At 55.3% G+C, this 57,671-nt stretch carries 46 protein-coding genes, 1 tRNA gene and 1 pseudogene (2 of these 48 cut by a window edge); 20 read left to right on the top strand and 28 right to left on the bottom strand.

The window, feature by feature from the left end:
* From FEM03_RS07255 to FEM03_RS07245, 3 genes are all read left to right on the top strand, one after another.
* Positions 1-90: the 3' portion of a TrbI/VirB10 family protein gene (locus tag FEM03_RS07255; RefSeq protein ID WP_138085535.1), read on the top strand. The gene continues 897 nt to the left of window position 1, outside the view; 90 of the gene's 987 nt are visible here — the last part of the coding sequence; its start codon lies off the left edge, out of view; the stop codon is at positions 88-90.
* A 44-nt stretch (positions 91-134) separates the two neighbouring features.
* Positions 135-710: a hypothetical protein gene (locus tag FEM03_RS07250; protein WP_138085534.1), complete on the top strand. Its 576-nt coding sequence runs from the start codon at positions 135-137 to the stop codon at positions 708-710.
* Positions 711-782: 72 nt separating this feature from the next.
* The gene (locus tag FEM03_RS07245) at positions 783-1,178 is read left to right on the top strand and encodes a hypothetical protein (RefSeq protein ID WP_138085533.1); all 396 of its coding nucleotides are present in this window, start codon (positions 783-785) and stop codon (positions 1,176-1,178) included.
* A 142-nt stretch (positions 1,179-1,320) separates the two neighbouring features.
* Here the strand turns inward: FEM03_RS07245 and FEM03_RS24340 are convergent, their stop codons facing one another.
* Entirely contained in the window at positions 1,321-1,542 is a 222-nt protein-coding gene (locus tag FEM03_RS24340) for a hypothetical protein (RefSeq protein WP_206170912.1), read from the bottom strand.
* A 137-nt stretch (positions 1,543-1,679) separates the two neighbouring features.
* Between FEM03_RS24340 and FEM03_RS07240 the strand changes: the two genes are divergently transcribed.
* Positions 1,680-3,188 carry a choice-of-anchor I family protein gene (locus FEM03_RS07240; protein ID WP_138085532.1) on the top strand — a complete coding sequence of 503 codons (1,509 nt, stop codon included), beginning with the start codon at positions 1,680-1,682 and terminating at the stop codon, positions 3,186-3,188.
* 619 nt (positions 3,189-3,807) lie between these two features.
* On the opposite strand, the gene FEM03_RS07235 is transcribed toward FEM03_RS07240, so the two are convergent.
* The 12 genes from FEM03_RS07235 to FEM03_RS07180 form a co-directional block, all read right to left on the bottom strand.
* Positions 3,808-4,734 carry a type II secretion system minor pseudopilin gene (locus FEM03_RS07235; protein ID WP_166442699.1) on the bottom strand — a complete coding sequence of 309 codons (927 nt, stop codon included), beginning with the start codon at positions 4,732-4,734 and terminating at the stop codon, positions 3,808-3,810.
* Between the two features lie 33 nt (positions 4,735-4,767).
* Positions 4,768-5,523, bottom strand: coding sequence for a prepilin-type N-terminal cleavage/methylation domain-containing protein (locus FEM03_RS07230; RefSeq protein ID WP_166442698.1), 756 nt, complete (start codon positions 5,521-5,523; stop codon positions 4,768-4,770).
* Positions 5,524-5,533: 10 nt separating this feature from the next.
* Positions 5,534-5,977 carry a prepilin-type N-terminal cleavage/methylation domain-containing protein gene (locus tag FEM03_RS07225; protein WP_138085529.1) on the bottom strand — a complete coding sequence of 148 codons (444 nt, stop codon included), beginning with the start codon at positions 5,975-5,977 and terminating at the stop codon, positions 5,534-5,536.
* The gene (locus tag FEM03_RS07220; protein WP_138085528.1) at positions 5,974-6,495 is read right to left on the bottom strand and encodes a general secretion pathway protein GspH; all 522 of its coding nucleotides are present in this window, start codon (positions 6,493-6,495) and stop codon (positions 5,974-5,976) included. The genes FEM03_RS07225 and FEM03_RS07220 overlap by 4 nt, the downstream gene beginning before the upstream one ends.
* 18 nt (positions 6,496-6,513) lie before the next feature.
* A complete protein-coding gene (gene gspG / locus FEM03_RS07215) occupies positions 6,514-6,948 on the bottom strand; it encodes a type II secretion system major pseudopilin GspG (RefSeq protein WP_138085527.1) in 435 nt (144 codons plus the stop codon).
* An 18-nt stretch (positions 6,949-6,966) separates the two neighbouring features.
* On the bottom strand, positions 6,967-8,190 hold the full coding sequence (locus FEM03_RS07210) for a hypothetical protein (RefSeq protein ID WP_138085526.1): 1,224 nt from the start codon (positions 8,188-8,190) through the stop codon (positions 6,967-6,969).
* Positions 8,191-8,252: 62 nt separating this feature from the next.
* A complete protein-coding gene (locus tag FEM03_RS07205; RefSeq protein WP_206170911.1) occupies positions 8,253-9,920 on the bottom strand; it encodes an ABC transporter permease in 1,668 nt (555 codons plus the stop codon).
* A gap of 37 nt (positions 9,921-9,957) precedes the next feature.
* Entirely contained in the window at positions 9,958-10,977 is a 1,020-nt protein-coding gene (locus FEM03_RS07200; RefSeq protein WP_138085524.1) for an extracellular solute-binding protein, read from the bottom strand.
* Between the two features lie 13 nt (positions 10,978-10,990).
* Entirely contained in the window at positions 10,991-12,091 is a 1,101-nt protein-coding gene (locus tag FEM03_RS07195; RefSeq protein ID WP_166442695.1) for an ABC transporter ATP-binding protein, read from the bottom strand.
* Between the two features lie 32 nt (positions 12,092-12,123).
* Positions 12,124-12,804: a prepilin-type N-terminal cleavage/methylation domain-containing protein gene (locus FEM03_RS24710; RefSeq protein WP_206170910.1), complete on the bottom strand. Its 681-nt coding sequence runs from the start codon at positions 12,802-12,804 to the stop codon at positions 12,124-12,126.
* 31 nt (positions 12,805-12,835) lie between these two features.
* Positions 12,836-13,630, bottom strand: coding sequence for a hypothetical protein (locus FEM03_RS07185; protein ID WP_138085522.1), 795 nt, complete (start codon positions 13,628-13,630; stop codon positions 12,836-12,838).
* Between the two features lie 7 nt (positions 13,631-13,637).
* A complete protein-coding gene (locus tag FEM03_RS07180) occupies positions 13,638-17,018 on the bottom strand; it encodes a hypothetical protein (RefSeq protein WP_138085521.1) in 3,381 nt (1,126 codons plus the stop codon).
* 203 nt (positions 17,019-17,221) lie between these two features.
* Here FEM03_RS07180 and FEM03_RS07175 point away from each other — a divergent pair, with 203 nt between their 5' ends.
* Positions 17,222-17,410, top strand: a complete 189-nt coding sequence (locus FEM03_RS07175; protein WP_138085520.1) for a hypothetical protein — start codon at positions 17,222-17,224, stop codon at positions 17,408-17,410.
* 9 nt (positions 17,411-17,419) lie between these two features.
* A complete protein-coding gene (locus tag FEM03_RS07170; RefSeq protein WP_138085519.1) occupies positions 17,420-17,986 on the top strand; it encodes a hypothetical protein in 567 nt (188 codons plus the stop codon).
* Between the two features lie 372 nt (positions 17,987-18,358).
* Here FEM03_RS07170 and FEM03_RS07165 read toward each other — a convergent pair whose 3' ends face one another.
* From FEM03_RS07165 to FEM03_RS07145, 5 genes are all read right to left on the bottom strand, one after another.
* On the bottom strand, positions 18,359-21,301 hold the full coding sequence (locus tag FEM03_RS07165; RefSeq protein WP_138085518.1) for a PEP-CTERM sorting domain-containing protein: 2,943 nt from the start codon (positions 21,299-21,301) through the stop codon (positions 18,359-18,361).
* Positions 21,302-21,370: 69 nt separating this feature from the next.
* Complete coding sequence (locus FEM03_RS07160) at positions 21,371-24,508, bottom strand: autotransporter-associated beta strand repeat-containing protein (protein ID WP_166442694.1); 3,138 nt, start codon at positions 24,506-24,508, stop codon at positions 21,371-21,373.
* A 431-nt stretch (positions 24,509-24,939) separates the two neighbouring features.
* Complete coding sequence (locus tag FEM03_RS07155; RefSeq protein ID WP_138085516.1) at positions 24,940-25,374, bottom strand: hypothetical protein; 435 nt, start codon at positions 25,372-25,374, stop codon at positions 24,940-24,942.
* A 29-nt stretch (positions 25,375-25,403) separates the two neighbouring features.
* Complete coding sequence (locus FEM03_RS07150; RefSeq protein WP_138085515.1) at positions 25,404-26,114, bottom strand: hypothetical protein; 711 nt, start codon at positions 26,112-26,114, stop codon at positions 25,404-25,406.
* Between the two features lie 218 nt (positions 26,115-26,332).
* Complete coding sequence (locus FEM03_RS07145; RefSeq protein WP_138085514.1) at positions 26,333-27,007, bottom strand: type IV pilus modification PilV family protein; 675 nt, start codon at positions 27,005-27,007, stop codon at positions 26,333-26,335.
* 408 nt (positions 27,008-27,415) lie between these two features.
* Between FEM03_RS07145 and FEM03_RS07140 the strand changes: the two genes are divergently transcribed.
* From FEM03_RS07140 to FEM03_RS25905, 8 genes are all read left to right on the top strand, one after another.
* Entirely contained in the window at positions 27,416-28,699 is a 1,284-nt protein-coding gene (locus FEM03_RS07140) for a YncE family protein (RefSeq protein WP_206170909.1), read from the top strand.
* Between the two features lie 47 nt (positions 28,700-28,746).
* On the top strand, positions 28,747-29,967 hold the full coding sequence (locus FEM03_RS07135; protein ID WP_138085512.1) for a hypothetical protein: 1,221 nt from the start codon (positions 28,747-28,749) through the stop codon (positions 29,965-29,967).
* Entirely contained in the window at positions 29,954-30,487 is a 534-nt protein-coding gene (locus tag FEM03_RS07130) for a hypothetical protein (RefSeq protein ID WP_138085511.1), read from the top strand. The genes FEM03_RS07135 and FEM03_RS07130 overlap by 14 nt, the downstream gene beginning before the upstream one ends.
* An 11-nt stretch (positions 30,488-30,498) precedes the next feature.
* Positions 30,499-31,038, top strand: coding sequence for a hypothetical protein (locus FEM03_RS07125; RefSeq protein WP_138085510.1), 540 nt, complete (start codon positions 30,499-30,501; stop codon positions 31,036-31,038).
* A gap of 32 nt (positions 31,039-31,070) precedes the next feature.
* Positions 31,071-33,395: a secretin N-terminal domain-containing protein gene (locus FEM03_RS07120; RefSeq protein WP_138085509.1), complete on the top strand. Its 2,325-nt coding sequence runs from the start codon at positions 31,071-31,073 to the stop codon at positions 33,393-33,395.
* A gap of 225 nt (positions 33,396-33,620) precedes the next feature.
* Positions 33,621-37,772, top strand: coding sequence for an SIR2 family protein (locus FEM03_RS07115; RefSeq protein ID WP_138085508.1), 4,152 nt, complete (start codon positions 33,621-33,623; stop codon positions 37,770-37,772).
* A gap of 133 nt (positions 37,773-37,905) precedes the next feature.
* Complete coding sequence (locus tag FEM03_RS07110) at positions 37,906-39,297, top strand: MORN repeat-containing protein (RefSeq protein ID WP_138085507.1); 1,392 nt, start codon at positions 37,906-37,908, stop codon at positions 39,295-39,297.
* A 42-nt stretch (positions 39,298-39,339) separates the two neighbouring features.
* Positions 39,340-39,594 carry a helix-turn-helix domain-containing protein gene (locus FEM03_RS25905; RefSeq protein WP_166442692.1) on the top strand — a complete coding sequence of 85 codons (255 nt, stop codon included), beginning with the start codon at positions 39,340-39,342 and terminating at the stop codon, positions 39,592-39,594.
* A gap of 124 nt (positions 39,595-39,718) precedes the next feature.
* Here the strand turns inward: FEM03_RS25905 and FEM03_RS07100 are convergent, their stop codons facing one another.
* From FEM03_RS07100 to FEM03_RS24335, 4 genes are all read right to left on the bottom strand, one after another.
* A complete protein-coding gene (locus FEM03_RS07100; protein WP_138085506.1) occupies positions 39,719-40,978 on the bottom strand; it encodes a type II secretion system F family protein in 1,260 nt (419 codons plus the stop codon).
* 24 nt (positions 40,979-41,002) lie between these two features.
* Positions 41,003-42,742: a GspE/PulE family protein gene (locus FEM03_RS07095; protein ID WP_138085505.1), complete on the bottom strand. Its 1,740-nt coding sequence runs from the start codon at positions 42,740-42,742 to the stop codon at positions 41,003-41,005.
* 20 nt (positions 42,743-42,762) lie between these two features.
* A complete protein-coding gene (locus FEM03_RS07090) occupies positions 42,763-43,491 on the bottom strand; it encodes a hypothetical protein (RefSeq protein ID WP_138085504.1) in 729 nt (242 codons plus the stop codon).
* A 206-nt stretch (positions 43,492-43,697) separates the two neighbouring features.
* Positions 43,698-43,835, bottom strand: coding sequence for a hypothetical protein (locus FEM03_RS24335; protein WP_166442691.1), 138 nt, complete (start codon positions 43,833-43,835; stop codon positions 43,698-43,700).
* 210 nt (positions 43,836-44,045) lie between these two features.
* Between FEM03_RS24335 and FEM03_RS07085 the strand changes: the two genes are divergently transcribed.
* Together FEM03_RS07085 and FEM03_RS07080 are read left to right on the top strand one after the other, a co-directional pair.
* Positions 44,046-44,312 (top strand): hypothetical protein, encoded by a 267-nt coding sequence (locus tag FEM03_RS07085; RefSeq protein WP_138085503.1) that lies wholly within the window; start codon positions 44,046-44,048, stop codon positions 44,310-44,312.
* Positions 44,258-49,099 carry a DEAD/DEAH box helicase family protein gene (locus FEM03_RS07080; protein ID WP_138085502.1) on the top strand — a complete coding sequence of 1,614 codons (4,842 nt, stop codon included), beginning with the start codon at positions 44,258-44,260 and terminating at the stop codon, positions 49,097-49,099. The genes FEM03_RS07085 and FEM03_RS07080 overlap by 55 nt, the downstream gene beginning before the upstream one ends.
* Before the next feature lie 181 nt (positions 49,100-49,280).
* Here FEM03_RS07080 and FEM03_RS07075 read toward each other — a convergent pair whose 3' ends face one another.
* The gene (locus FEM03_RS07075; RefSeq protein WP_138085501.1) at positions 49,281-49,562 is read right to left on the bottom strand and encodes a helix-turn-helix domain-containing protein; all 282 of its coding nucleotides are present in this window, start codon (positions 49,560-49,562) and stop codon (positions 49,281-49,283) included.
* 240 nt (positions 49,563-49,802) lie between these two features.
* On the opposite strand from FEM03_RS07075, the gene FEM03_RS07070 reads away from it, so the two are divergent.
* Both FEM03_RS07070 and FEM03_RS07065 read left to right on the top strand, forming a co-directional pair.
* Positions 49,803-50,288 (top strand): hypothetical protein, encoded by a 486-nt coding sequence (locus FEM03_RS07070; protein ID WP_138085500.1) that lies wholly within the window; start codon positions 49,803-49,805, stop codon positions 50,286-50,288.
* Between the two features lie 199 nt (positions 50,289-50,487).
* Positions 50,488-50,715 carry a helix-turn-helix transcriptional regulator gene (locus FEM03_RS07065; RefSeq protein ID WP_138085499.1) on the top strand — a complete coding sequence of 76 codons (228 nt, stop codon included), beginning with the start codon at positions 50,488-50,490 and terminating at the stop codon, positions 50,713-50,715.
* 201 nt (positions 50,716-50,916) lie between these two features.
* Here the strand turns inward: FEM03_RS07065 and FEM03_RS07060 are convergent, their stop codons facing one another.
* The 3 genes from FEM03_RS07060 to FEM03_RS25085 form a co-directional block, all read right to left on the bottom strand.
* Positions 50,917-51,477, bottom strand: coding sequence for a TetR/AcrR family transcriptional regulator (locus tag FEM03_RS07060; protein WP_138085498.1), 561 nt, complete (start codon positions 51,475-51,477; stop codon positions 50,917-50,919).
* Complete coding sequence (locus FEM03_RS07055; RefSeq protein WP_138085497.1) at positions 51,474-52,394, bottom strand: SDR family NAD(P)-dependent oxidoreductase; 921 nt, start codon at positions 52,392-52,394, stop codon at positions 51,474-51,476. The genes FEM03_RS07060 and FEM03_RS07055 overlap by 4 nt, the downstream gene beginning before the upstream one ends.
* Positions 52,395-52,925: 531 nt before the next feature.
* The gene (locus tag FEM03_RS25085) at positions 52,926-53,219 is read right to left on the bottom strand and encodes a hypothetical protein (RefSeq protein ID WP_240772696.1); all 294 of its coding nucleotides are present in this window, start codon (positions 53,217-53,219) and stop codon (positions 52,926-52,928) included.
* Here FEM03_RS25085 and FEM03_RS25900 point away from each other — a divergent pair.
* A pseudogene (locus FEM03_RS25900) lies at positions 53,166-53,948 on the top strand (tyrosine-type recombinase/integrase); the annotation flags it as partial. The gene FEM03_RS25085 and the pseudogene FEM03_RS25900 sit on opposite strands and share 54 nt — an antisense overlap.
* Before the next feature lie 285 nt (positions 53,949-54,233).
* Here the strand turns inward: FEM03_RS25900 and FEM03_RS07045 are convergent.
* Positions 54,234-54,308, bottom strand: a tRNA-Val gene (locus tag FEM03_RS07045).
* Positions 54,309-54,449: 141 nt separating this feature from the next.
* On the opposite strand from FEM03_RS07045, the gene FEM03_RS07040 reads away from it, so the two are divergent.
* Positions 54,450-56,069, top strand: a complete 1,620-nt coding sequence (locus FEM03_RS07040; protein WP_138085496.1) for a sialate O-acetylesterase — start codon at positions 54,450-54,452, stop codon at positions 56,067-56,069.
* Between the two features lie 76 nt (positions 56,070-56,145).
* Here FEM03_RS07040 and FEM03_RS07035 read toward each other — a convergent pair whose 3' ends face one another.
* A protein-coding gene (locus FEM03_RS07035; RefSeq protein WP_138085495.1) for a LamG-like jellyroll fold domain-containing protein crosses the window boundary here: on the bottom strand, positions 56,146-57,671 show its 3' portion. It continues 61 nt past the right edge of the window; 1,526 of the gene's 1,587 nt are visible here — the last part of the coding sequence; its start codon lies beyond the right edge, outside the window — the gene reads right to left on this strand; the stop codon is at positions 56,146-56,148.

The raw sequence follows: 57,671 nt of genomic DNA, 5'->3' as shown, positions 1-57,671 counted from the left end.
TACCTCTACCTCACGCAAACCGTGGATGCCTCAAAAGCCTCACTTGGCTCAGCAACAAGCCCCCCGATCACCAACGACCAGATCCCATGATCGTTTCATCTTCCAAACGTCCTCCCTCACCCTTCCTCCATTCCATGCAACGTCTCCTCCTTTTTCTCCTGCCTGCACTACTTGCCACCGGCTGCGCAAGCAAAGCGCCCAAGGCCGTTGTCCAAGTTCATCCAAGTCCAGCAGGTCGCAATCTCAACAATGGGGAAACCCGTGTCGTGCGCCATCCCGAAATCCTCAAAGCCTATCCTTTGGGCCGCTACGTTGATCCCAACAACCGCAAGGTCATGCACGAGGCACACACCATCTATCGTGTCGAGTCCACCGCGAAATGGAACCTGGCCAACTCAGCCTCACCCGTCGTCGTCCGCTCTTATCAGCCATCCGACTCCGAACCCACCCGCAATGAATTGCTGGTCGAACTCAACCGACAGCGGGAGGCAACCAGAGCCGTCATGCGAAGTGGCCAAACAGTTTCTGCCAAGCTCACCGAATTGACCCAGGCCCTCCAGCAGAATCGCATCCTCGCCGAACAGAATGCCAACATTCAGAAGGAACTCACCGACACCCGCAGCCGCCTGAAAACACTTGAGCAAAAAGAGCGTGCCTCCTCCTCTTCCACCCCCGAAACCACGATGCAACTGGAGGATGCCCCATGGTGATTCATCACGGGACTTTTCCGGCAAACCATAAAACCACGAAACCCAACCCGTTCCAGAAAGGAACCATCCGCCATGATAAAGAAATCCAAAACCGACGGTCACGAAGCGGCAGACAGCTCGCAAACCACGTTTCGAGACAACGCGCAGATTAACCAAAAGATTGATGACTACATCCAGAAAAACCCCAAACACTGGCAATACATCCAGGCCATGCCGCGACAGCGCATGGAGCGCGCCATGGTGTTGCATGAGGTTCAAAAGAACGAACGGCAACAGAAGCTGGAGAACGGCATCCTGCGCAAGCTCGAACGTGATCCGGAATTGAAGAAGACTTACGAGAATCTCGTCAAGGATTTGCCGGAGGATCAACGCGAGAAAGCCATGGTTAGCATCGCCTCCCGCACCATGCGTGACATCGCCGCACGCCAGTCACGCAAGGAGCGCACTCAGGGTGCGGTAACGGTCTGACCCCTCCATACCAAGACTTCGGTCCCGTCCGCTCCGGCTCCTGCTTCGCAGACCTCCGCTCCCGCAACCGAAGACTTGGTTCCGTCCCAACCTCCACTGTTTCGCCGCCGCCCGGATATTCATCCGGGCGGCCGCGTCATTTTTATTCGCTCAAGAACTTCCAGATGACCGCGAAACCTTCACGGTCGAAGTATTTCTCGGAAAGGACAGTCTCAAGACGAGCGATCACGCGCTGTTTCAAGACTTCAGCATCTTCGTTCGCCAGTGTTTTCAGGCACTCTTGAGGATCAACATCTTCGGTATTTGCCATGGCTGAACCTGCCAGCACAATAGCGCTGCTGTCATGTGACAAAGTCGTCACCACTCCGTGGATTCAATTCTCTCAGCTAAATGCTCCTGTTGGGAAAGTTGCCAGCCTTGACGCTGCAACCGGTCGGACGCCCATTCACTCACATCGTGTCTCGGCTGCTCCCTGCCTGGTCAAAAACCTCATCCTATTTCATGACAAAACTTTCCCACATAGCTTCGTGGCTACTGCTCACCTGCACCGTCACCCCTGTCACCGCCTCTTCCCTGAAACTCATCAGCCAGCACACCCCAAAAGACGGCGGCGCGGAAATCATCAGTTATACGACGGACGGTCACCGTCTTGCCTCCAATTTTTCGGGAGGAACGGACAGTCATGGCGTGCAGCTTTTCACCCTCAAAGCCGACGACAGCCTGAAAGAGGATCAAACCCTTGATCTTGGTGCTCTATTTGATGGCAAAATCCTCAGTGTCAGCAGCGTCGCACTCGATCCTTTGGGCCGCGGGCTTGGCGCTGTCGTGGTGATTCCCGAAGACAATGCAAGGGTCAGGGGTTGGCTGGTTTTCTTCAACTACCGCACCGGCGAACGACTGGGGAAAGGGCTTGAAATCGGCTTCCATCCCGATTGCGTGAACTTCAGCCAGGACGGAAAATACCTGCTTGTTGCCAACGAGGGGGAGTTCAGCCCCTACGCATCCGCTCCCGGTTCGCTGTCGGTGATTGACCTTTCCTCGCTCAAGACAGCCGACGCGGAGTCCATTTCTCAACTGAAGGCGGAAGACCATGATTTCAGCGCCTGCGACCTCACCGGCATTCGCATTCATGAATTCGATGTGCCCAAATGGCACGCCATCGAACCCGAATACGTCACCGGCCTAAATGACAAAGCCTACGTGACCTTACAGGAAAACAACGCAGTAGCCGTCTTTGACCTCAAGCATCGCCGCTGGGAGGCCATCCACAGCCTAGGCACCTTGACACAAACCATTGACGCCAATCCCAACGACAAGAAAGCGGACATTTCTCAAACGGTCGCGGGCCTTCCCATGCCCGACACCATCGTCGCCTTCGAACACCAAGGCGTGGTTTTGATCGCCACCGCCAATGAAGGCGATGCCCGCCATGATGAATTTGATGTCACCACGGTGGCAACCGCACCTTTGAGTGGCAGCCTGGCTTCCCTGTCTGCTGACGAAAATTTCAAACATCTGGAAATTTCCACCTTGGACGGTGATACCAACGGTGATGGTGTCATCGACGTGCCCACGATGTTCGGCACCCGATCTTTCTCCATCTGGAATGGTCAAAGCGGCGAACTCGTTCATGACAGCGGCTCTCTGGAACCCCTGCTATTGGAAAAAGACCCTGCCCCGCATAACATCGACGGTGGCACGCCTGACAACTTCGACAAACGATCTGCCAAGAAAGGCCCAGAACCCGAAGCGCTAACCGTTGGGGAAACTAGTGGACGGAGATTTCTGTTCGTGGGATTGGAACGGCAGAACGGCATCCTGATGTTCGACATCACCGACCCCAACCAAGCTATTTTTGCTGCCTATGTGAACACCATTGAGGAGAATCTCGTGGCCCCAGAGTCCCTCCTTTTTCTGCCTGAGTCTGCCACTCCTTCTGGAAAACCGCTGCTGCTGGGTGGCTACGAACTCCACGGAGGACGCATAGGGGTGTTTGAAGTCATTCCATAACCTGACCTTCATCCTTTCGAATACGCAAAACAGCAAAATTAGATAGGGATCTCACGGTTGTTGAGGTCGACCTTATTTTCCTGCTAAAATGTCTGCTACTGCCCATTTCGCGGACGGCGCTCCATGATCCTGTCCAAATTCGAGGGGAAATCAGGGTCTTGATCGTCCGTGTCAGGATACAAGGCGGGCAAGGAAACTTTAAATACATGAGTAAAATAAAGAAGCTCATGGTCGCCAACCCAGACCAAGCGTGCCTCAATCTTCGCAAGACCGCTCCTAGACACATCGAACTCGGAAAGCTGCAATTTAATTGCCAGGTAGTCTTGTGTCCAACCTCTCTCGACTCGCAGCTTTCTAATCTGTGGTCCGATGAGATTGCGATGTCGCATGACATCCCTGGTTCAGAATGAACAGATTGGGATGACGGCAAGCAACAATATCCTACCCGGCTACCGAATAGGATGTCATGGAACCGCGTAACCACCCATTTAGGTAATCACGGAGGCAACGAAAGTGTTCTAATATGCTCGCCAGTCATATTTCTCCAATTTGCTCGGGTAAATCGAAGTTAATCGAGGTGCCCCTTTGGCACCACCCAAAGGGAACGCAAATTGGAGTTCTATTTTATCACAAATTCCCTCCATTCCAGCATCTCCGGCTTCGTCCCGTTGTCCTTCACCACCACCACAATTCCCCGCGAATAGTCACCTATTCGTCCCACACTTTCGACTCGTTTGATATGTCCCTCCACAGTGACCCAATCGGTAATATTCCTTCGCTCATCTTCATCCCCTGACAGCCCCAACAGTTCAAGGAAATCGTCAATATCCTTGAACGGCGTGTCATCGTTGGTGTAAGCGATTCCATCCGGTCCGGCACGATGCCTCACGATCATTTCTACCGCACCGGAAGGCAGCCCCGTCACCACGGCGAGCAGCTCGGCGCTTGCTGCGTTGATGTCCAGCCGCCCCCTACCCCAAAGAGTGAAAGACTCCCTCCAGTCCGGCTTGTGCGCGGCCAGAGTCTCCATACCTGCCACCAGTTCCACCTCATCCAAACTGCGGAACGGACGATTGGTGGGACGGCCCGGAAATCCCGCCTCCAGATATTGCGCCTTCTCGGCACTGTTGAGCCGGGGAAGATCGTCGGCATCCACCCAATCCATCATGGCGTTTACCAGGGTCTGCGCTTCGGCTGGCTGCAAACCCCAGCCCTGAAACAACTGCTCCAGCACGCCCCGCCGTTCTTCAGTGAGAAACGCGTTGAGATTCAAACGGCCCTCTTCGCTAGTTTTGCGTGCCTCATAACTTTCTAGCTCAGAGAGCTTGCTGGTCAGGATGCTCTGACCTGATTCCACTCTGGGATGCGCGGCCACGGCCAACCCCATCTCCGCTAAATGTCGCGCCCGAGATGCAAGCTTGCGCGAAGCGAGCGATTCCATTTCTTGCGAAGTCACCATCATACCGGTGACGACTAGGAACGACAGAAAGGCCACCACCCACAACACCACCAGCAGAGCCGAGGCTCTGGCGGAACGCGGATTCAAAATACAAGGTCGGCAGATGGCTCTCATGATTTCCTATTCGGTTCCCGGCACCTGCGCCTCTGGCACCCAAAACGTCCAACGCCGGGGAAGTTCCGCGCCTTGCGCCACGGTCAATTCGACAAGGCCGGGCCGGCGTCCCAAGTCCGGTATATTTACGGCAGCAGGTTCAGACTCAGCGCCGCCACCTTCTGAGTCATCCTCCGCGTTACCGGGAGGGCTGCTTATGGGTGTGTCACCCATCCATTGCGGCAAGGTCAGCCGCTCATTCCAAAGCGGTTCCCATTGTCGGCTTGATTCGTTGAAAAACCTCCACTCCAAAGTAGCGATATTCTCCAGTAGCAGAAGGCGCGTTCCAGTGGTGGTATCGCCGTTTTCCCATGTCTCAGCTTCCTCCGCCGTCAGGAAGTGCATTTGCAACCGCAGATAACCATCAGGAGCTTCGTCTGTCTCCAACACGATCACGTCATCCAATGACCCTTCCCCCGCCAGTAACGGCGGCAACCCCGTCAAGGTCAACTGGCTCAAATACCGGTTGCCGGCCTGGGTATTGCGCAACCTCACCATCCCATGTCCCGGCACGGACCAAAAAGCACGCTCGCAAAGCTGCGCCAACCCATGCAGACGGGCTTCCCGCGCCTGTGCGACCGACACATCATCGGTGAGCTGCACCGTGCCGCGCACGATGCTGGTGATGGCCCCCAGCAAAAGCGTCAGCACCAGCATGACCACCATCATTTCCAACAGGCTGAAGCCGGCACGGGATGGACGTTGGGAATGGTATGTCTTCATGGCATACGGGTTATCGCTGACGTTCAAAGAGGTTCGGCCACACCCAGGTTTCCACGGTGGATTCGTGTGGCCTGCCATCTTCCAGCCAGCTTCCCGTCACGCTTACATGGTAGAGGCCACGAACGGAGTTCCCATCGTCAGTCTTAATCTCCAGTGGCGCGGCCTTGATTTCATACCGCACGTTGTCTTCCTCTACCACCGTTTCCAGCTTGCTGTCATCTACCCTGCCTTGGTTGATCCAAGGAGAACGTCGAGTGGCCTCCACCAACAGGGAGTCAAGTCGCGACTGCACCCGCCGTTCAAGCCGCGTCTCCGCCGATGCCAGTCCAATGTGGTTGATGCACTCTACCAGACCCATCACCGCCACCACAAAAACGAACAATGCCAGCAACACTTCCATCAGCGTGAAGCCCTGCCGCCGCCCCTCTCGGTGCCATAAAATCGCGTGCTTCATGGAGCTGCCGCAATTTCCATCGCCTCTTCACGCACACCGCCGCCTAACGCGTCGAGACTCAGTTCCAGCCAAGAATTTTTGCGCTCAAAGCGAATCGTCAACGGCTCACATAAGCCACCAGGCAGAATGACCAGTTGCTGTCCCAATGCCGGGGTAAACTTGTTTGACCGCCAGCGCCGCAGAGAAATGCGCATGTCCCCCGGGGCTTCCACCGCCTTCACCCACAGGCCATCGTTGTCGTCAGAGGCTCGTCCCTCAGCAACTTCACGAAAGCGCATGAAAAAGCCACTGGAGTTGAACAGAATGATTTGCTCCTGCTCCTCCAACCCGGCTCGTCTCACCGCCTCCATTACCATGCTCTGGAACTCCGCTGCCGGACGTCTCAGGATGTCCTCCTCAGACATCCCGTTGAAGCTGTAAACCGAGATGCCCACAATGATGGCCATGACAAACATCACCACTGTCATTTCCAGCAGTGTGAACGCCGGAAAGCCAGACTGGTGGAAGCGTGTTTTCATCGTGGTGCATCGGATGAATCACCAGTTGCCAACATCATCCTCCGTCCCTTCCTGACCGTCAGGACCCAGTGAAAACACATCATAGCTGGATGGATTCTGCTTGCCCGGATTTCGATATTGATACTTCCGTTGCCAGGGGTCAAGCAACGCCTCCGGCTTGGCCATCGGCGTCCAACTGCGCGGAATAGGTTCCACCGTAGGTTTGACCACCATCGCCTCCAGCCCCTGTTGCTGCGTCGGCAGTGCCAGCGCCTTGGTTTTGTAACGGATCAAATTTGTCTCCCAGGAGCGGATGTCGGACTTCGCCTTGGAAATCTCCGCGTCCTGCCCCACGTTCTGCATCAGCACCACACCGCCGCCAACAATTAGGGCAATGATAAAAAGCACCAGCATCATTTCCATGAGGGTGAAGCCGCGAGCACGGCACCGACGGGTAGGGTAAATCGTTCTCATCTCAGTTGGATTCAAGGCTCAGGCGAGTTCGCTTTGGTTTTGCAACGTTTCCATGCCCGCAGCGAGCTGCACGGACTGTCCAGGGAATCGCAAGATGATTCGCAATTGCTTGGATTCGGTAATCTCCGCTTCCACGGCCCCCCCATGCTTTTCCATGACCGCCCGCACCAATCCCAAGCTCGCACCTCCGATGACTGGCACGCCGGGCACGTTCAGATCCAGAGGCAGCGCCAACGCCCTGCGCAACTGAAGTTCCGCCATGCTGCCACCGGTAAAAGTGGTTTGTATGACCACTTCGCCATTGCCTGAAGCAACCTCCAAATCGATCTCCGTCACCGTATCAAGATCAAAGGTCAGGTTGTCCAGCAGATGCCCCATGGCAAGCCGCACCAGATCCCCATCCCCGTGCAAGGTCACTGACTCACTCTTGCCATGACGCTGAACTTTGATCGCGCCGTTCTCCGCCTTGACATTGAATGCTGAAAGCACCTCGCTCAAGAGCTCATGGACATCCACCTCGTGCCGGTTGAATGCGGCAGCCTCGCCACTGCCGATGCGGGAAAAGGCGACCTCGTTCACCAAATTGTTCAGCCGCTGCGCATGGCGCTTCATGTCCTGCACGATGCGTAGCCGGTCCGGCGGAGGCAGGAAAAGCACGATCACACCCCCAACCTTGTCCCTGTGCAAACGCAACGGCACCGCACTGACCTCAATGGTTTGCGGCCTTCCCACTTCAGCCAGGGCTGCCGGACGGGTAAATCGGCCCGAACGCACCTGCCCGGAGGTCATTGCCTCCACGACCATCGTTTGCAGCTTGCGGTCGCCCACCACCTCGCCCATTGGTCGCCGCAAAGGACTCTGGTTGAGGTGAAACATGTGGATAAACTCCACGTTCGCCAGGGTGATCACTCCATGCGCATCCACCACCATCACCCCCTCCAAAAGGCTGGCCAGCACACAATGTTTGAGAAACGCCTCATCAGAAATCCCCGACCTTGCCTCCTGAACTTGCTTCTGCAGCCCTTCGATTTTGTCCGCCACCGCCTGCAACTCCCGATGCACCGGCAGCAGCCAATAAAGGCCGTTCACAATGGGTTTCTTCGGAAAATGCCCTCCATTGCTCAAACCCGCAGCCCATTGCTCCACGATTCGCGCGGGTCGCAGTCCTAGAAAATACACGGCGGCTGCCACCAACAGGCAGAATAACAAAATGCCAAGAATAACGGATGAGATGGAGATCATGATTTTACGGAGCTTGGAGGGAAAAGGAGTGAGGAGCGTGTGTTGATGATGATTCTTTTAGTTTAGAAAACCTTGCGATAGAAGTTCAAATTAGTGACAACCAGCAGCACTGTGCTCAACACCACCGTGGAGACCGTCATCGCCATCGCCTGAGCGAAATCGCCTTGCTCAAACTGGTTGAAGATAAAACTGCCCACTGTCTGCACACCCGGCGGCAGTAGCATGATGGAAGCCACCCAATCCCGCAGACACATGATAACGATGGTAATCCAGGCCACAAAAAGACTTGGTCGCATCATCGGCAAAATGATTCCCCACAGGATGCGCCACCGCGACACCCCAAGGCACGCCGCCGCCTGCTCCAGCTTCGGCGTGATCTGGTGCATGGCTGCATCTGCGAACCTCAGCGCCGTGGCTTGATAGAGCGCCACATAGGCCAGCAACAAGATACCAACCGTGCCGTAAATGGGCAGCGGGCTCCATGGCACATTCCAAGCCAGGATCAACGCCACGGCTACCACCAGATTGGGAACAATACGCGGCAGCACTGCCAGTTGATCCAGAAACGCCACCAATCTCCCCCGATGCCGCGCCAGCGCATACGCCACCATCGATCCCACCACCACACACAAAGTAGCGGCCACCAGACTCAGCAACAGGCTCGTGCTCAGTGCCTGCCATCCCGACGATCCTTCCTTGAACAGGTTTGCGTAGTGCTCCAGCGTGAACGCGGGCGATCCACCGTGCCACTTGCCGATCAGGCTCATATACACCACCGCAGCCACCGGCAGTGCCGAACTCAACAAAAACAGCACTCCAAAAAACAGCCATCCCAATCCTTTGCCGCGCGTCTTCAACGGTGTCAGCCGCATCGCCGGGATGCGCCCGTTCACCGATGCCCGCGTGGCCAGAAACTGCTGGCTGATGAACACCATCCCCATCGCCGTGACCGCCAGGATGGTCGACAGTGCGCTGCCCAGCGGCAGGTTTACCGGCCATGTGGTCAACTGCTCGTAAATCACTTCAGGTAGCAAAGGCAGATTCGCCCTTGGGGCAAGGATTGCCGCAATGCCAAAGTTCGAAACCGAATCAATAAACACCAGGATACCCGCATTGATCAACGCTGGTAGCAACAGCGGCAATGTGATCGAACGAAAAGTTCTCCATGGAGGAGTGCCCATGCATTGCGCCGCATCTTCCATTCGAGTGGAGATGCCAAGTAGCGCCGACTCCACCAACAGTGCCACCGCTCCAAACGTGGTCAGCGTCATGATCATCACCACGCCGCCAAAGCTAAAAAAAGCCGACTTCATCCAATCAGGCGCGGGTATTCCCCATGCTTCGGACAATCCGTTTGGTTGGAAGATCAGCACATAAGCCAGCGCCAACAAGTAAGCCGGCGACATCACCGGAATCAACAGCGACACCCGCAGCCATGTCTTCCCCGGAATATCTGTGCGTGCCAGCAACCATCCCGCCGACGTCCCCAGCACCCAGGCCAGCAGCGTGGCCGAAGCCCCGCAAGCCAGTGAGTTCACCCACATTTGTGACAGCCCTTCCATCGCCCACAGCTCCGCGTAGGGTCTGAACATCCCTTCCAGGCTGCCGCGCATCAGATTGGGGAACACGCTTTGCAACAGCAGCATCAGCAAGGGATAACCGACCGTGATGCCCACCACTATCAAGCCTCCCATCACCGGCCAAGCCAGACGTGGGCGGGTTTTCCCCAACGGCTTTGAAGCAGAAATACGATGACTCATGCCGTGCTTATCTGACTCCTTTCTCGATCTCATAACGAAACTGGTGCAGCGCCTTTTGTTGCGCCTTGCGCGCCTCCCGCACATCCACCAACAGCGGACGAAGCTCCGGGGCAGACCGGCGTTGCTCACTCAACTCGACCTCCGGATCAGCGGGCAGCAGATGCATCGCTGCGATCATGGACTGCACCTCCTTGGTGAAACAGAATTCCACAAAATCCTCCGCCGCCGCCAGATTGCGGCTTGATGCCAGGATGCAAATGGGCCGCAAGCTTAACGGACAACCCGACGGTGGAAAGTGCATCGCCAACGGCTCACCCTTCTCCATCTGGCGGAACACCAAATAATCCGCCGCCCCCATCACACCCTCATGTGCCCCGAGAATCAGACTCGTCAGTGCCTGGTTGTTCGGCCCGGAAACCTGCAAACCGCGTTTCTTCAAGCCCCTCATGCCGTTCCAGAACAGCTCCGGCGAATTCAGGTGAAAGCTCACTACGAACTCCGCGCTGGAACCCGACTGCGATGGTGAGGGCATGATAAACTTTCCCTCAATGGCACCATCAAAAATAGCAGGCCAGTCGAGCGTCACATCCTTGCGGTCCATAGGCACCGCCACGCCCAGCGCACAAGCACCCGTGGCAGCATAAAACCCATCTGGATCGTTCCAGGCCGGGTTCATCTTCAAATAATCACCCTCTGGTAATGGAGCCAGTAGCTCCTGCTCTCGAAGCACCTCCGCCGCTGTCTGCCCCGCGAGGATCACCACGTCAGCTTGGGGACGGAACTCCTCCGCTGCGAGTTTTGCCATGATCTCCCCGGTCGTCGCACTGAACAATCTGGTAGGAACACCGCTTCGTCTCTCGAATTCCTTGCAAATGCTCTCCGCCATTTCGCGCGGTCCCGCAGAATACACCACCAGCTCATTTTTGGCCGGGCGCTCACCGCAGGATGCCAGCACGATCACCGACGCCCCTAACAACAGCCAAGCGGCTCGTTTTCGTCCAAATGTTCTCTTCAAGAAAGCTTGCATACAAATCCTCCGGTCACTTCTCCACCAGCATCACCTGCCTCGGATCGAACTCCACCAACACCGGTTGATCCAACGGCAACGGTTCACGCGTGAATCCCCTGAACACCTCCCCCTTCGCAGTCACCGCTTGCACTTCATAACGCTCTCCTGAAAACGTGTTCTTCACACAGGTCGCCTTCCATTGAATGAGATCCTCAATGGGAAACTCATCCGCCTGTCCCACCGGAATGATGCGCACATGCTCGCGACGAACCATCAAATAACAATGCTGGGTGCTCACCGGACGTGGTGGAAACAGCGCCTCACCCGACGAATTCTGCAATGCCTGCATCTCATAAGTGTAGAGAAACGCATTGGCGCTGCCCAGAAATGAAGCCACGAACGTCGTCGCAGGCTCGTCATAAATTTTTCTTGGAGCCGCAATCTGCTCAATATTGCCCTCGTTCATCACCGCCACCTGATGCGCAATGGTCAACGCCTCCGTATGATCGTGTGTCACGTAGATGGTGGTGATGTTCAATCGGCGGATCAACCCAGCAATTTCATCACGCATCGTCTCCCGCAGGTTCGCATCAAGTGCCGCCAGAGGTTCATCCATCAACAATACCGAAGGCTCCACCACAATCGCCCGCGCAATCGCCACGCGTTGCTGCTGTCCACCCGACAACGTGGCCGGATGCCGGTGCCGCAACGGATAAATCTCCACTCTTTTCAACGCCTCATCGACCCGGCGGTGTTTCTCATCATCAGCAAGCCGCTGATTATCGAGGCCAAAGCCCACATTCTCCGCCACCGTCATGTGCGGCCACAGGCTCAAATCTTGAAACACCACCGAAAAGCGCCGATGCTGAGCTGGCAGGCTCACGCCGGTCACCGCTTCCTCGATCACCTTGCCATCCAGCAGCACCCGACCTTCGTCTGCGGGCAGCAGTCCGGCGAGGATGTTCAACAAGGTGGATTTGCCGCAGCCGGAAGGCCCGAGCAATGCCAGACACTTGCCCCGCTCCAATGAAAACGAAATTCCATTGAGCACTCGGTTCTCCCCGTAGAATTTCCCGAGTTGGTCGGCTTGCAGATAAGGCGCGGACGAAGAAGCGGGCGGCGTGGTTGGCATGAAAGATGGCGAACGTTGTGACATTTTTTTGTTTATTCTGATGGGCCGGATGGTTCCGTGACGGGCAGTCCATCATAAGTTTTCACCCGCCCCGTAAACCGGTTAATCTGGACACTGAAGGCACTGGCATCGCTGTTGGGGACCTTTTTTAAAGCTCCAGATCCATCCACCAGCTCCGCCGGCATCACCACCATCGGCGCGAGCGCCGTCTGCTCCGGCTTCACCACTTGACCCAGCGATCCAAAGGCAATCGCATACACGCTCTCCGGCTCCCCCGGCAATCCCACGACATCCATCTTGATCGTATCTCCCGCCAGCAACGAATCCACCGTGCCTGGATCAAGATAAAATCCCTTAGGCAGCAGGTTCCAGCCCGTCAATGCCTTGTAAGTGTTGGCGGCAGGCGGTGCAGTCATGGCCGCGACTTCCTCCGTCGTGTATTCACGAAAAAGCAAATGGGCGCAAAGCTTTTTTTCCTCATCGGGATGACCGGCATCAGCAAACCCAACATAGACTGTTGCACTTTGCTCAATGGCCGTCATGCGTGCCTCCTCCAGCGCCTGGGTAATTTGCAACATCGCCCCCTGTCGCGAACCCGGCGACTGCAACCCCATCACCGTCATCGCCGTCAATGACACCAATACTGCAATGACTGCCACCACCACGATCAGTTCGATCAAGGTGAAGCCGGATGGCCTTTGCGGTCTCTGCATGGGTAAAGAGAATTGCATTCCGTTCATGGTTTCAGTCTGTGACGGGGTTGGCTGAATAAACAAAAGCCGCCGGGCGGCTATAACCATCTCGCATAAACACCACAGTGGTCCTGCCATGGCCATCGTAACGAACGGCGTTGCGGATCTGAGTTTTTCGCTTGGACTCGTAGAGCAAAGTAACGGGACTTCCACCTGTCTTGGCGGCGGGAATATGCAGCGGCAGAAAAACTGAAGAAGGCACCACCTCAGGCTCAAAATTCCCGATTTGCACTTTCAGGGCGGGTTCCGTAAGAAGATTGTAGATATAAATTCCATCTTTCTCCGGTTCCGTGGGAAACTCTGGGATGAGATTCAGCACAGGCTTTCCATGTTCAAAGGCTGCGATCAGAACATACGCGGAGCCTTTTTCAAAATCATGTTCGACCTCAGCCACTTTCTCCTGCATATCGCCATCCAGAACCAGGGTGTATCGGCGTTTTCCCGGTGTGACCTTGGAGTAGTCTTTACCAAAGCCACTTCGATAGCTGCCTTTTAGTCCAGAAAACACTTCTTGCTTCTCGTCGCCGCCGCCTGGGTTGTCAGGTGTCGCGAACAATGAATAAGTTGCCTGCGATGAAGGATCGCCCAGCACCGCCCAATAACGCACATAGGCCACTTGCTGTCCTGCTGCTAGGTCAGCTTCGTTAGCAGGCTGCTCCTGTGCGGCGATGAAGACAAACGCTCCCAAACAATACAGTGCAGGAATCATCACCGCCGTGAAACTCGTCCAACTCCATCGGCTTGCCGTCGATAGTGTTGATTCAGGTTGGATAGGAATATTCTTCATATTATGCTCAGGCGTCCTCTACGTTCACGATTTCCACAGTCCAGGCATCCGGTGCACGGAACCGTTTTTCCACCTCTGTGACATCAGTAGGATCAAAGTTATCTCCTCCCGCACCATACTCATCCTCCGGCTCGTAAAGCACAGGATCAAATACCGGATGCAACCGCACCGTCACCCGTTGCGCCTTGGTGGAAATGGGGTTGCCCAACCTGTTGAGTGCCTGCCCCACCACATACACACTGTAAGTGCTGCCTTTGGTAGTAATCATATCCACCAACCGACGAAAAATCTCCTCTCGTCCACGGTCATTCACCTGGTTCGCGTTGACGCCTGTATGAAGTAACGGTCCCAAAGTCGCGGCGGGGTCAAACATTGCCAGTTGGGAAAGCTCCCCCCGCTCCCATAGCGGGCTGAAACGCCGGGGAATGTTCCGCCGTAGTCTCTGGGACATGAGATTGGCCAGCGCGTTTCCGCCCGACTTGAGTTGGTTGGGCGGGATGACCGTCAGGAGATTATCCCTTAACAAGCTCTCCATGTCGGATGTGGAAAGAGTTTTGCCTGCCAGGTTGGAATCGGACTGTTCGCCCGGTTCAAAGTTCACCCCCTGCAAAAACGCCTTGAGCGACTGCCCTTCGTCGCGCAGGAACCCGTTGATGTTGTAAAGCCCCTCCACTGCCACTTTGGCATCACCACGCATGCTCTTATCCTCGCGCACCGTAAAAATATCAGCCAGACGCCAGGCCGTCCAACCCCGGCTACGGGAGGTCTGAAACGCCATCTCCGCCGTCGTTACCGCAGCGGTGCGCGTGCCGTCCCAGGCGTTGTCCGGCTGGCCGACGGTCAGCGTGCGCCCACCGGCGCGCCGTCTGCGCAGATGCGTCATGTCCGTGGAACCCACCCGGACGGGATCAAACACATGACCAAGTTCGCCAATAGATTTCATTGCTTCGCCCGCCACAACCATCGGACCTGTTGAAGCCCCTTGAACATAGGAAACCCGATCAGATTTCCAATACGAGGTGTCAGCAAACTCTTCCCTGGCAATATCCCCCAGGTGGCTGTCCTTGGGTCCGGTGTCCGTCCCGGCCTGCCCGTTCAAACGGCCCATCGAAGTATTACTGACATCCGTGGCCGTCGTAGAAGAGGCCGCTTCCAAATGATAGTCCAGTGGCTCAAGGTTACCTCTTGGGTCAAACTGCCCCGTCAAGCCACCATCCGCAATGCTGCCGCGATACATGTTATCTCTCCCACTTTTGACGACAAGCATGTTCGTAGTATTCTTGTCCATCGCCAGGGAGGGATGGGCGTCCAACAATCCATACCCGTTCCCCAGCACCACTTTCATAGTTGTCGCACCTTCCATGTTGCGCCCGAACTGGATCTCACGATCAGTGCGACCATCGTAGCTGATGATATGATAACGTCGAGCATTGGCTGGAGGTATCATCCTGCTGCCCTCCACTCTTTCTTCAAATTTGGGACCATAAAAGGTGCTAGCATCCGAGCACGTCACATCCGTTCCCAACTGATAGAGTGCTTTTGCTGCATACACCTTCTTGTTGCTTATCCAGCTTGGCCCTTTCGTTTTGTAATTGGGATCTGTGGTGATGACGGTAACTGACCCGGCTCGAAAAATCAGGTCTTCATCACCAGCGTCGGTAATGAATTGCTCATCCAGCTTGATTTCGAAGGGCCGTCCCTCATGCACGTCACTACCCGGACGCCCGTTGCTGGGGGGCATCAGTGTGTCATCGGCAACCGCAATGCCCGGCTGGTTCTCCAATGCGAGATAAGGGTCGGGTCCAAGGTCGCCGTTAGCGGGAACAATATCCTTGTTGGTCATGTTCCAGAACTCAAAGTAATGGTCAATCTCCAGCCAGTAGTCTCTATATCCATTGGTATCATTCATCGGCGACCGGTCATTCCATCCTGTCGCCTGCTTCACATGCAGCATGTATTCCGTGAAGTAAGGCAGCCGTTTCTTGCCTACTGCCACCAGTGCATTTTCCTCAGTCCCGACAGTTTCCATGGTTTGCCAGATGTCCGGTGCATACATGGGAGTCCCCAGCAGCACATTGCCTCCGTTGTCGATCACCGTCGGATTCGCGGACGGACTGATATAATCAAACAAATTCGCTGCCACCTTGCGCACATACATTTCCTCATGGGAATCAAGGGCGGTGCGAAGCACATCCAGGCTGTTCTTCCCGGAAACAACCGCCGCCGTGCCCGAACCGCTGGGGGTAGGGACGAGCAGATCAGCATCATTCAGCCGGTAGAATCGCTGGCCGAAACGTGGTGCATTGGCATGAATGGCCGCTTCGAGGCGCTCCACTCCTTTGCCCACTTCTTCGGCAACGTCGCCGCTGCTCAAATCCGGCTTGCCCGTCGCATCCAGTGAAGCCTCTCTAAGGCTGTGCCGCACAACATGGTTCACGTTCAGCCGCTTCGCCCCAATACGAGACAAATCCAACCCGGTGCTCTCCGTAGTGAGCAAAAAACGATATTCTCGACCAAACTCTTCCGCCGTCATTTCATCTGGCAACACAGTGGTATGCCCTATCTGCATCGGCGACAGCATCCGGCTGTCCGTAGCTGTCAGTTTCGTCCGCGCCTCATGCACACTGGTCGCAACCATCGAATCGAATAACCCGCGCAGGCTCGCAAGCGGCTGGTATTCCCCGGTAGTTCCGGCCGACTCGGTTGCCACATCACCGCGCAGTCGCTCATGCGTCTTGTTCACGTTCAGCTTGAAACTTTCGTCTTCCACCCAATACGCATAGCGGGACACCACAAGTCCGTCCTCATCTGTGATTTCCACCCACGGCACGCGGATTTCGAGATTGGTTTTGCCTGGCAGTGTGGTCTTCCCCGGAGGCGCACCGATCCAGCCCTTTTCGTCTTTGCCATTGAAACGCTTGGGCAAGTTTATGTCCGTGGACTCCGCCGCCTCCACCGCCGTCTCTGGAAGTGTTTGCGCATATTCATTTGTCGGATAGAACTCCTTCGTCTCCGCTCCGGAGATCAAGGGCCTGGCATACACCTTCGCCGCTCCGTTGCTCCCGACGTATTCTTGGTTTGGCGGCAGATCGCGAAACATGAACACCGTGCCCGGCGTTTCCGTCGCCCCCAACTGGCGATCCCAATAAGTCACCGAATCCGGATATTTCTGAAACAGGTCAAGCAAAACCTCCGAGGCATCCGCCACGCCCGCCTTGGCCGCGAGTTCAGCACGCAGAATGTTGCTGTAACCAGCGCTCACCCGCTTGTCCACCGACACCAACCGCGCCATGATGGTCAACAATACAACGACGGCGGAAATGATGATCAGCGTGAGGAGCAGGGAGACGCCCCTGTCAGATCGGCAATGATGTTTGGAAATAATCATGGGTTTTGTAAACAAAAAGGAAGGAGTGCGGACATTCTTGTCCGCTGGTTTCTCGCAACGCCCTCGCCGCACCGCTCCATGGAATGCGGACAGCCTGCAAAACCGCGAGACAAACGTCCGCCTCCCCTGGGAGAATTGCCAGCCAACCTCCCCGAGCAAAATTCCACTGGCACCTGGGAGCTTTCCCCTGTATTCTTGGCAACATGGCCAAGAGCACCATCAGCACCCCCACCCTTCATGGCTCGCCATATCGTTTGGATGTGGAAGCCGAACTTAAATCCATTGAGACTACTTACAAGCGTGTGACCAAGTCGAAAAAGACAGCGATTGCTTTCCTCAAGCGTGCTGGCATTCTCGATACAGAAGGCAAGCTCGCCAAACCTTACCGTTAAACAAGCTCCATGCCTTGGAATCGATACGCTTTGGGGTATCACGGCTGTGATGCAAGCGTCGCCAAGAAGATCGTGGCGGGTGAGGATGCGTTGAATCCCAGTGAGAACGATTACGACTGGCTTGGCCACGGTCTCTACTTCTGGGAAGACAGCTTTGAACGCGCCCATCGCTGGGCGCTGGATGAGTCCAGCAAACAGCGTGGTAAAGTGAAACGTCCCGCCGTTCTCGGAGCGATCATTGAGTTGAGAAGCTGTCTTGATTTGGTTCAGGTCGAGCATCTCGACCTCGTCAAAAATGCCTATGAGCGCATGTTGGGCGTGTTTCGGGAAGCCAACCAACCCGTTCCGGCCAATACTGGAAAAGATTTGGGAGCGCGCGCTCTTGATTGCGCCGTATTCCAATCCCTCCACGTTTTTAGAGAAGAAGACTACCAGGCTCCCTTCGACACCGTGCGCGCTTTCTTCACCGAGGGCGAGCCTCTTTATCCCACCGCAGGCATCCGGCAGCTGGACCACATTCAGATTTGCGTGCGCAACCCGGCGTGCATCGCCGGTTATTTCCTGCCGCTCCAGTAAAGGGGAAATTGCATACTGCCGCTTCCCGCCCCCGGAGGCAGGGCCAAACTTGCTTTTGATTGCTTTCCCGAAAGAAACCCCTATCTCGGCGCGTTTCCTGCTCTTCCTCATCAAAGTGCAATGGTCTGACGCCGCCGGGAGTTGTCCGGGAGCCACCGCAAGCGATCGATGGCGGGCATCGGTTTCCCAAACCCATGCCTCCCCCCCCAGACGGCGCCAGACCGCCGCACTTTTCTCGTTGTCGCTTAACAGTGGTTGTTTCATTTTTCTATGTCTGGCTTAATGAAATTGACTTAAAGGCCTGGAACCGCGCCACCAGTTCCAGGCTTCCGATTTGAGACACGCCATCGGCCTGTCCCGCCCTCCATCTTGTCACCTCCGCTTGCGATGGAAGATCAAAGCCATCGCCCCCAACAGCACCAAAACCATCCGGCTTGGTTCAGGCACTACGCTGCCACCCAGCACTCCAAAGTCACTGTTGTGGTCCAGCACCGCCCACACCATGCCGGTTTCTTCATCCCATCCATAAGAACCCAGGCCGTAACTTTCCTGCCACAAGCCCGAGTAGTATTGCGCGGTGCCGCTCGTGTTTCCCAACACGGCGTTCACCCAATCGTTACCGTCGAACCAGGCCAACAGCGGCGCGTCCATGTCCGTCGCGCCAAGCTCTCCATACAACCCGAGATATTCCTCTTCGTTATAGGTGAGTTCGAGCACGAACCAGTCATCGCCTGTGCCCGTGACGCTCACCACATCGCTGAGGAACTGCGGGCTGTTGGCTCCTCCGGTCACTTCCCCTGTCATGTCATCGAAGCTCATTTGCAGAATCACCGCGCTGGAGGCCTGGCCGCCCTTTAACCTGGCCATGGTGCCGTCCTGACTTTCCAGCCAGAACCCGGCATAACTCCCGCCGGCGTCCACATAAGCCGTGTAAGTTTCCCCGTAAGTCGCGGCGGTAGCACTGGCCACGGTTTGACTCAGCTCCCACTCGCGCACCACGGGCGTGGCGGTTACGTCCGGATTGCCGTGGTCGAAGCCGACTCTGAGAGTCGCGCGATGGGTGCCGTTCAGCGCGTTGACGTTCACGAAAGACACGGTGCCTTCGGTGAAGTGGTATTCTTCCCCATCAAATTTGGCGATCTCCGTGCCTGCGTCCAGACCATACACTTCAAAGCCCGCGTTGCTCACCTCCTTGGAAGTGATGGAGGCATCCACCCCGTCACCAATCTCGGTGAATTCACCTACCGACAGGAAGCCATAGAGAGCATTGGTCACCTTTAGCTTCTGTCCATGGTCCAAGGTCGAGCCGGGGGCCAGTTCCTCGCCGGTGACCGCGTCCTCAAAGACCAGCCGGGCCACTTCCTGCAAGGTCAGCACCCCGGTAGCCGCGAACTCACTGGTGTCCCAGCCCAAGCCGAGATCCCCCAGCACAGCGCTGGATTGGCTGAAATCATAACCCGCGACACTTTGCAGATTCAGGTCCCCGCCGCTCGTGTTGCGGAACAGCTCGAAGAAGGTGCTTGCAAACAAATTGTCCAGCCCGCCGTCGCCGCGATCCCACACGTTCACGCTCACCGTGCCTAGCCCTGCCGAGTCAACGCCAGACGCGCGCACCTGATCATAGCTCACGCCCGGCGCATCATGGCCGAAGATGTCAAACGTCACATCCCCCTGGCCCTGGATGGTGCTTCCACTAATGTTCAGCACCCCGGCCTCACCGGCGGCACCGTCGTTCTTCCCGGCGTTGATGAGACCCAGATTGGTGAAAGATCCAGTATCCACCGTGCCCGTCCCTTCCAGCGATGCGCCTTCTTGCACGGTAAACCGGGAGACGCTGTAGAGCGTGCTCGCCTGCCCGTCCAGTTGCAGCCGAGTGCCGGATGCTAAAGCCAGATACGCCTCGGTATGACCACTGAACTGGCCGACAATCGTTCCTCCGGTTCCCCAGATCAGCAGACCTTTGGCGTAGCCGTCGGCATTGAGCAAATTTACGTATTCTGTGGTTCCAAACTGGGGTGCCACGGCGTTTCTGTTGATCAACTTCAACGCATCAAAGCGGAACGCGCTCCCCTCTTCCACGCTCGGCGTATCCGTAATAACATAATTACTACTGAAATAATAGGTGGCGTATGTTCCAACTTCTGCCGCGCTGTTGCCCTTCACCTCGAACTGAGCCCCCCCTTGCAATTCCAACTCGTTGTTGATGGAGAAGGTGCTCCCGTTGTCCACCACCACATGACCCGTGCTGCTCACTCTAAATAGACTTTGGAGTGCCGTGTCACCGGTGAACGTGCCTGTAAACTGTCCGCCGTTGCTAACATCTAGCAGCCCGCTGATCGTTGCGGGAACAGTATTGTTGCCGTTTATTCCAGCGCGCTCTATGGCAAAAGCGCTATTATCCACGGTCAAACTACCACCGCTGTTGACAGCGAGGACATTGCCATTGCCACTTTGGTTGATCGTTGCTCGATTGCTCACCACAACGTCACCGGAAATAGTGAACTCGGTGCTGCCGATCCTTGTGAAATTGCTATCTTGCCCTTCGACGACAAGCCCGGCACCTGCTCCAACCGTTGTCGCCGCCGTCGTGGAAAGCATGCCCCCACCACTTACCGAAATCTTGTTACCCGCCCCAGCATTCACGGTGATCGCGCCCCGCGTGATGTTTTGTCCGGCCTGCACGTTGAACTCATTCCCCCCTCCTCCGGCTGTCGAGCCCACAGTCAGAGTGCCAGCGGTAGTAAGAGAGTGCGTCACATTTGGGTCAAAGGTGATGGTCGCATCTCCCCCCCCCCAAACATTGTTGGAGCTTCCATTGTCGCCAATCACCAGATTTGTAAACACGATGGATTGATCTGCATTCGTCGAATCAGTGAAATGCACTGTTGGTGTGTTGCCCGCACCATTGCCGAATCGCCAGATTTTATTGCTCCAAGGAATGGTGGAGGTGCTGCCGTTGAAATCAAATGTGTAGTCACCGTCGTAGATGTTAAAGCTCCTGGCGTTTCCGTTTGATGGGAATGTGGAACCAGTGGCTGTTACCAATGGATCGAGAGAAATAACTGCAGTAGAGGGAGTGCCTTCCCACCCAAAGACCACATCTCGCGCTGCATTGGGTGCCGACGTCGGAGCGGCATTGTTAAAGGAGAAATTTGTGGTCCAGTCACTGTAGGTGCCGTCGCCAACTTTCCAGATATATTGGCTTCCAGTAGTGGGAAATGTCTGCCCGTAAGAAATTCCCTCAAGGAATGCTCCTGTAATAACAGCTGCACCTAAGAAGATGCGTAATAGCTTTGATTTGCAAAGGATTGTCATGTAGTTTTTTTTTAATAAAGGAGCCCCCCCATGAGAGGGGCTCCCAAGATGGTTAAACGAAGTTGAGCGTTATGGAGCCAGTTGAATTTCGAGATCGGTGCCTGTGTTGTTCACTGTTGCCGCTGTCGGCGTATTGACTACACTGATCGCACCTCCCAAACTAACAGAGTTACCTGCCACAATCACCGTGTAGGTGGTGCCGGGCACGCCAGTTCCTTGGAAGTCGATAACCGCACCAGCAGCGAGTGCGGCGTCGTTTCCAACGATGATGATGTTATTCGGATCCGCTGTATAAGCGATGACTGCAGCGTTGGCCACGGTGAGATCGCCCTGGATTTCTGCGTCCGCTTCCACAACCAACTCGTCGGCATTCACCACGACGCTCCCCCCGAACACTTGAGCCGCGCTCAACTCAGTTGTGCCATTGCTCAGCGTTAATACTCCTGTGTAACCAGAAGCGTCGCCTTCGATGACCCATGTCCCGCCACCGGTGCGGCTGAGGGCAGCCGATCCGGTAAGAGCTCCGCTGAAGGTGAGCACTTTGTCCACACCATTGATATGAATGTCGGAGGCAGCGTCCACCTGGATGCCAGAAACCAACGCTCCATACTGAATGCCCGTGTCTGGGTCGAAACGCAGACCGCCGAGGACGCCGAATCCCTCTTCTGGATAGACGACGACGCCGCTGACTTCGCGCTGAGTGCTCTTCAGAACCACCGGAGTGCCAAAGTTATAGGTGGCATCGGCAATATCACCGATGTCATCCACGCCAGAGGACAGGCGAAGCTGACCTCCTTGCTCCACCGTAATGCTGACAGCGCTGGTGGGTTGACCGTCCGCAGATACCTGTAGCACGCCTTCCTCGACGATGAAGTCGCCTTCGAAGGTTTTCACGTAGCGCGTGAGCCTAGTAGTGCCATTGCCTTTTTTGACGATCAAACCATCTCCCTCGAAGTCACCCTGATAGGAAGGTTTGATTTCCTCATCTTCACCATCCACGGAAGCCACTTGGTCAATCTCAAACTCCACGCCATCCGGCACTTCGATGAAACCGGATTGCTCCAGTTCTAGTTCGAGGTCGGGGGAGTTGCCTTCCAAGCCTGCCACCGTCACCACCTTGGTGCCCATCGTTGGCGCTTCCAGCACCAGACGGCGATTCTCATCAGGATCAGTCAACCACAATTTGCCGCTGCCGAGCGAACCCGTGGCGGGGACGACGATCGTGCCGTTGTTGATGTTGGTTTCACCGGTGTAGGTATTGCTAGCATTATTGAGGTAGAGGAAACCCGTGCCTTGCTTGCGCAAGTCACCGGTGCCGCTGATAACGCCATCGATGTGGAACTCATGGGTGGCTCCGCCGCTGGAGTAGATGCGGTTGTCCCCAGCACCAAGCGCGACGCCGCTGAGCAAGGTCGCACCGCCTTCAGTTTCCGCCCGCAGGTAACCACCTTCAAGGGTGATGGACTGGGGGTAGCTGAAGTCCTCATTGGACGTGGAATCACTGTAGAGGTAGAACTCACCTTGCATGCCGCTGCCGCTGGTCACCTTGATTTCCGAGGTGTTGGGCAGGCCGCTGTTTTCCGTCAATTGCAGCACCCCGTCCTCGACAAGAGTCTTGGCGTAGTAGGTTTTGGTGCTCGTCTGGAACTTCTGCAAGCCGGGACCGGTTTTCACGACTTTGTCGGCATAGCCGGACAAAGCGCCGCGATGGAGAGCCTGTAGGCCATCTGCAACGTTTATCGTGAAGGTCTTCGTTCCGCCTGATCCAGGCTTCAACTCGACCGTTCCGCCGACCACGCTGGTGAGACCGCCAACCGTGGCGGTGTGGTCGCCTACCAGAAGGCTAGCTCCGGCGCTGACGTTCACAAGGTTAGGCGTAGTGGTGTTTAACGCACCGTCAATTCCGAGCTGAACTTCGCCGTCCAGAATGTTCAGGCCACCAGCAAATGGGTTGCTGGCTGCACCCAAGTTAAGTGTGCCAGCGCCGATCTTATAGAGGCCAGGGACTTGAGTGTCATCCACATCAAGTTTGACATCGACGTTAACATTAACGGCGTTGTTCACGATGCCCTCAAGCGTCAGCACGGGATCACCAGACTCTGGCTCGATGGTGTAATCACCCAAGGTGCCGAAGTTGGATGGATTGGCCTCCACGATGAGGTCGACCGCGGTGGCACCGGCGGAAGCCAGATTCACCGGGGTTTGGCCGCTGCCATTGAACTTGGCATTTTTATCGGTGTTGTCCCAAACAACCTGAGTGCCAATGTTCCACTCGGCAGCAGAGGTGCTCCAAATGTCTTCGGTCGCACCAGTCCAGACATAGTCCGTTCCGCTTTTCAACGCCTGAACCACCACATTGTCCAAACCGAGGCCGTCGCGGGTGCCGCTGTCTTCTCCAGACGTGGAGGAGTATTGCCAGCGCAGCCAACCGACGTCGCCGTCGGCCAATGCTGAGCGGTGATCTCCAGAATCATTGAGGAGAATCAAAGCGGTTCCAGTGGCGGAGACGCCGTTGGCCGTGGCGTCGCTTTCATTGTTGACGACCGCGCCAACGTCCAATTGGATGTCGCTCCAGTCGTCATTGTCTTCGTCTTCGATCAGAGGGCTCTGGACGTCCGAATAGCGGAGACGCAGGCGATTGCGGCGTTCGCCGTCGCGCCAAAGTTCCAAGTCGTATTTGACAAGAATACGATCAATATTCGCACTCGTGTCGTTCTCGAATTTGAAACCAATCCGGGATTCGCGCAGCTCACTGGTAGCCCCTTCCAGAACGCCCAGGGAGCGTTCATCAGGATCATTGCCATAGGAGTAGAAACCGCCGGCAGGAACAGAACCTTCAGTGCCGGCGCTCAGGCCCCTATACCTCAAATTTGATGACTTGGGCGTGCCCAGAAGGTAGAAGCCGCCTGGCAATGTCGGAAGAGTGGCCAGCGTTGATCCTGCCGCGTTGACGGTCGAGGAATGATCAAAATCGTCGAAATCGATTTCGATGGCCTCTGCCGGATCGGTAATGACTGGACCGGCAGACCCACTTTTGATGCCGTGGGTGTCAGCCGGTTCAGGCTGTTGAGCACGTAGAGACGGCGAAATCGCCGCTCCTACGCCCAGCCCGATGAGGGCCAGATAAGATGTGAATTTGTTAAGTTTCATAATCGTGTTTTGATTTGAGTTTCTCTCTCGATTATTGACTGAGTTTTCTCTAACCATTACTATTATGAGTGGGAAGCTCATGCGTGCTTGAGGACCGATGCATCCCGTTTCCCGCAAGGGGACAGGGCCGCTTATATCCCTGCGGGATGCATCGTATGTTTGGGGCTTTGGTTCTGACGCGGTGGGAAGGCCCGCGCCAAAGGGTTGCGAAACCCGGAGCGCCTGCGGCTCGGAAACGGGCTTCTGAAAGATTGGGTGACACAGGCATTCCTGCCTGTGGGTGTGACGGGCTTTTAGCCTGTCCCCGAAACGCCGCCTTGCCCGCGCGGCAGACTTTTTTGATGGACACTATCGTGGGACGAACCATCAAGCCGGTTCTGCCGAAAGCGGCACCCGGCAACGCACCTGTTTCGCTTCGACGCGATATGGCAGGCAAGTTGTTTGTGGTGATGTTGATGGGTGTGCTCACGACAGTTTCAAAAAGGGGTTCATGCGGCAGGCAAGAAGGAATCCCGGCACAACAGGCCGAGGTCTTGACCGATTTCCGAGATGTAGTTGGGATGCTCCATGAGGCGCACGGCCAGTTGAATGAGGCGGTTGGCAATGCCATAGGCAGCGGAGGTATCGACTGCACTGCTGAGCGGCGGCAGGAGCGAGAGAGCCCGCAACGAATTCGCACTGCGGCGGCGGCTGTCATGCTGCCAGTCGTGAAGCAACGCCACCCCCTGCGCCAGCCTCTCCAGCACCCACTGACGCTCGTTCAGCGTCAACACCACGCGAAACACCAAGGCGTCAGCCACCAGCTGCTCAAACACGACCCCATCCAGAATGTCTGGAAAACTGGGCGTGAAATCGTGCAGCCTTTCTTCGAAATGATACAGCCACTCCGGACTGGCGGCGGCACTATTGGTGGTCGAATTCATGTCGAGCGTAAGAGATGAAAATTGGAAAATCACCGGAGCGGATGACGAAGGGTGAACTCCCGCGCTTCCTGAAGGGCAACCTTGTCCTTCTGCGCGGCGGAGACGACGGGATCGAAATAACTTTGTGCCCCACGGGTGCTGATGACCTTTAGCTTCACCTCGACAAAGGCGGCATCCGTGGGCGACGTGGGTGTGGCGGGGAATGCCACGGGTGTTAACTGCGAATCCCGCAGACGCACCTGGAAATCGATGACATTCTGCGCCACCACTTCGGCTAGGTCGTCGACCAAGCAGGCATCCGCAAAGAAACCGGTAGGGGCTTCACTCAACATGGCGAAGGTGTCTCCACTGGGAATCAATCGGCGGAACAAGGCATGGGGTGCGTTGACCTGACTCGATTCTGGCGCCAGAAAATAGGTGACACCGCAAATGTTACTTTGGGCAGAAGTGGATGGCTGCCCCTGATGCGGCACCTTGCAGAAGAATCCTAGTGCCTTGTCCATTCCGCCAACCGGCGCTTCCAGTCCGGTGATGACATCGTGGAGGGTCTCGCCCTCGCTTTCGATTTTGGGAGCAACGTGCCTCAACTCCCTTTCCAAAAGGTGCAGAGCAGCACGCGCTTCGCTAAAGGTTTCACTGCGGGCGGCGGTGGTCGTCCAGGATTCGAGTGTGCCGGAGAACGTCGTCAGCAGCAGAGTCAGCATCAGCATGGCCACCGTGGTGGCGACAAGCAATTCCACCAGACTGAAACCCGCTGAAATTTTGGAGGGCGGTGGTTTGCCACCGCTTTGGAAGGAAGGAGCTTGCTCCGACGCGGCAGAAGTCCTGGAAAAAGCGGCGTCAGCCGAAACGGAGTGTAGACAGCCAGCCAAAGGCTGCCCGAAGGGCGGGCGAAGCCCGGCAATCCGCCGCAGTCCAAAGCGCTTAGCGTCATCCTTTAGCCACTGAACAGTCATGACTACGACCCCTCCTTTCTCGGAAAGGTGGCCTTGGTGAAAAAGCGATGGGCGGGAGTTTCAGGGGAAGCGCTAAGGGAGCGCACTCGCACCTCGACCTGGCAAATTCCGATGCGATTCGCCTCCGGGGTGATTTTCACCTCGACTCTCAACCGGGCGTTGACGTCATCTACTGCAACGGGCAGTCCCTCAAGGTCATAGTGACCGGTGTGAACCCCTGACTCACGCAAGTCCACCGTTTCCACCTGCCCACCGTCAATGGTCACCTCGCTGACAATAGTTCCATAGGGCACCACCGAGGGCGGGTGTCCGTCCGGGTCCGTCGATTCTGAATCCACTGGCGGCAAGGTGTGCAAGGCGGGCACCAAATCACGCACCACTTGCTGGGCGATATGGGCAGCACGGGTCTCGATGGCGGACTCAGCGGACACATTCATTAGCTGTGGAAACAGTCCCAGCACGCCGACAAACAATGCGAAGATGCCCAAGGTAACAACAACCTCCATCAGGGTAAAGCCCCTCCGCATCTGTAGCCTAACAGACATAACCTGAGATATTACAGCTCCCTTAACTTCTATGCTGCAATTGGCTTCAGCCGCCTTCAGGAGGCAATGCTGATCGGATTGCCCTCTCTCGGAAAATCGGCAAATTGGTGAACTGATGAAAAGGTTCTGCATGTGACGCTAAAATAAATATAGCCGTCAAAGAAAATGTCGTTGAATTCCATGACACGATTACGTCACAAAATAGAAACACCTCATTATCAACTGTTTACTAGGAATTTCAGGCGCTGAAAATCTTCTAGATTTCTCAAATTCATGCGCATAATAATGGCATGTGAGGCAATTCACGGACCTACTTGCACCCTCATCTGCATTCTATTGGCAAACCTCTTTACCTGTTCTTGAAGCTGGTCATGCCCCTTTGAGTCGAACCTCTCTTTTGCCACCCCGCCTCAAGACATTTACCCAAGCAATTCTCTTTGTGACGGCTTTGTTTCAAATATGTAACAAATTGAACATCGCCCTTAGTTGCGGACAGCGACATGGTTGGTGGCTATGAAATTGTGGATCTCGTTCTGCGCAATGACCTTGGCACTTCTTGCCACGCCAGCCCATGCCGTGGTTTTCTATTATACGCACGGCAAGGAGGGTGACGGAGGTCTTGCACGCATCGCCGTTCATGACCAAACCGGGCAGTGGCAGGGTCATCAAACCATCGAAGGCCCCGGCCTTGACCAGCCGAAGAAGCTGGCCATCACCAAAGACGGTGGCCATGCCGTTGTGACTTCCGATGAATCCGACCGCGTGTGGTTTTACCAGCTTGGCGGCACTCCCAAATTCCACAAAGAGCTGCAACTTGGCGGGGAAACCACCGACATCGCTTTGGTCGACAACAAACTGATGCTCACCGCTGGGGAAGGTTTCTTTTATTGGATTGACCCCAAGCAAGCAACCATCGAGAGGACATGGAATTCAGAGGAACAGATGTCGCCGTCCGGTCGCAAGGGGGAGGACATCCTTTTCTTGCCGGACAAGCAGGTGGCTTTGGTGAGTTTCCAGAAGGACAGCAAAAAAGGCAAGCATATGGGCAGCCGTTTGTTAGTTTTTGACCCAAAACCATTCACCCCTCGGCACGATCTTTCCCTGCCGCGCAACCGCCCGGAATTGCACATCGCCGCTGACCTGCGTGAACAGGGGCCGAATCCGGAACTCATTTTTGTGGCACCGAAAAGCAACACGATTGCCCTGACGCTAGATTTGTATGGGGCGCTGGCCTTTGCCGACCTCGACGCCGCGCTGAAGGGTGAATGGAAGAATCTGGAGTATGTATCGACCGCGCTGGACGGGGCTTGGGGCACGTCATTTCCAGACCGGGGCATGCAGTTCGAGGCGGGAGGAAGGGAGCGCTTGCTGGTCAGCAATGCCTCCGACAATGGCGGGCTCGTCCTGGTGAATTTGAAGGAACGCAAGATCACGCAAACCTTTCCTGCACAGGCGGGCGCAGAGCATCCGATCTGGCTGCCGACGGCGAAGAAAGCGGTGACGGTGATTTCCGGCAAGGTGAAAGCACGAGGCAGTTCCGGTTTGAGCAATGAAATCTCCGGCACCAGCAATGAGCTGTTGGTCTTCGATCTCGCACCGCTGGAAGCGGGTGGAGAAGCCACCATGGAAACGATTGAGTTTGAAGGTCCGGTGACGCGGGTGGAACCCGTCTCCGAAAGCTCAAATCAACTTTTGCTGCTTCTTGTCGGTGCGGAAGGTGCGCAGCAATGGATGGTCTATGACCTCGCCACCCGCAGCGTCAAACACCGGGAGGCTCCCAAGGGGGTCGTGTCCCGAATCGAAGCTTGGCGTCCGCAACGCTGACCACCCCGTAACGCGCTCGTCCGTTCTTGAGGGCGGCGGTCATTCCCATGAGCAACGTCCCTTCAACAATCCTCCATCTGCCCGGTGAAGACAGGTGGGAGCAATGGCGACGTGATCGTGACGGATTATGGGAGAGACAGGAAGGCGAAGCCCGCGCCAAACACGGCATTCAGGCAGTGCCCCTGCGATCCCTGGTAAGCAGCCCTTTCCCCGCGCTAGCGTTTGACGGTGATGACGCTCCCTTGGAGGCCACCGTGGCGCTACGTTGGAATGCCCTCGGCGTGGAGACTCCGGCGGCGGGCTGCCACTGGTTCTCATGGCAAGTCGCCGCCAGCGACCAAGGGGTGTTGATGGGAACGCTGGCGCTGGCTGACATCGATTTTGGGAGTCCCGTCCGGGCACAGGATGGCGATGCTTTCGAGCCTTCCGTTTCGTTTTTTCCACTTCCGTGCAACAGTATCATCTTGTGGAAGGAGCTCGGAAGATTCGTGCTTGCCTTCACCCAGGGCGAAACGTTGCTGCATGTGTCCGCTATCAGCGCCCACGAACTTCAAGAGGATGCCATTCGTGAAATTCGGGACATCTGCCATATTCTCGCCGTCAATTGGCCATTGCATGGATGGACAACGTTGCATGTCTGGACGGAGATTTCCGAGGAATTCAAACAAGCGTTGGAGACGGCTCTGGCCATTCCCGTTCTGATCGAGGCAAGACCTACTCCGCAATCGCCCGCAAAGCCTTGCGGTCTGCTGCCCGCCTCAGCCGCTACTGCACGTATTCAACAGCGCAAGCAACGTCAGCAACTTCGTGCGCTGCTGGCTTTGCTTGGGGTCTTGGTGTTTGGGTTTGCCGCATGGGCTGGCTGGCTGATGTGGCAGGAACAGCAACTGAACCGATCATTCACCCAAATCCACGCCCGCCAGCCGGAAGTGGAACGGGTTCAACAGGCGCAGGTGCAATGGTGGGCGCTGGAGCCAGCAGTCAACCGCGACAACTACCCTCTGGAGGTGTTCCGCGAGATCGTAGCGCTCCTGCCGCCCGAAGGCATCCGCTTCAAGGAATTCAGCATGGACTTGGAAAAGGTCGTGATCAGTGGCGAGGCAACTTCGTTGATTCATGCGTCCAAGTTCCAGTCCGACCTCAAGACGGCCGCATCGCTCAAGCGTTTTGCCTTCAACGCCCCCCAGCCGACCATCCTTGACGACAACCGTGCCAATTTCCGCGTGGAAGGAATCCCGACTCAAGGAGGTGCCGATGAAATCCAATGAACGCCGTCTTCTGATGGTTGCAGGGATGCTGTTCACCCTGGTCGTCGCGTTGGTGCTCAGCCAGCGCCTGATGAACTGGCAGGAGCAGATCGAACGTCGCAAGCATGACCTGGAGTTGATGCAGTTCGAAACCGAGAGCATGCTGGCTGAAGCGCCTGAATGGCTCGAAAAGCACCAGTGGGTGACAAACAGCCAGCCCGTCGCCAATGAAGGTGCCCTGGAGGCCAATGCCGAACTCGATACCATCGTGAAAAACGCGAAACAACTCGGCCTGACCGTCCAGTCACAACAGCTTCAAGAGACCACCAATACTGAATACTATCAGCAGTTCGGCGTTACGCTCGCGGTTAAGGGCGATTTGGAAAAAGTCGTGACCTGGATGCACGGCTTGCTGGCCCCCTCGCAATTTCGTGTGGTTCCGTCCGTCAGGGTCGTTCCAGACAAGGAGTCGCCCAGCGAGGTGGTGGTGATGATCGAATTCTGGCGCTGGTATGCGGCTGCCTTAGCTGGCAAATCCTAAATCTCATTCCCATGCAACGGAGCATTCTATTTTTCATCCTGGTTCTGGGTCCGGCGTTCGCCGTGGCCGAGGATGGATTTGCGCCGCCGGATGCCCATCCCCTAAAGCATTTTCAAGAGATCTGGAAAAAAAATCCTTTCACCCTGAAAACTGCGCCAGTGGCGGTCCAGAAGGAATCCTTCGCCAAGGATCTGGTTCTTGGAAGCATGGTTCAGTTTGGTGAGGAAATCGTCGCCGTGGTGGTCAACACCAAAACGCGGGAGCGCACCGAACTGGTGAGCGGTCAGAACGCCGCCAACGGCATGAAGATTAAGACTGCCAGCCTTGAGGACACCCGCAAAGACTCCTTTGTTGAAGTCGAAGTGAATGGCGAAAGCGCGGTGCTCCACTACGATGAGAATTTCTTGAAGCAACTGGCCACATCCCCCGGCTCGCCAGTCTCGGGTGGCTCCTCGAAAAGCATTGCCGCAAGCACCCGAACTTCAAGCAGCGACGACGAGTCATTGCGCTCCCGCCGCCGCCGTGAAACCACGCCGACTTCTACGCGCTAACCCATCTGCAACCTTCAAACCTGTTTCCTCCCATGTTTTGCCGATCCTTTTATTTGTGCGTCGTCGCATCCCTGCTGCTGGCGGGCGTTCATGCGCAAAATAACGCACCCTCACCGGACTCGCCGGAGTCCATCGCGGTGCAGTTTCCGCCGGGAACTCCGATTGGCGAGGTGCTCAATACCTATCAACGCCTCACCGGCAAACGTCTTATCCGCGATACTGCTCTGGAAGCCGCCGTAGTTAACATCGAAACCACCGGAAAGCTCAGCCCCCCCGAGGCCATCGAGTTCATCGAAAAATCGCTGCTGCTGGCTGGCTATGCCCTCGTTCCCAGCGGCGACCAGATGATCAAGGTCATCGTCATTTCCGGCGACAAACTTCCCGCCAGCGAAGGGGTGCCGATGATCCTGCGCGAGGCCGACCTCCCGCAGAGCGACCAGGTGGTCAACTACCTTCTGCCCCTGCGTTACCTGGATGCCGACGAAGCCGCACGTGCCTTTGCGCAGGTCGTTCCGCCTCATTCGTATGGAAAGATCACCGCCGTGCCCAATGCCCAGGCACTGCTCATCACCGAGAACTCCAACACCATTCGCTCTTATGTCGAACTGGCGGCTCAGGTGGATCTTCCACCGAGTGAAACGAAACACCATCTGGTGCATCTGACCCGCGCCGATGCTGAAGTGGTCGCCGAACAGCTTTCCACTTTGTTGGGATTGGAAACGGCTTCCGCTTCCGGAACCCGTGCCCCCACCGAGCGCGAACGCCCGACCAGCCGCCAGCCGACGGCGGAAGAAGCTGCTGCCCCACAAACCGTCGCCTCCTTTGCAGGCATGTCCACCAAGGCCATCAAGCCCATCATCCAGCCGGTTGAGCGCACCAACAGTCTGGTCATCATCGCCCGCCCTCTGGACATTCAATACATCGAAAGTTTGATTGCCTACCTTGATGGCGAATCTCCCACCAGCGGGTTCATTTCGCGCAAGCTCAACTACATTGACCTCACGACTTTCGTTTCCATCGCCGAGAAGTCCCTGCAACGAAACAGCAAGGAGGCCGGAGAGTCGATCACCCCCCAAACCACCACCAGCACCACACCAGTCGAACCTTCCAACACCAGCGGCGGCTTCGGCAATCGTGGCACAGGCCGCTCTGGGCTCGACGGCGGCGGCTTGGGCTTGGGCGGAAGCGGTGGGTCAGCTTCCAGCGGCTTCGGATTTGGCGGCGTGGAGCCACTCGATGTCACCAAGAAGGCTTATAGCGTGCTGGTTTCCAAGACCCTGGTGATTGTCGATCCCGGCAGTTCCCGTTTTTACGCCAGCGGTCCTCCCGACCAGCTTCGCATGCTGGAACAACTCGCTGACGAACTGGACGTGCGGCCCAAACAAATCCTGCTTTCCGTCATCATCGGCGAGTTCACCGTCGGAGAAGATTTTAACTTTGGCCTCGACTGGATTCGCACCCTTGAAAACGTGGGCAACGACAGCCTTTTGGGCGGCGTGCTCAACACCCAGGGCACCGCATTCACCGACATTTCTCAACTTGGCGGCGCCGCCGACTTCCTGCCCGCGCTGGACGGATTGACGGTTTATGGTCAGATCGGCAAGCATTGGAACGTGTTCCTGCAAACGCTGGAAAAGACCGAACGCTTCCACATCTTGCAAAAGCCGACCATCACCACGCTGAACCATCAATCCGCCACCATCTATATCGGCCAACAACTTGCCATCCCTGGCGAAACGCTCAGTTCCGTGAACAATCTCGATTCCGGCAACACCATTCGCTCTACCACTCAATACATCCCCGTGCGTCTGCAACTGGACATCACACCGCACATCTACAACAACAACGAGGTGATGCTGGAGTTCCAGCAGCAGAACAACGACATCAGTGGTTTCACCACCATCAGCGGCAACCAAATTCCCAACATCTCTGAACAGGGCATGCGTAACAGGCTCATCGTGCCCGACCGCACCACGGTGATGCTCGGCGGATTGATCACCGAGCGCGACCGCAAAGCCAAGAGCGGACTGCCATTTCTGGTTCGCATCCCCGTCGTGAAACACCTGTTTGGAAGCACTAACAAAACCAAGGAGCGCCGCGAGTTGATGATCTTCGTGCAACCGCGCATCCTCAACGACGGAGCGGACCACATCCAGGAACAAACCGACCTCAATCGCGACAGCCGCAGCTACCAACGCACCCAGGAATTCGCGAATCCCGGCGACGGAACTCCCCTTCTCCCCCTTCCGGAATGGAAAGAGGACTCAGACGCTTCAAAAGCGCAAGCTGTTGAGCCGGGCATAAAACAGAAGTCCACTGGAAAAGCGAAATCCACCCCAAGCACAACCAAACGCTGACTGGTGGCCCCCTACCCCACATTCTGTCTATTGTTTCCCAAAAGCAATTCATAGACAGGATGTCTGAAACACATGAGCAACCTGGATTTGATCAATAAATGAGTAGACATATTAACAAAGGTATCGCTCAATCACTCAAAAATACGAAGACTAAGCTCGAAATTTTATCCGCAAAACGTGCTTATCCGACCAGCCAATCAACTAACGCTCATCATCAACCAATCTATGGAAAAGATCGAACCGCGCGAAGCATTCATGGCGGAACTAGTTAAGGCTGTAAGAGAAGGATATGACTTTGTTCCATTCCTAGGCAGCGGATGTTCAAGCAGATCAGGAATCCCCCGAGGACAGGAATTCATCGAATATCTCAAGTGGGCTGTTTTTAGAGGTGTAGGCATACCCGTCGCTCACCCCAATTCTCCGAGCGATGACGCTGCCATTGAAACTCTTATTTGCGACAAAGTGTCTGAACAGGGATCTGAACGACAGTCCGATTATTGGAATTTCGTTGCCAACGGCTGGCCTCCTTATCCGACCATCGAACAGGGTGAATCGCTGCGTCGTTGGGAAACTGATTTACTTTCCTTTATGAGTAGGTTGAAGAATCCTTCGCCCTCTGAAAAAGCCAGCAACCGGAGGGAAACCGATAAGAGCAGACTTGTCGCGGAAGCATTGGGCGCTTGTTCGGAATGGAAATCGGCACTTGTCTTTATTTGCAGGATATACAGGGAAAAAAATGACAAGACTCCATCTCTAGGCGCCCCCAATCAGGCGGTCTTAGATGCCTATAACGTCTTTGTGACGAAGGGAAGGCGGCCCAGCTTGATCCATCAGATGCTCGCCAACCTTGCGATGCCACTGCGCATTCATACGGTACTTACGACCAATTTCGACGAACTGATTGAGCAGGCGTTCACCACCAATAAATCACATCTACAAGTTTTCGATGTCAGTATCAGTGGAGGCCTTCCCGATGCGAAAATTGTCCGTCTTCAAGACACCATCGTGAAACTACATGGTGGCATGTTTGAAACCAGGGCCGATTACTCGGTCGACCAGAGGCCCACGCAAGAAGATTGCGAAAGATTCTATTCCTACATGGTAGGCCCGGAAGATAGTGGCATTGTTCGCTCAAAGTGTTGCCTTATTGTGATGGGATATTCGCTTAATGATGGCAGAGTGCGGCATCTCTTAAAATATGCTATTCAGCAGTCGCGTCTGCAAGACAGCGGAATGACCCTGAAGGTATTTTGGCTAGCTCATAGCGAAAAAGGCGAAAAAAGCGTCATCAGAAAGCTCGAATTGGAATCGGAAGACAGCGCCTTTTTTTATTCCGCAATTGAACCTCGCCCTGACCTATTTCTCCTTGAATTGTATCAAAAAATCACTCATACGCTGCCTCCAGGCGGACTCCGATACGAATATGCTCATTTCGTTCCTCCACATCCTCTAGTTCCATCGGGAAGGGAAAACAGCAAGCTGACAGATGAACCGAAATCAAAGAAGTCTGTGAACGTCGTTGCGCAGTTCATTGATAATCTGAACGAGTCCCTTGCGGGCAAGCTGTCCCTTCTGCATGCCGGTGAGTACGACGGAAACTATCTGATTCACTGTGTGAATCATGAGCATGTGGCTCCAGGCAAGGCATCCCCCAAGCTCGTTATTTACGGCGGATCAGGCTTGTCCTCTTTGTGTTCCCAATATTTCTGGAGGGACACACATAAGATTGATGGTTATGCGTGGTATGAATTGGGTGATTTTATCACTGTTAAGCACTTGAAGCGAGTGTTGTGGCAGAGCGTGGCCAATCGTCTTGGTTCATTCCGCATGGAACCAATTGCCTATGCAAGTGCCACTAGAAAACAGCAGAAAATTCTACGCAGATACTTGCGTCTCGATCATCAAAAGGTGACCATTTTTGTTTCAGGACGCACGCCTCCCGGAGTCAATGCGGCATTTAGCTTACAGCATTGGACCGACAAAGACTACAACGAGCTTCATATACTGTTTGATGAACTTTGTTCCGTCGGAATAAGCATTGTTTACCTGCCCTTTGCCAGCTATCGGCGTGACTTGGTTGCCAGACATTTGGCTAGCATGTCAACTAAGCAGCAGGAAGCCAAGCCTGCGCACGTCATTGCAGATGAATTGCAGCTTGATCTTGCCGTCCGGGAAAAGACATGGGAACTCATCAAGGATAAAGTCCAATGCGACGAACAACTACTACGTGAAATACATCATGCCTCCTCCAGTGAACCCGGCTATCTCATCAAAGACTCAGATTCATATCCCGGCCTGATTCATAGCGAAAAAATAGTCGAGCGACTCAAGGATTGGGTATCCGAAGCAACGGGCAACCAATTCGATACCAAGCTCCTGCGAGTTCGCTTTCTATATGCGCTTTGCCTTTTCCGCCAGTCTCGCCATCCTTGCTCCATGTGGGCTGAAGGCGTGATGGACTGCAACAATCGTTTTGATGCGGCGTCCGGCACGGATCGGGATGCACAACGCTCTCTGCTGGCTGAGAAATGGAGCAGGGAACTCCACGGTTTCGGCCTCTTTAGAATGAAAGCGGCGTCCTTCTTCTGGCTCCATTGGGACTTGCGCATCCGTATCGCTCATTGGTGTGAACAATACGAAGCTGACGAACAGGACATTCTGAAGGACAAGGGTGCGATTCGCAGAAGCCTCCGCGCCAGACGTGCTCGAACCCATATGTGGATTGCTGAATGGTATTTCAAGGCAACTCAGGCATCACACGATCCAGTTCCCCTAGTTGAATGCCTTTATCATTATGTCCAATGTCTCCACTGGATATCAGAAGCCAAGCCAACACCCCAAATGGATAATGATTTGTGCGGCGATGAAGGGAAATCCTCCTCGCGCTACAAAGAACTACTTGCTGAAATTGCATTCAATCAACTCAGTAAGATTCTTCGTCTGTCCGAGGATGTGATTATCTTTTGGGGAATCGAGGACGATTTGTTTGAACGGCTGCGGCTGGAAATTCAGGAGACAGGGCTGAGCAATGATACCTGCGAAGGGCAGCAGAATATTCCCTGGACGATGTTGCGAAGCCAGATTCAACGCATAATCAACATGATCAAGTCTGCTCAAGGGGATGGCTTCTTCATGCAAGTGCGTTGGGAAGGGTTACGTTCCAACCTCCAAGGTGCCCCTTCCTGCTCAGACAGCGACAGCCTCTATTTGCAAGGGGCACCGCTTCAACGCGCGAAAAATCTTGCAAAAGACTTCAAAAACTATGTGGAGGGTTTCGATGAGGAAGCTCTTCAGATATTGCTCGCACACAAAAATTGTGAGGAAGTTCGCCCCAGTCCTCTTCTGGTTCGCTCAACTATTGATCGTTGGTGGGCCACGGCTCCAAAAGAAAACAGAACCGGCAACTCAATAGCCCGCCTGATTCGACTCATCATTCTCGGTGCGCAGATTAACGTCGAACGTGCTTATCGCTGGCAACATTTTGAATTCTTGACGCGCACCCGCGTGCGTAAACTCGAATCGAAAGACGTTCACTCGCACGAAGCAGATTCCATAGCTCGGAGTCTTTGGGCTCACATCTGCGCCCAATGCATGGTCGCAATCCGGCTGTCGCGTCAATTGAGTCTGCAAAACTGTGAAGCGTTTGAATGGGCTAATTTGCGCTCACGGGTCATTTACGGACTTAGCCTCGGTATGCTCGGAAGAGACAATGAGGCGACGCGCAAACTGAATGAGGCACTCGCTTACCTGAACAATTCAAAGCATTTCGCTGGAGACCCAAGTGAATGGGCCATAGTTGCCTTGCGGCAGGCAGAGGTGTTTGTTTCAAAGTTCTTCCTAATCCGCTCCCAATTCGGCCAAGGAGCGCTCAGCACCCAGAAGTGCCCGATTCACGACCAGAAGCATTGTTGCTTGCTAGATCAGGCTTGGGCATGTCTGGAAACAGCCGAGAACAATCTTCAGGATGTCGAGCGCTCCTCCTGGTGGTGGAATCGCCTATATGTCCTAAAAATGAAAGTGCTCTGCGAGGTTTGTGAAATCAACAACTCGCGCAAAAAAGCTCTCTTGCCATCCCATTATTGGCTAGCTGATCGCAGACGCATTCTTCCGGCTGATCATATTCTTTATATACTCCGGCAAGGCCTCTTGCTCCCCATAACCCAAGGATATCGCAACGCTCGTTTGATTCATTACTATCTCCTGGCAGCCGCATCGTTAAATGTCCATCATTTGCGCGATGACCGGGAACTGTCGGAACTTGCGGAGGAGTCCCTAGATGACTTGGAAGGCTACGACTCTCTCGAAAGGCCATTCGTCGAGGATGTCCGTTTGCGCTTGAATGCTTTGGCGATGCCACAGACGGCTAGCGCAGCTTGATGCAATTCCACCACAGCAGCCAGAACAACACATGCACGGCGTTAGCCATCAACACGATCAATAACAACAGTCACTGCCAATCAAACGCAAAAATAATCACCTTACGGGCAAGAACTATACATCAAGCAATCCTATGAAACGACTCCTAACCACTTTAATACTCGTCGGCTTGATGCTCTCTGCCCATGCCCAAACAGGCGGCTTCAGCCGCGCAGAGAATAATCAAGCAAAAGTGTGGAACAAGTACCGTAGCCAGACCCGCAAGATGGAGTGGCGCGGTCATTTGGATGCCGATGGTTATGCCACCGGGCGTGGCGTAGCCCTTTTTACACACAATGACCGTCTCGCAGCCGCTTACTATGGCGAAATGAATGTCGGACGGATGGATGGCGATGCAGTAGCCATTTACCCCCTCACAGGTCTCTGCTATGTCGGTCAGCTAAAGGATTGGTCAGAGCACGGGTATGGTGTGATGCGGTTTGCCGACGGTAGTCGGTATGAGGGGAACTGGCATGATGGTCTGCGTCACGGTTCTGGATTGCAATGGTCACCAGGCGGAAACATCGCCTATCAGGGTGGTTTTTATGACGACCAACCCACCTCAAGCGACTACTCTTTTGAACGTTCTCAGCAAAGCTTATCTTCCGGTGCCATCGTCCAAAAACTCTATCAAAGCGTCCAGATCCATTGGTATGGCCCGATTGACCGTCACGGTATGGCAGCCGGCTTTGGAATAGCCGTGTCCAGTGGAAAAAATGGCATTGCAGGCATTTACCATGGCTTGGCCAGTCAGGGCAAACTCGATACCAATGTCGTCGCCATCTATGCGAACATGAACGCGAGAATGGCATATGTAGGTGAATTGCAGGACTGGAACGAGCATGGCTACGGCCAAATGTTCTACCCGGACGGTTCTATCTTCATTGGAGACTGGCGCAATGAACAGCGGCATGGCGAAGGTTACATGATCTCATTATCCGGCAAGCGACATGCCCACGGCATTTATGAATATGACAGGCTCGTTTCTCAGATGCGCGAACCCTCTGTGGCAAATTCCTCCGCCATGTTTTCGAATTCCAGCGATGACATGCACCGATATGACGAGGTAGCCGTTGACGAAACTCGCTCGCATAGCCAGCGTCAGGAACAGGCAATCTATAACATTATGGGTATGGTCGTCGCCCAATGGGGAGTAGATGCCATTTTCGATGCGGAGAACACCCTGACAGGGGCCGCAATTTCTCTCCTTTCGCGGCACTATATCAGATCGGGAGTCATCGACAACAATCTTCGCATCCTCCTGCCGGATGTTCCCGATCCGGGAATCAGGCTGGTGCGCAATCTCATTTGTTCGGTGTGCGATGGCACACTTTCCGTTGACAACCTAGTCCAAAGGACGGCTAGGGCAGAAGCGGTTACTCTCGCCAAGGAAATAGGAACCACCGAAGGTCAGGCTGCACAGTTGCTCCTTTTTCTCAACGACTTCTGTAAACGGGCGGACAAGATCCAGCAACAACGCCAATAACAACTGCTTGATAATCGCAGCATTAAATTCTACCACCCTGATTTGCGAAGACACTTACCAGCTGGGCACCAAAGTGGGTGGAGCATCAAGGAACTGGCTGATAATTCTGGCATTTCTCAGCGCACAGTTCAGCGCTACATTGAACCCCAAGCGCAGAAAGGCTTGGTCGAACCTAGACCTCGCGGTCGTCCGCCCGCTCGAAACTTAACCCCTCCGACAAAGTCTTGCGAGTGTGGACTGAAGCGAACCGGACTTGATCTTGAGAGCGCAAACATCTGCGGTTGCAATTCGGTCTGAACATTGGTTCCAGCGCCTTGCGACACCGGCTAAGTATTCTTGTGTTGAATTACCAAAGTCGATGTTTGTCGTCCGAGAATAGCTCCTGATTCGCCCTGGATTTTAGCGACCAGCTTCGAATTCATCATCGATGCCGCAGATTTTCCATGGTTCCGTAGACCACGCTCACCATCATCCAGGCCATGATCCCTACGCCCACGGCCATCACCAGCACGATCACTGGCTGAATCAATGATGCGGCCCTGTCAATGAGCTTGCTCAACTGGTTATCAAACCGTGTCGCCGCTTTTTGCAGGGTTTCCGCCATCTCACCGGTCTGCTCGCCGACCTTGATCATGTCCACCACCAGTGGCCTCGCCACTTCGGTCTTTTCCAGCGCCCGGCTCAATGAGCCGCCATCGCCCACCATAGCCTCCACCGCGCTCAAACGGTCACGTAGGAACAGATTCATGGTGGCACGTTTGACCAATTCCAATGCACGGTTGAGCGGTAGGCCGTTGACCAGCAGGTTGCCTAAGGTTTCAAGAAACTGCACTTCAAATCGACTGCGCAAGACGGGACCGTAAATGGGAAGCGTCAACTTGATGCGATGCCAACACAGCAACCGGGCTTTGTCCTGCAGCAGCACACGAATGGTCACGGCAGCCAACACGACCAACATCAACAGCAGCCACCACCAACCACGAAACACATCGCTGGCCGCCAGCATCCACTGCGCGACGGGCGGTAGTTTGCCTTGCGTGTTTTTCACCAGCACCGCCAGTTTGGGCAGCAAATAAGTCACGAACACAATGGCCAGCGCAACGCCTGAAAACACGATAAACGCCGGATAGATCAACGCTCCTGTCACCTTTGAACGGAGGGCTTCCATTTGATTCAGATATCGCACTTGCCGTTGCAGGATGGGAGCCAAAGCACCGCTGGCCTCCCCGGCAGAAACCAGATTGCAATACAATTCGCCAAAGGACGGGCTAACCTGTGCCAGTGCTGTGGAAAAGGGCATCCCATCCCTGACTCTCGCCCGCAAGCTTGAGGCAGTGTCTCGCGACGAAGCCGCGCTTCGATTCTCCATCGCGTGCAACGCCTGTTCCAACTGCAATCCGGCTCCCAACAAGTCGCACAATTCCTCAGTGAACTGGATCACCTGTGCACGACTAAGCTTGATACCAGTGGCCTTTGCCGTGCGCACCGCTTTTTCGCTCTTGCCCTTATTCTTATCGGAGGACGTCTTCCGATCCGTCATTTCCACTGCGTCATGAATGGCAAAGGGCTGCAAGCCCCGACGTGCCAACAACCGCATCACCTCTCCACGGTCCGATGCCTCCAAAACGCCGTTGCTGCGTTCGCCAGAGGAAGAAATGGCTTCGTAGTGAAAGGAAGACATGATCAATCTCGCGATGTTCTGCGTTTATTCATCCAAGAAGTCCTCACTGGTGACCCTCATCACTTCCTCAACCGTGGTCACGCCTTCCAGCACCTTGCGCCAGCCGTATTCACGCATGGAAATCAACCCTTCCTTGCGTGCCTGTTTTAATAGTTCATTGCCGCTCGCCCTGCGCGAAATCATGTCCTGCAAGGTAGGGCTGATGATGACCATTTCATAAATCGCCAGCCGTCCGTGATGTCCAGTTCCCCGGCAGGCTTGGCAACCGTCCGCCCCATAGATGGTCTTGCCAATGGCCTCGCCAAACTGACAGGCGTTCAGTTGATCCGTGCTGTATTGCACCGGCTTTTTGCAGTGAGGACAAAGCGAGCGCACCAGACGTTGGGCGACGAAGGCCCGCACCGAAGAACTAACAAGGAAGGGTTCCACCCCCATCTCCACCAACCGCGTGATGCCGCCCACCGCGTCGTTGGTATGCAGAGTGGAAAACACCAGGTGTCCTGTCAGCGAAGCACGCACGGCGATTTCTGCGGTTTCAAGGTCACGAATTTCCCCCACCATCACCACATTAGGATCACCGCGCAAAATACTGCGTAACCCGCTGGCAAAGGTCAGGTTGATCTCCGGCTTGACCGCAATCTGCACCACCCCGGAAAGCTTGTGTTCCACCGGGTCTTCAATGGTGACAATGCGCCGGTTTACTTTGTTCAAGTGCGAGAGGCAAGTGTAGAGCGTAGTGCTTTTTCCACTACCGGTCGGGCCCGTCACCAAGATGATGCCGTTCGGTTTCGCCAATAATTGGTCGATCTTGTCCCGGTAATCAGGCGTCAGCCCCAGCTTGTCGAGGGTGAAACGTTCCTGTCCCAGCAGGCGCAGGCTGATGCTTTCTCCTTCCACGCTTGGGATGCATGCCACACGCACGTCGATGCTTTGGTTGTCCAGCTTCAGGTTGATGCGGCCATCCTGCGGCAAACGTTTCTCCGCAATATCCAGCTTTGCCATGACCTTGATGCGGGCCAACAACGACGCCTGCAAGGTTTTGATGTTCTCCGGCACCGGCACTTCGTGCAGCTCACCGTCAATCCGATAACGGATCCGCAGATTGTCATGCAATGGCTCCACATGAATGTCCGTCGCCCGCTGCCCCAATGCCTCTCGGATGATCTGGTTGACGAACTTGACCACGGAAGCGTCATCATCGTCCGCATCAATGACGTTTGCCTCATCCCGCATGTGGCTGTCGTCATCATCTTGGGCACGATTTTTGAGGAGATCATCAAAAGTATCCGCGCCCACGCCATAAAACGCCTGGATGCCTCTCAATATCTCGCTCCGCGGAGCAAGGCACCAGCGCACCTGCATCGGCACCATGCGGGAAACGGCCTGACGCGCCACCAGATCAAACGGATCATAACAGGCCACCGTCAACACCTTGTGGATCGGGGTTTCCTCGTGACCTGTCTCATGGTCGACGCGGCGGCTCTCCAATTTCAGCGGCAGCAATCGATGCCTTAGCGCCAGACGCGCCGGGCAAGCCTGCTTAAGTTCGGCAGCCGAGCCCACATCCGGTTTCAGAGAGTTTTGGCAGTCCCATTGAAACCTTCTGGCGAGGTCGTGTAAAAATTCAGCTTCATCCAAGGGCAGCTTCGTCAATGCCGTGTCCACCAGGGACTGCCCACAAACCGCCGCCTCGCGCACCACCAGGGTGACCGCCTCCATATCGGCCACACCTGCATGACTGGCAGATTGCAAAAGAACGTTCATGGCGATAAATGGTGAAACCCTCAATTATCTTCACCTTCATCGTCATCTTCGCCTTCGTCGTCATCTTCGCCATCTCCACCTCCATCTTCGTCGTCCTCACCTGCATCGGCGTTGCTATATCCTTCCCGTTCCAGCGCGAGCTTTAGCTGCTCCATTGTTTGCGCCATTGAAAGCCCGTCCTGGTTCGCACGACGTGTTGCATTCTCATCCAAATTCAGTTTGAAAGTCGAAATTCCCGCCACCCCCAAACTTCGATTCGTGGTCGGGGCTTCCACTTCGCTCTCGTCGTTGGAACTCAGCGCCGTGCCACTAAGGTTCTTGGCAACTCGCACATGCAAATCCGCAGTTCTTCCGCTGACGTGAATCCGATGATTCACCTCGCCATACGCCAGCATCGCCCCGGAAGCCGTCCCCGTTCCAGTGGTGGCCGAAACCACCGCCTTCTTGGAATTGTCATTCACCGCAGTGAACAGACGGCCGCTGTCGGTGGCTTCCACGTAGATTCGCCGGTTGTCTGAGCTAGTAAGCAAAAAGGAGCCGCTTCCACCGAGCACAGGTGCCACAAAATAGCCGCCATCATAAGCGTGGTAATTGATGCCTTTACCTTCGTCAATTAGCACTTTGTAAACCAGCATCTGTGAGTGGGCAGCAGGTGCACCCATCCAGAGAACACCAAGCGATATTATCCAAGCAAATAGATTCAGCGGGTTCATTCCTAAATTATCCACCATCCAGACCGAGATGGTCAACACACGGAAATGTCACATAATTACCACACGCTTTATTGGCTGAAAAATATGGACTGCCCACTGGCTTTTTGTCACAGATTCTACTTATTTTTTACCGGGCGACGGTCTTTTAGGTTTTGGTCTTTTTTCCGGCTTGGGCATCCAGATCCGCAGTGACTCGACATCATGCTTGCCGATCCCAACCCTAAATTTGGGACCTTTGGGAGTTACAGAAACGACTTCTTGGGGTGATCACCTGGCTTCGCGTAAATGAATTCCTGATCCGGCTCAGCAAGTTTTCCTCGCACTGGTTCCCCAGTCTGCGCCAATTCATCACCCGCGCCCAGGCCGTTGCCTTCATACATGAGGGAAATATTTCTGTCACCTTGCTATCACTTAGCTAACTCCAGACCTCGCTGGTGCGCTGTCCGCCGGATCGTGCTCCCAATCCGGAACAAGCCTGAGCCTTTGAGCATTTACAATCGCGTCAAAAAAGTCGATGATAAAGCGCAATGGCAAGTCACCCGCAAAGCCAGCGGCTGAACAACTCAGCTTTTTCGACCTCTTTGCCTCCCATGAAAACGACCTTCCCGCTCACCGGCTACGGACTGATGGCCGAACGTCACTGGAGGGAATTTCGCCCTCGGATGGTGCGCGAACTGGAGGCGGAGGGGAGACTGCAAGAAGCTCTCTACGAGGCGCAGGAGCGGACACTGGACGAACTGATGAATTTGGAAACGAAACTCGAAGCTCAGGGCCTGACCGTCCAGCAAGCACAGGCTCAAGCTTGGGAAATGGTCAGGGAGAGCTACATCCTGCTGCCATCGGAAACCGACGAATAAACGGCACGAGCGATTATCGTATCCTGCCCGATGATAACGTCGGCGGGGGCTCGCTCAAGGAAAAAAGCCTGGCCAATTTCCGCGCCATCGAAGTTCTTAACGCCGTCCGCAAGGAGAATCGGCAGGCCACTGCCGAGGAGCAGCAAACCTTGGTCCGTTATGTCGGTTGGGGTGGTATCCCCCAAGTGTTCGCCACGCACGAGGACGAAACTTGGCAGCAGGAGCGCGAACGACTCCGCGAACTCCTCACCCCGGAGGAACATCGATCCGCCCAGGCATCCACGCTCAACGCACACTATACCTCCCCCACAATCGTCTCAGCTATTTATGGCGCTGTGCAACGCTTGGGGTTTACTCACGGCCACATCTTGGAACCAGCCCTCGGCATCGGCCACTTCTTCGGTCTGATGCCGGAGCCAATGCGCCAGCAATCACGACTCAGCGGCGTCGAGATCGACGCCACCACCGCCAGTATCGCCCGGCTGCTCTATCCCGGTGCGCACATCAGCCAACAGGGGTTTGAGCAATCCCGGCTCCCCGATAATGCCTTTGATCTGGCCATCTCCAACGTGCCCTTCGGCAACTACAAGGTCTTCGATCCTGAATTCAACAAGCATGGTTTCCTCATTCACGACTATTTCTTCGCCAAGGCTCTGCAAAAAACCCGCCCCGGAGGACTCATCGCGTTCATCACTTCCAAGGGCACGATGGACAAGGCGGATCGCCGGGTGCGTGACTATATGCATGAACGCGCGGAACTCTTGGGAGCCATCCGTCTGCCCAACACCGCCTTCAAGCAGAACGCCAACACCGAAGTCACTACCGATATTATTTTTCTGCGTCGGCTGGAAAATGGAGAAAGCCCTTGCGGTCACGACTGGCGTGAATTGGCGAAATATGTCAATTCCCAAGGCGTCACCTTCGAGATCAATCGCTACTTCGCTGAACGCCGCCACATGATGTGCGGCGACATGGCCGAGGAAGCAACCATGTATGGTCCCGGCGAACCCGCCTTGGTGCCTGATGCTCGTCCTCTCGAAGAGGCCTTGAAGGAGGCCGTCGCTCGCCTGCCGCAGGGCATATACCGGGAATTAGCAATATCGTGCTCAGACAATGAAGTTGCCGGGGAAGGTCTCCCCGCACCCGAAGGAATCAAGGAAGTGGGATTCGCCCTGCATGACGGCCATGTGACTGCCCGGCAGGGGAATCATCTTGTGCTGGTTGAAGGCTTGTCCGGCGAAGCCTCACGCCGTATTCGCGGCCTTATTTTAGTGCGGGATGCCTTGAGGGAGGTGTTGCGAACCCAACTTGAGGAAAGCGGCGAACCCGCCATTCTCGCCGCACGCCAGCAACTCCATATTCGCTACGATCACTTCGTCTCACGCTTCGGCCCGATCAATGCCCTCGCCAACCGTCGGGCGTTTCGTAGTGATCCCGATTCGCCCTTGCTCTGCTCGCTGGAGGACTACCGCCCAGACTCCAAGGGAGCAAAAAAGGCCGCCATCTTCCGTGAGCGCACCATTCATGCCTCCGCTCCTGTCCGCCATGCCGATAGCGCCAGGGATGCCCTTGTCGTCACTCTCAATGAACGCGCAAAAGTGGACCTGGAGCACATGGCAGGGCTGTTGCAAAAAGACGTGACAGACATAATGCCCGAACTCAAGGGGCTGATTTTTCTCAACCCCGAAACACGGCATTGGGAGACCGAAGACAATTACCTTTTCGGGAATGTTCGTGACAAGCTAAAGCTGGCTCGCCAAGCAGCAGCGGCCGATGATCGTTTTCAGGAAAATGTGGATGCGCTGCAAGCCGTGCAGCCCGAGGATTTGAAACCTTCAGAAATCGAAGCCCGGCTGGGAGCCGCTTGGATTCCCGCCCAAGACGTGGCCGCTTTTGCCTCATCACTTTTGGGTGGCGAAAAAGTCGAGGTCAGCCACGCCCCTCAGGTGGGCATCTGGTTTGTGCGAGGCAGCAATCAGGCAAGGTCATCTGTCGCCAACACCACCGAATGGGGCATCGCCCGCTATTCCGCGCTCGACTTGATCCAGGATTCGCTCAATCTCAAAACCCCCACTGTTTATGACAAAGATACCGTGTCGAGCAACCTCGTGGTCAATTCCGTTGAGACGGAAGGCGCTCGTGACCGCCAGGAAAAGCTCAAAGAACGCTTCAAGACTTGGATATGGGAGGACGATGACCGCCGCGAACGGCTGTGCCGCCAATACAACGACCAGTTCAATTCCGTGCGCCTGCGCGTCTTCAACGGCAGCCATCTGACCCTGCCCGGTAGCAGCCTCCATGTCAGCTTGCGGCCTCACCAGAAAGCCGCCGTTTGGCGCATCATCCAAAGCAAAAACACCCTGCTGGCCCACGCTGTCGGCGCGGGCAAGACCTTCAGCATGGTAGCGGCTGGCATCGAGATGAAGCGTCTCGGACTGGCAACCAAACCCATGTTCGTCGTCCCAAATCACATGCTCACGCAGTTCTCCACCGAATTACTCATCCTTTATCCAAACGCCACCATCCTTGCTGCTGGCAAGAACGATTTCGAGGCTGCCCGACGCGCCCAGCTTTTCAGCCGTATCGCCACCGGCAACTGGGATGCCGTCATCGTCACTCATTCCAGCTTTGAAAAAATCCCGCTATCTACCCATGCCCGGAAAGATTTCATCTCTTCGCAGATTGCGGAGATAGAGGAGGTCATCCGCGATCAGAAATCCGATCGCAGCGGCACCCGGCTGGTGAAGGAACTGGAGCGCGTTCGCAAGCGCCTTGAGGTCAAACTGGAGGCACTCTCAGCAGACAAGAAAAAGGACCTCACCCTCACCTTCGAAGAATTGGGCGTGGACCGCCTGTTCATTGATGAAGCCCACAAGTTCAAAAACCTTTTTTACGTCACCAAAATGACCCGCGTGGCCGGGCTACCGCAAACCGCCTCCGAACGCGCCTTTGATTTGTTTCTCAAGGTGCAGCACATACAGCGCCGCAACGACGGGGGCGGCGTGGTGTTCGCCACCGGCACCCCCATTTCCAACACGATGGCGGAGATGTTCACCATGCAGCGTTACCTGCAAATGGCTTCCTTGCGCCGCCACGGACTTCAGCACTTCGACTCTTGGGCGGGAACCTTCGGTGAAACCGTTACCGCCATGGAATTGAGTCCTGATGGAGCGGGCTATCGCATGCAACACCGCTTCGCCAGATTCGTCAATGTGCCCGAACTCATGCAGCAGTTCCGCCAAGCCGCCGACGTGCAAACCGCAGACATGCTCAAACTCCCTATTCCGAAGCTGGAATCAGGGCACGCCATCATCGTAAGCGCACCTTGCAGCCCCATGTTGAAGAAGTTCGTCGAACAACTGGTCAAGCGTGCCGAAAAAGTCAAGGGAGGCAAGATCGACCCCAAAAAGGATAACATGCTCAAGATTACTTCCGAGGGTAGACTAGCTGCACTGGACATCCGGCTGGCGTTTCCGGGAGCCGCCGATGCTCCCGATTCCAAGGTGAATCTCGCCGTGGAAAAAATCCATCGTATCTGGCTGGAATCCGCAACCCGGAACAATGCCCAGCTTGTTTTCTGCGATTTATCTACTCCGCAAAAAGGCAAACGCGGATTTTCGGTCTATGACGACATCCGCGACAAGCTTGTCGCCAGAGGCATTCCCGATGAGCAGATCGCTTTCATCCAGCAGCACGACACCGATGCCGCAAAGGATGCCCTGTTCAAGTCCGTCCGCGCAGGCCGCGTGCGGGTGCTGCTTGGCAGCACCTTGAAAATGGGTGAGGGCACAAATGTTCAGCAACGCCTTATCGCCCTACATCACCTTGACGCTCCATGGAGGCCCTCGGACATCGAGCAACGTGAAGGACGCATTCTTCGCCAGGGTAATCAAAACGAATTTGTCAGTGTTTTCCGCTATGTCACGGAAGGAAGTTTCGATGCCTACATGTGGCAAACTCTGGAAACCAAAGCCCGTTTCATCGCCCAAGTTATGACTGGGGACGCCTCCATGCGCAAGGCTGAAGACGTGGATTCCACAGCCTTAAGTTATGCCGAGGTCAAAGCCATCGCCTCCGGCAACCCCATGGTCATGGAGAAAGCTCAGATCGATGCTGAGGTTATCCGCCTCACCCGGCTTCAACGGCAGCACATGGATGGCGTCCACACCATGCGCTTGCGCATCAAACGCACCAAGCAACTAATCAAGGAAACCGGGCAGCTTGCCGAAAACCTCAAACAAGACATCCGCACACGCACTCCCACTCGCGGCGACCAGTTCTCCATGACTATTGAGAACCAATCCTTCGATGACCGTCTCACGGCGGGGCGGAAAATGGTGTTCATCGGGGCCGCTCTCAAACCTTTGCAGGTCACCGGTCGGATCGGCTCCATCGCGGGGTTCCCCATTTCCATGCGCAGGTTGGATACTCGCATTGAACTCCGCATTCACGGCAAGAACAATTATGAAGCCACAGTGAGCGAAAGTCCTCAGGGAACCATCTCTTCACTTGAACACGCATTGGATGGCCTCGACAAGCACCTTCAGGAGGTCAACAGCAACCTTCGCCGTCATAAGGATCAACTGGAAGCTCTAAACATCCAGGTGCAGTCGCCCTTCGAGCACGAGGACAAGCTCAGTGCAGCCAGAAATCGGCAACAGGAAATCATTGAGGCACTCGACATCACCAAGAATCAAGCATCGGTGCAGGTAGATGAAGGCGCGGAAGATCAGTCGGACACCCTTCGCAAAGACATCCAAGTAAAACGCCATGCAAACAAACCTTGAACAACGTAGATTGTCACGCCGACTTTGTGTCCCAAGTGCTCGCGGCAGCAAGGGGGAATCCGGCATAACTCGCTACGCTCGACCTTCGGCACTTATTCCGTTTCCCCTTTGCCCCCGCTCCGCCTCGGAAGGTTGGTCACTTAGAGTTTTTTCACTTCGGAAAAACCGTTGGCTTGTCCTTTCAGAACCGCGTCTTCAGCAAACGTTCCACAGCGTCATGAAGGTCGTCGTCGTTAACTTGGATCGGCGGATACAATGCTTCGTAGGACACCCGGAAAACCTTCATGAAGTAAAGCAACTCATAATCACCTACCCACACCAACCGCGATTCTATTTTGGCCAGACTGCCGCGCGACACATCAAACCCCACCATCTGCAACCGCACAGCGAGTTCCTCCTGCGTCCACCTCCTTTGGTCACGCAGTTTGCGCACCTGGGGTCCGATGAGATTGCGTTTTCTCATGACAGCGCTGGTTCACTCGCTATCATAGGGAAGTTGAAAGTGATCCTTGCTCCCGTTTGGGAGCAAGAATTCAAACGACTCGTTCAAGCAGACGCTATGCTACTGATCTGAAGGAGCATCTCTTGGGTGTCGTATCGCACCCCACCGCCACAAGTGGCTTTCTCTGTATCAGAGATCGAAGCAGTCATCCGTCGCCTCCTTCCCTGTGTTGAGGTGTGTCCTTCAATTCCTCCTGCTGCCATGCAACCCACCAATCTTGACCCTGCACGAGACTACGATACTTCGGCCTGCATCCATGCCCTTGCCACGAGTCTCCACCTTGCAAGCCATCGCTCATCAAGCGCCGCTGCCGCCCTAGAAGCCGCGACGCCTTTGCTTGTCGATAGCCTCCGTTCACATTGGAGCACGGGCCAGGGCACCAGGGTCCGCCACATCCTGTGGAGCCTTTACACTTGCAACCATCTGGTCAACCTCGGAGATGCCTGCACCGGATTGGATCTTGAGCTATCCGAAGCTGTGCAGGCCGCAATCACAGCGCGGCTGGCCCTCGGCCCGGAAGTGGAACCGCAACTCAAACTTATCCTGAAATCCTCCGGCGAATTCGCTAGGTTTGATGCCGTCGAGAAACGCACCCAGGATCACCTGCCCGTCATCTATCCGCCCAATGCAGCCGATGCCGACGAATTGCGGCTGCTGGCGGAGGCCGCACAATCGGCGCCCCTTTGACCACGGCTTGAAGCACACGCAGGTTTTTCATTCGTATCGCAATCCTGCGTGTCCATCGCCGCCCATAATTTAGGGTAATCTTGCTCCCAGTTGAGAACGCTCCAGACAAGCATTTCACCGATAATGGCGCTTCCGTAAACCCAGACCGGCCTTTTCCCGTTCCTGTAGGTCACGGCAAACCTTGTTAAATAGACGCCTTATGAACAAAACCATCTCCAATCAAGAGGATCGCCTGATGGACTTCCACGAAGTCGCTCATCTGCTCGGTGACATCTCCGAACGCTCGGTCCGCCGCCTTATCGCGGCAGGGGACTTACCTCAGCCTGTAAAAGTCCGCAGTTCCCCCCGGCTCTACCACTCCGAAGTGGTGGCGTATCTCGAAAAACTCAACCTCAAACGCAAACGCAAACAAACCTCCTCACCGTAACCTTCCGCAACTCTCAGATGGAGAGGTGCGGCTGGCAGCATTGCGATTTTCGAAAGAACTCATCCCAGTTCCCTCAATCACTTTTGCCATGGTCGCCATGGTCCGCTCCCACCTCAGTGCATCGTCAATTGGCTCACGACATTGCCAACCACTCCGCTCCACACCATCCAGCGTCCATTTCCAGGAGTCAATCAGCGCCACTCACTGAACTTCAGTGACAAGAAGAACTGCTAAGTGCCGTCGAAGGCGTTGCATGTAGGCGTCGGGAGTCATGTCACCCGTTTCGCGGCAACCGTAAGCTGCCTCAAGCACCATTGTCGGTAGAGAATGTTGATCCGAAAGCAGAGACGACACCTGCTCAGTGATGTTTTGGCGATAGTTGAACAGTAGGTCGCCAGCAACACGACCCTTCGCTTCGAGTAAATCTGCGGCGTGTGCAGTTGAACGAAGCAGTCTGGTCGGCTCTCCTACAGTCGCATCCAGATAAACCACGAGTTTTTCAACAATGCTGGATTCCGCTGCCAGCCGTTCTTGTGCTGAAGCCAACCATTGCTGCAGCACATTCTGTATTAGCGCATGGAAAAGTTCGTCTTTGGACTTAAACGATAAGTATAGCGATCCCTTCGCCATCCCGGCTTCGGCAGCGATGTCGTCCATGGATGTGCGGCGGGCACCATACGTAATGTAGAGCCTGGTCGCCGCGTCAAGTATCCGAGCTGTTCGTCGAGCATCGGTTGCTTTCGATTTAGTCGCTTCGCTCATGCTCGTTCGAGCTCCCCTTGAAGGTCCAACAAGCTTGCGCTGTCACTCCACATGCGCGTGATGGTATTTTCGTCGCGTGCGAGCGCCGATGGTGCTGGAAAAGTGACTTTGCCCTTTTTTAGCAGCACATAAATCTGACCATCCGGGGGTTGTATCTCGCCAAGAGCGAGTTCTGCTAGCGTTGATCCGGCCAACTCTGGTGTATGAAGCGCGGGAACGAACTTCGCGACCAGCGGTAGAACATATCGGAACGCCAGCCCGATCGCGAGGCCACGCGCCGCAACCAGCCCGGTGCCAGGGGTCGGACCGGGAGAATAGGCCACCACCCGAATGCCCTTTGAGCGAATCAAAGCGTGACGCGCCAACGCCTGCGCGGTCAGGAGGTTGCAGAGCTTGCTAGCCGAGTAAGCTCGTCCAGCCGCTCTTGACTTGCTATCGTCGAGATCCGGATCAGTCTCCGGATAGGCCAGACGGTGTCCGTTTGCGTGTTTTGGAGCGGGCACCGCAGCCCCCTCTTCCGGGTCGTGTGTGCCGCTGGTCGTTAATAGAACGCGCGATCCTGGGTTAAGAATCGGCAGAAGCTCGCGAACAATGAGGTAGTGCGCTAAGTGGTTCACCGCAAAATTCATTTCAAACCCGTCCGCGGTCTTTTCCAATGGGAAATTGCCACCGGCGTTTAGCACCAGCAGATCAATTCCGCAGTGGTTGCAGGTCTCGTGAACTTGTCGACAGAATTCCCTAACCGAGATGATGCTTGCCAGCTGCAAAGGTATCGCGTGTCCCACCGGCGCGGGGCCAGGACTTCGTTTGCCGACGAAAAGCTTATTGCCTCGCTCCACAATCATACGAGCGGCAACCAGCCCAAGGCCGGAGGTCCCGCCTGTCATTACCGAATAGCCTATTTTTGATGACTTCATAAGACTCCTGAATCTGAAAATGAACAGATGACCAAAAAAACATAAATGGTCAAACAGTAATTCCGCCTGACCCACCGGAAAATTGCCCGGTCGAGTGCGAGACTTTTCGGGAAGGCCCCACCGGGATCTTCGCTTCGCCCGCCGCTCCAGAGTCCCAAAAAAAGCCGGGGGGCAAGACTCGGAATTCGAACGGACGATCAACTCGACGTAAACCAATCGAGCACTTTAACCATCACAGCTAGCACAGCCGTCGGTGGCCGGAGATTGGCCCCACTTTATTTTCGCACTGCCTTGTTCAATCATTGTCATGGCGGCATTTTGTGTTATGATGGAATGGTCTTGTTCGCACAACGGAACGGACAATTTCCCGGCTCAAATGAAGCCCGGCGCTTATTTGCCTGCCCCCTTTTCGCGGCACGCATTGCTCCATAGAAGAGCTACAGAAAGGTCTTTTACGCCTTCACCACGCCGTGATGGACCAGCCAATTTACAGGTCTTCAGGCGCTGAAAATGGCGTAGCCGGAACCTGCATCAGACGATTTCAACCAGACGGCCTGACCGTCGCAACCAATTGAGACCATGACCTTCAATGTCTTCCGCGCCAAAAAAACCATCAAGGGCAAACCCTATGTTTGCCGCAGCTATCGAGGTCGATACCGCCTTGATGGCCAGGACAAGGTCCACGACATTCCCCTCTACACTTCCGACAAGCGAGTCGCCCTCAAGCGCCTTGAAGAAATCGTTCGCGACAAACAACTCGAAGCCGTTGGGATGCTGCCTCCTGAATCGATCCGCACGGCCTTCCAGTCTGCGCTCGATGAACATCTCTCCGAATACATTTCCGACCTCCATGCGGTGGGACGCGACGACAAGTATGTAAGAGAACTCAATAAGCGCGTTCAGCGTCTCATGCGCGAATGCGGGTGGAAACAGCTCAAGGACGTCACCTCCAATTCATTCTTAAAATGGCGCGGCAAACAAACGCTCTCGACAAAAACGCTCAACGACTATCTGGATTCCATCCGCTCACTCCTCAACTGGATGGAAAGCCATCAACGCATTGAACGCAATCCTCTCAAGCACATCCAGAAAGTGCAGAGCAACGGGAAACAGATTCGTCCCCGGCGCGCATTCACGCACGAGGAATTCATCCGCCTGCTTTCCGCAGCCGGTCGCCGTAAAGTCGTTTATCTGATGGCGGTTTTCACCGGCTTGAGGCGTGCTGAAATGCAGGGCCTTGAATGGGACGACCTTCATTTGGATGCCAAGCCGCCTTATTTGAAGGCTCGCTCCTCCACGACCAAGAACGGAAAAGATGCCATCATTGCGCTGCACCCTGATTTGGTGGCTGCACTCAAACAATTACATGAAGACAGCGGCAAGCCCACTGCCGGCACAGTGTTCAAGAATCTCATCCCCAGAATGAGTATTTTTCGGGCGGATATGAAACGCGCAGGAGTCGAATACGTGAACGCGAAAGGGCAGACTGCCGATCTACATGCGATGCGCCACACTCTGGCCACCAATCTGGCTTTGGCCGGGACCGCCCCCCGTGTCGCAATGGAAGTCATGCGCCACAGCGACATGCGTTTGACCTCCAAAACCTATACTGATGCTGGACTTTTGCCGCTCACGGATGCGGTGACCAGCCTGCCTTCGTTTATTCCATCGGCAAAACCTTCCTCACTCATATCTTCACCTAATTTGCTCCGCGCCAGTCAAGACCTGTCCATCCTGGACAACAAATTTCACCCAAACCACGCAACACAATCGGTTGAAAATGAACCAGTTAAGGCACCCTTGTCTGTTCCTGTCCAGCCTAGTCCAGAAAGTGAGGGATGGTGCGCGATGCAGGGTTCGAACCTGCGACTCCTGCCGTGTGAAGGCAGTGCTCTACCACTGAGCTAATCGCGCGTTAGTGACTGAGGGCCGTTAAATTAACTCAAAAGCCTTCCAACGCCAGCAAAAATTTCACTCCATCTGCAAACCACCGGATAGGAGCCACCACTACCCCACGTTACCCTCCCTCATCGCGTCAATGACGCCTCTTCATCCATGAAAGTCTTCCACCCACTCCTCACTCTGGCCCTCGCCCTCACGGCGCTGCCCCTGACTGCACACGCCGAACTGAAACTCCCCGCCATCATTGGCGACAACATGGTCCTGCAACAAAAGCAGGCCGACCCGATTTGGGGTTGGGACGCTCCCAATACCAAGATCAAAGTGTCCTTCTCCGGTCAGGTCAAGGAAACCACCGCCGACAAGGATGGACGCTGGCAGGTCAGCCTCGACCCCATGAATGCGAACGCCACGCCCCAGACCATGACCGTCGAAGGCAGCTCCAAGCGTGAACTCAAAAACATCCTCATCGGCGAAGTTTGGATGTGCTCCGGCCAATCCAACATGGGCTGGACCGTCAGCGCCTCATGGGATTCCGACCTCGAAATCGCCACCGCCAAACATCCCAACATCCGCCTCATCAAGGTGCCCCTCGTTGGCACCCAGGAAATCCAGGAAGACTTCAAAGGCCAGTGGGAACCCTGCTCCCCTGCCAATGTCGGCTCCTTCTCCGCCGTCGGTTTCTTCTTCGGTCGCACCCTTCACCAATACCTCGACGTCCCCATCGGCCTGATCAACAACGCCTGGGGTGGTTCTGCCGCTGAAGCCTGGGTGCGCCGCGATATCCTCGACGCCGATCCACGCTTCAAAGACACCATGGCCCGCTGGAAACAGACCGAGGCCACTTATGACTTTGAAAAAGTCAAAGCCGCCCATGCCGTGCAACATGCCAAATGGAAAACCGCCGCAGAAGAAGCCAAAAAAGCTGGCAAACCCGTTCCCCAAGCTCCGCGCCCTCCCCAAAATCAGCTCACCGGCCAAGGCCGTCCTGGCAACATCTACGCCGGCATGCTCCACTCCCACATCCAATACGGCATCAAAGGCGTCATCTGGTATCAAGGCGAATCCAACTCCGGTCGCGCCAAGGAATACCGCGACCTCTTTCCCTTCATGATCGAGTTCTGGCGCAAAGAAGCCAAGCAGGGCAATTTCCCCTTTTACTGGGTGCAACTCGCCGACTTCAAGGCCGAAAAAGCAGAGCCTGGCGACAGCGATTGGGCCGAACTTCGCGAAGCGCAAACCCTGACCCAAAAGCTTCCCAACACCGGACAGGCCGTCATCATCGACCTCGGTGAAGCCAACGACATTCACCCCAAAAACAAACGCGATGTCGCCGACCGTCTCGTCCGTCTCGCCCTTGCCAAGGACTACGGAGCCAAGATTCCTTATCGCAGCCCCGAGTTCAAAAGCGTCGAAGTCAACGGCAACAAAGCCATCGTCAGCATCGACACTTTCGGCAGCAAACTGCGCACCGTCGACGTCAGTGAAGTCAAAGGATTTGCCATTTGCGGTGAAGATCAAAAATGGCAATGGGCCCAGGCCAAACTGCTTCCCAATGGCACGCAGATCGAAGTCACCCATCCCTCCATCCTCAAGCCTGTCGCCGTTCGCTACGCTTGGGCCGACAACCCCATCTGCAACGTGTTCAGCGTCGACGGTCTCCCCTTGACCCCCTTCCGTAGCGATGATTTCCCCATGATCACCGCGCCCAAACCTGTTGCCGCCACCCCTGCTCCTGCTCCTGCTCCTGCTTCAGCAGCCAAAGCAGCCCCGTGATAGAAGGGCATCCGATTAAGCACACTTAAAGCAGAACGCCGTCGAGCATTCGACGGCGTTTTTTCATTTCCCGATCCTATTCGGGTTTTCCCATCTCATATATCTTCCGCACCTCATCCACCGACAAGGCCTCGCGATACAACAAGAACTCATCCATCCGGCCATTGAAATTACGGATCTCAGTCGATTTCGCCCCGCTCACGGGCAGGCCCCAATTGCCCAATTCCGCCATGCCGATCCGCATCCGAGTCCCGGATGGTATCCCCTTCTCCAGATATTCGGCCACCAGCTTGCCATTGACGTAGTTTCGCCCAATGCCTGACTTCAAATCAAAGGTCACCGCCAGGTGATACCAAAGACCCATGTTCTCCGCCCCAAAAGCCGGCTCCGTTCTAAAGACAAACTGCGACCACTCCTTCTTGTCCTTCCTCACCCCCAAAACCACCCGCCCGTCATTCTCGATCTGCCAGTGGGGATTGCCCGGCTGAAATCCATCCGTCAAAAACAAACTGTTCCAACGGCGGTCCAGCCCATCCACCGACACCCATGCGCACAGCGTAATCGCCTGCAATTCCCCGTCCACCTGCACCCTCACCCGGTCACCCGGCGATTTGAACTGCAACGCCTTCTTCCCCGCCCAACGCCCCTGCACCCAGCGCGCTCCAACGATCGATCCATGAGTCCCCTCCGCCGCACCTTTTGCAGAATTGGGCAAAGTCCGCCCCCAATCCGTTTCTGGCTCGAACGCATAACCCACCAGCAATCGCGGATCATTCAACACTTCCTCCATTCCCGCCCGCCAGGCTTGGCGACGCAATTGAGCCGACTCATGTGAAAGCGAACGCAGATCATCCAACTCCACAAACGCGTGCGCCTCCGCCCCTCGGTCCGTTGCGGAATCCCCTGCCCGACCATCCCACAGCTGCCCTGTGGTGAGACTCACCTTTTGCGTTTGCGCCTCCGGATACACCTCCACTTCTCCATCAAAAACATGCACCTCCGATTTCCCCGTCTCGTCCACCCACAATCCAAATTCGGTCCCCAGATCGACCACCTTCGCATCCGGCGTGACCAACCTAAAGCCCCGCGCGTGCGGCGAAACATTGACCCTCAAACGCCCTGCCAGACACTTCGCCTCGTCCACCGATACCACCTCCAGCTCACAAGGCCCTTCCAAAGTCATCGACGCGCCACTGTAAAACTCCAGTCGCGCCAATCCGGATCTCAAATTCAATCGACCCGCCGCCACCGGCATCCCCACCCGATGCGAAGCGCCCTCGTCACCCCACTGCGCATTGACGGCCTCCACCAGAATCGCACAGCCTCGATCCCTCGCTTCCACCATTTCAACCGCCTCATTTTCACGTCGCAACCAAAAAAACAATCCCATCATTAAAACACATGTCAAAGCACTTAAATAGAACCATTTACTTAATTTATCCACTTTGCGAATGGACATCAATCCATTGGCACTTTGAGCCTCATCGGTCAGCTCGCACAACCCCGCCATCAACACCCCGCGTTGAACGTAATATCGTCGAGCCTGCTCACTCATTTTCAACGCATCAGCGAGCATTTTGGCATCCTCATCGCTGAGCTGAC

This window comes from Phragmitibacter flavus (genome assembly GCF_005780165.1).
Classification (GTDB): Bacteria; Verrucomicrobiota; Verrucomicrobiia; order Verrucomicrobiales; family Verrucomicrobiaceae; genus Phragmitibacter; species Phragmitibacter flavus.
The sequence above is the reverse complement of the archived record's forward strand: the minus strand, read 5'-3'. Positions and strand labels throughout refer to the sequence as shown.

Coding starts and splice junctions, on each gene's coding strand:
- FEM03_RS07250 (WP_138085534.1), top strand. CDS start 135: ATGCAACGTCTCCTCCTTTTTCTCCTGCCTGCACTACTTGCCACCGGC.
- FEM03_RS07245 (WP_138085533.1), top strand. CDS start 783: ATGATAAAGAAATCCAAAACCGACGGTCACGAAGCGGCAGACAGCTCG.
- FEM03_RS07240 (WP_138085532.1), top strand. CDS start 1,680: ATGACAAAACTTTCCCACATAGCTTCGTGGCTACTGCTCACCTGCACC.
- FEM03_RS07230 (WP_166442698.1), bottom strand. CDS start 5,523: ATGAAGACATACCATTCCCAACGTCCATCCCGTGCCGGCTTCAGCCTG.
- FEM03_RS07225 (WP_138085529.1), bottom strand. CDS start 5,977: ATGAAGCACGCGATTTTATGGCACCGAGAGGGGCGGCGGCAGGGCTTC.
- FEM03_RS07220 (WP_138085528.1), bottom strand. CDS start 6,495: ATGAAAACACGCTTCCACCAGTCTGGCTTTCCGGCGTTCACACTGCTG.
- gspG (WP_138085527.1), bottom strand. CDS start 6,948: ATGAGAACGATTTACCCTACCCGTCGGTGCCGTGCTCGCGGCTTCACC.
- FEM03_RS07210 (WP_138085526.1), bottom strand. CDS start 8,190: ATGATCTCCATCTCATCCGTTATTCTTGGCATTTTGTTATTCTGCCTG.
- FEM03_RS07200 (WP_138085524.1), bottom strand. CDS start 10,977: ATGCAAGCTTTCTTGAAGAGAACATTTGGACGAAAACGAGCCGCTTGG.
- FEM03_RS07195 (WP_166442695.1), bottom strand. CDS start 12,091: ATGCCAACCACGCCGCCCGCTTCTTCGTCCGCGCCTTATCTGCAAGCC.
- FEM03_RS24710 (WP_206170910.1), bottom strand. CDS start 12,804: ATGCAGAGACCGCAAAGGCCATCCGGCTTCACCTTGATCGAACTGATC.
- FEM03_RS07185 (WP_138085522.1), bottom strand. CDS start 13,630: ATGAAGAATATTCCTATCCAACCTGAATCAACACTATCGACGGCAAGC.
- FEM03_RS07180 (WP_138085521.1), bottom strand. CDS start 17,018: ATGATTATTTCCAAACATCATTGCCGATCTGACAGGGGCGTCTCCCTG.
- FEM03_RS07175 (WP_138085520.1), top strand. CDS start 17,222: ATGGCCAAGAGCACCATCAGCACCCCCACCCTTCATGGCTCGCCATAT.
- FEM03_RS07170 (WP_138085519.1), top strand. CDS start 17,420: ATGCCTTGGAATCGATACGCTTTGGGGTATCACGGCTGTGATGCAAGC.
- FEM03_RS07165 (WP_138085518.1), bottom strand. CDS start 21,301: ATGACAATCCTTTGCAAATCAAAGCTATTACGCATCTTCTTAGGTGCA.
- FEM03_RS07160 (WP_166442694.1), bottom strand. CDS start 24,508: ATGGTTAGAGAAAACTCAGTCAATAATCGAGAGAGAAACTCAAATCAA.
- FEM03_RS07155 (WP_138085516.1), bottom strand. CDS start 25,374: ATGAATTCGACCACCAATAGTGCCGCCGCCAGTCCGGAGTGGCTGTAT.
- FEM03_RS07145 (WP_138085514.1), bottom strand. CDS start 27,007: ATGCAGAACCTTTTCATCAGTTCACCAATTTGCCGATTTTCCGAGAGA.
- FEM03_RS07140 (WP_206170909.1), top strand. CDS start 27,416: ATGACCTTGGCACTTCTTGCCACGCCAGCCCATGCCGTGGTTTTCTAT.
- FEM03_RS07135 (WP_138085512.1), top strand. CDS start 28,747: ATGAGCAACGTCCCTTCAACAATCCTCCATCTGCCCGGTGAAGACAGG.
- FEM03_RS07130 (WP_138085511.1), top strand. CDS start 29,954: ATGAAATCCAATGAACGCCGTCTTCTGATGGTTGCAGGGATGCTGTTC.
- FEM03_RS07125 (WP_138085510.1), top strand. CDS start 30,499: ATGCAACGGAGCATTCTATTTTTCATCCTGGTTCTGGGTCCGGCGTTC.
- FEM03_RS07120 (WP_138085509.1), top strand. CDS start 31,071: ATGTTTTGCCGATCCTTTTATTTGTGCGTCGTCGCATCCCTGCTGCTG.
- FEM03_RS07115 (WP_138085508.1), top strand. CDS start 33,621: ATGGAAAAGATCGAACCGCGCGAAGCATTCATGGCGGAACTAGTTAAG.
- FEM03_RS07110 (WP_138085507.1), top strand. CDS start 37,906: ATGAAACGACTCCTAACCACTTTAATACTCGTCGGCTTGATGCTCTCT.
- FEM03_RS07100 (WP_138085506.1), bottom strand. CDS start 40,978: ATGTCTTCCTTTCACTACGAAGCCATTTCTTCCTCTGGCGAACGCAGC.
- FEM03_RS07095 (WP_138085505.1), bottom strand. CDS start 42,742: ATGAACGTTCTTTTGCAATCTGCCAGTCATGCAGGTGTGGCCGATATG.
- FEM03_RS24335 (WP_166442691.1), bottom strand. CDS start 43,835: ATGTATGAAGGCAACGGCCTGGGCGCGGGTGATGAATTGGCGCAGACT.
- FEM03_RS07085 (WP_138085503.1), top strand. CDS start 44,046: ATGAAAACGACCTTCCCGCTCACCGGCTACGGACTGATGGCCGAACGT.
- FEM03_RS07075 (WP_138085501.1), bottom strand. CDS start 49,562: ATGAGAAAACGCAATCTCATCGGACCCCAGGTGCGCAAACTGCGTGAC.
- FEM03_RS07070 (WP_138085500.1), top strand. CDS start 49,803: ATGCAACCCACCAATCTTGACCCTGCACGAGACTACGATACTTCGGCC.
- FEM03_RS07065 (WP_138085499.1), top strand. CDS start 50,488: ATGAACAAAACCATCTCCAATCAAGAGGATCGCCTGATGGACTTCCAC.
- FEM03_RS07060 (WP_138085498.1), bottom strand. CDS start 51,477: ATGAGCGAAGCGACTAAATCGAAAGCAACCGATGCTCGACGAACAGCT.
- FEM03_RS07055 (WP_138085497.1), bottom strand. CDS start 52,394: ATGAAGTCATCAAAAATAGGCTATTCGGTAATGACAGGCGGGACCTCC.
- FEM03_RS25085 (WP_240772696.1), bottom strand. CDS start 53,219: ATGTTCATCGAGCGCAGACTGGAAGGCCGTGCGGATCGATTCAGGAGG.
- FEM03_RS07040 (WP_138085496.1), top strand. CDS start 54,450: ATGAAAGTCTTCCACCCACTCCTCACTCTGGCCCTCGCCCTCACGGCG.